Origin of the sequence: Rhodopseudomonas telluris (assembly GCF_042432815.1) — a bacterium.
GTDB lineage: Bacteria > Pseudomonadota > Alphaproteobacteria > Rhizobiales > Xanthobacteraceae > Rhodopseudomonas > Rhodopseudomonas telluris.
The window spans coordinates 283,086-340,756 of the sequence record NZ_JBHLWM010000001.1 but is presented as its reverse complement, the minus strand read 5'-3'; the positions used below and the strand labels follow the sequence as shown (position 1 = coordinate 340,756).

The following is a 57,671-nucleotide window of genomic DNA, read 5'->3' as shown; positions in this document are numbered from 1 at the left end:
CCGGTTATCGCTGCCACCTGCCTCCAGCAGCAGGACGCGGGCATTCGGATCGGCGCTCAGCCGATTGGCGAGCACGCAGCCGGCCGTGCCGGCGCCGACGATGATGTAGTCGAACTGGCCGACAGATGTCGCGACCGGTCCGCCCATCGGTCAGGTGCCCTCGACCACGACTGTCTGCTGCTGATGCCCCAGCCCGTCGATCTCGAGCCGCATGACATCGTTGGGCTTGAGATAGACTGGCGGCTTCATGCCGAGGCCGACGCCGGGCGGCGTGCCGGTCGTGACGACGTCGCCGGGATGCAGGGTCATGAAGCGACTGAGATAGCTCACCAGATAGGCGACGCCGAAAATCATGGTGCGCGTCGAGCCGTTCTGCCGGCGCACGCCATTGACGTCGAGGCGCATGCCGAGATTGCCCGCATCGGAGACCTCATCGGCCGTGACGAGCTAAGGCCCCATCGGCGAGAACGTGTCGTGACTCTTGCCCTTGGTCCACTGCCCCTGGCGTTCGATCTGCCAAGCGCGCTCGGAGACGTCGTTGACGATGCAGTAGCCGGCGACGTGCTTCAGCGCGTCGGCTTCGGAGACGTTCTTGGCGCGGGTGCCGATGACGAAGGCCAGTTCGACTTCCCAGTCGGTCTTCTCGGCGTCGACGGGGATCTCGACCGGATCGTACGGCCCCGAGATCGAGCTCGTCGCCTTCATGAATACGATCGGCTCGCTCGGCACCGGCAGGCCGGACTCGGCAGCGTGGTCCGAGTAGTTGAGGCCGATGCCGATCAGCTTGCCGACACTTCCGACACAGGGGCCGATGCGGACGCCACTCGGGGCGAGCGGCAATTTTGCCGTGTCGAGCGCTGCGAGCTTCGCCAGACCTTCCGGTGACAACACCGGGCCATCGATATCGCTGACGACGCCCGCGAGACTGCGCAGCGCGCCGGCCTGGTCGATGAGTCCCGGCTGTTCTTTGCCGACAGTGCCGAACCTGACGAGCTTCATGTCATTTCCCGCCGTGAGAGGTGTCGGCGGCGCGCAGCGCCATCTCGAGCCAGTAGCTTCCGCGTTTCTCGTCGGCGCGCCGAAGCGCCTGTGCGGCGTCGCCGGCCGCGATCGGATCGGGCAGCCGCTGCGGCGGCAATGTCTGCTCGATCAGCACCAAGTAAGCTTGCTTGCCGGGCCCGCCGCCGTAGATCTTGCGCTCGGAGGTGGTGATGTTGCCGACCGCCGCATCCGCGCGCCACAGCCGTGCGCGCACCACGCCCTCACAGTTACCGACGGTTTTCAACCAAGCACCGGCGCAGGCGTCTTCGTCGCCGTCCGGCAGATCGAACTGCATCGTCGTCACGTAGGGCGCAGGCCACGCCGTGGCGCCGCCGACTTCGGCGACGCGCGAATAGATGCTGCGCACCGGATTTTTGAAATGCGTCAGCGCCTCGCGCGTCCAGTCCGTCGGCGCATTCAGCGCCGCCATATAGGCTTCCGACGCCAGCACGCTGGTGGCGTTGGTTTCGTAGAACATCAGGAAATGCGGCGCGTCGCTGGTCGCGCGATAGCGCCGGCCTTCGCGAAAGCCCGGAATCGAGACGCGCTCCGGGATGTGCTCGCAATTGTGCCATTGCTGGTAACGCACGACATAGTCGGGATCGATGTCCGACCAGAAGGCCATCAGGCCGGAGCCCGACGCAGTTGGATTGCTCATGAGATGATCCGACAGATCGAGGGGCGCCACGGCGTGCGCGGCGCGTTGGATTGATCGAACGACGAGATCAGAACTGACCTTCGCGCTCTTCGTAGTGCGTCGGCTTGTTGTGCGACGGCATATCGCGCTGGATCCAGTCGGCGACCCAATCGACCATCCGCGCCAACGGCACGGTCGGATAGCCGTAGAGCCGCTGCGCCGCCAGCGTGGTGTTGTACCAGCCGGTCGAGGCCTCCTCGCCTTCGTACACCGGCTTCTTGCCGAACTTGCGCCCGAACTCCTCGGCGACCAGGCGCACGCTCATGTGCTCCGGACCGCCGACGTTCAGCGGCGACGTCGGAGTGGTGACATGGGCCAGCGCGCCAAGAATCTGCGCGTTGCTGTCGCCCTGCCAGATCACCGAAGCGTAAGCGGTGCCGATCGGAATCGGCGTGCCGTCCATCACCCAGCGGGCGATGTCGTAGAGCACGCCGTAGCGCATATCGATCGCGTAGTTGAGCCGGATCAGCCGGCCCGGCGTGTTGTGCCGGCGGGAGAAGTACGAGAACATGCGCTCGCGGCCAGTGCAGCTGGTCGCGTAGTCGCCGGCCGCATTGGGCTGCACCGACTCGTCCCAGCCGCCGCCGGAAATCGGCGCGAACGGATAGACGCACAGCGTCGAGAACGCCACGATGCGCGAGCGATGAAAGCGCTCGGCTACCATCGCGGGCACGTGCGTATTCATCGCCCAGGAAAAGCTCGGATCGACGTCGGTGCCGAACTTCTTGCCGGCCATGTAGACGATATTCGGCACGTCCGGCAGCTTTTCCAGCGCGCTGCGGTTGAGCAGATCGCACGAGATCGTCTCGATGCCCCAGTTGTCGAGCCGCTCGCGTAGTCCCTTCTCCGAGAAGCGCGCGACGCCGATCACGCGCTTGTCCGGCGCGGCCCGCTTGGCCATGCGCGCCAGCGTCGGGCCAACCTTGCCGCCGACGCCGAGCACCATGATGTCGCCGGGAGCTCGTTCGAGCAGCTTCGGCAGCCACACCGTGGGCCGCGACAGCAGTTCCTCGAGAATCTCTTCATTCTCGATGGTCGCCGGCAGGTTATCCGCCTGCAGGAACTCGGTCATTTTTGTTTCCTCCGTCTTATTAAGTTTTCACTTAATAGTTGGCCGAAGGGCTGTCAAGCGCGAGGCCGCGGCGTTCCCGCGCGCGTGCAGCGCAAACTTTACGGACGAAGGAAGCCCATGATGACGTCGATAATAAACTGCTCGCGCTGGCGAAGCCGCGCCGGTGTCATCAGATCCTGATGCAGGATGACACTGAGCGTGTGCCGGTTCGATAGATAGAAATAACCTTCGGCATTGATCGAGATGAAGAGGTCGATCGGATCGACGCCCGCCCGGAACACGCCGCTGGCGACGCCGCGATCGAGCGTTTCGCGGATGAAATCGAGCAACGCGTCGTACATGCTGACGATCAACGGCGAATTCTTGATGTGCCGCGCGCGGTGAATGTTCTCCGAGACGAGGAGACCGATCGTCTCCGGCGACTCGATGAACATCCGGAACGTCGAGGCGATGAGCTGGCGCATCGCCTCCTCCGGATCCGCGCCGCGCAGCTCCATATCCTTGTGATGCGAGCGCACGATCGAATAGGCGCGCTCCATCACCGCGATGAAGAGTTTCTCCTTGTTGCCGAAGTAGTGATAGACGAGGTTAATATTGCAACGCGCCCGCTTGACCACGGCGTCGACGCGTGCACCGTCATAGCCGCGCAGCGCAAATTCGCGGGTGGCGGCGTCGATAATTTTCGCTTTGGTGGCGTTGGGATCTCGGGCCCCGCTCTTGGCGGTGGTACGTCGCGTCGTCATTTCCTTCCGAATCCCGTGACCTGCCCGGTCAATCGAACTGGATGATATCGTTGTTTCATCATTGGCCGATCTGGTCGAACCGTGGAAAATATGCCGGTCAGTCCGTTTGACAAGGCCGGCTTGTGAAACGTCCAGCCGCCCCTCCACCGAAGCCCCTCGATCGGCGACATCGACGCTGTTCATGACATCCGACGAAAGAGATCGTCGATGTGCGCGCGAAGACGGCACCTTCTCGCTTCCAGACCTCAAATGGGATGGCTGCGCCAACGTGTATATCTGTCCCAGCGGCAAGGTGCTTCGCACGACTGGCAAAGTTCACGATGGGATGATGCTACGGTTGCGCGCCAGTAAACACGATTGCTCCGCCTGCCCGGCGAAGGCGCAATGTTGCCCGAACATGCCCGCCCGGCAGATCCCGCGCGATCTTCACGGCCACGCCCGAGATATCGCGCGCAGGAAAATAACGACGAAGGCGTTCCTCAAATCACGCGACGAGCGCAAGCGGGTCGAGATGCGGTTCGCACACTAGATCGAGCGCCAGCGCTCGGATGCACAAATCGGCTGACGTCTGGACCTGAAGCTCTGGCGGAGAGAGTGGGATTCGAACCCACGGTACGGTTTCCCGCACACACGCTTTCCAAGCGTGCGCCTTAAGCCACTCGGCCATCTCTCCGGGCGCCCTCTCATGACCGCGCCGCGCGGTTTTTGCAAGGGATCGGCGCGCGGAGACGGCGATTTCACCTAAATTATTGATTTCACGGAAGTCCCGGGCGGCAGGGACGCCGGGCGCTGGACGGAAAGCAGGGTCGCCCGCCGTTCTGGCCCTGAATCGCGCGGTTGCGCCTGCAGACTGTTGCCGCAAACTACGGATGGACGATGAAGAAAACTGGCTGGCCAGGACGGCCTGCCTCTACGCCAGCCACATCGAGACGTCTCACCGCCGGCGGTTAGACGGGGCGCTTCGGACGAAGGCCACGCCTTTCCCTCCCGAACCGAGAGGATCTGATGGCCATCAACGGCCAGATCCCAACCAAGGGGCGGCAGACCCGACCGACTCCGTCACCTCACTGCAGGATCGCGCCGCCGAACGCCATGGGAGAGCGACGGGACCAGCCGCCCGCCATCTTCAGAGGCGGAGCCGCCGCGGAAGGGTCGGAGGTCTCCGCCTCGCGTCCCGACGCGTGGGCTTGTCCCAGCGCCGCGATGAAATCCGAGAACCAGGATTGCACGCTGCCGCGGCGCAGCTTGCCCATCATGACTTCCCAGCGCATCCGCCGCTCGGTCAGCGGCATCGCCAGCGCGGTCGCGATCGCGCGGGCCATGCCTTCGACGTCGTGCGGGTTCACCAGCAGCGCCGTGTCGAGCTCGTTGGCGGCGCCGGCGAATTTCGACAGAACCAGCACGCCCGGATCGATCGGGTTCTGGGCGGCGACATACTCTTTCGCCACGAGATTCATGCCGTCCTGGAGCGGAGTGACCAACCCGACCTGCGCGGTCCGATACAGGCCGGCGAGGACGGCCTGGCGGAAGCCCTTGTTGAGATAGCGGATCGGCGTCCAGTCGGCTTCGCCGAGCCGGCCGTTGACGTCGCTGACCAGTCGGGCGAGATCGCCCTGCAGATTGCCATAGGCTTCGATCGTGCCGCGCGACGGCGTCGCGATCTGAAGCAGCGAAACGCTCCGCTGCAGCGCCGGCCTCGACGTGAGCATCCGCTCGAACGCGTTGATGCGGTTGATCAGGCCCTTGGAGTAGTCGAGCCGATCGACGCCGATCACCAGCTTCTCGCCATTGAGGCTCTTGCGCAGCCGCGACACGTCAGGATGAGCCGTTGCCTTCTGCGCCTGCTGGGCGAACAGATCGGCGTCGATGCCGATCGGGAACACCTGGCAGCGGGAGACTCCACGCGGACTGGTCACGACGCCGTCCACGATCGAAAAGTCGAACTCACTCTGCACGTATGACAGGAAGTTGGCGCAATCTTCGTCGGTCTGGAAACCGATCAGATCATAGGCGAGCATCGCCTCGATCAATTCGCGATTATGCGGCACGCAGCCCATCGTGGCCGGGGAGGCCCACGGCGTATGCAGGAAGAAGCCGATCGGCTGGGTCACGCCGAGATCGCGCAGCTCTGCACCGAGGGCAAGAAAATGGTAATCTTGAATCCAGAAGGACGTATCCGGTTTGCGGAAGCGCATCAGCGCTCGCGCCATGAAACCGTTCACTTCGCGGTAGGAGTGGTAGTCGTCCTGGGAAACGCGGATCAGATCGGCCCGGGAATGAAGCGCCGGCCAGAGCGCTGAATTTGCAAATCCTTCGTAGTATCCGCCGTAGTGCGCCGCCGGAAGATCCAGCATGGCGAGCGCGCCGGCGCCAAGCTCCTCAATTTCCGCAAAGGGTTCCCGCTGAGCACCATCGCGAACGCGGCCACTGGAACCGACCCAGATGGCTCCGGATTTCTCGACCACAGGCAGCAATGCGGCGGCCAGACCACCCGTCATCGGCTCGTTCGCCGACGCCCTCGCCACCCGGTTGGAAACGACGACTAGGTTCACTTGTCCCTCCGGCGCCCCTATTGATGATTGCTGAATTAACATACGTTCATCGAGTTCGTTCCATGACGCAATTCGAACAACTTTAAGGCCGCGAGATGGTCATCTGCCGCACATTCCGCCGTGCTACGGCGTCGCATGTTGCTGTAGTACCAACTTAGGTTACCGGCTGATCGAGCAGACCCACCAGCCATTCGCGCACATCGCGCGGTTCCTCGAAATGGCCATCGACCACGTCGCTGTGACGGCCGACCGAGAAGGCGAGCCCCTGCAGTTCCGGCATGATGGCGAACACGGTTTCGTCGGTCACGTCATCGCCGATAAACACCGGGCGACGCCCGGTGAACGGATGATGCTTCATCAGTTCGATCACGCCAGTGGCTTTGGTGAAGCCGGAGTGTTTGATTTCGCACACCGACTTGCCGGGAAGAACTTCCAGCGGCGCATGCGGATTCTCGGCACGGATCGCCGCGACGGATTCGTAGATCGCTTTTTCAGTGTGCGGCGCGAGGCGATAATGCAGCGCCAGCGAATAGCCTTTGTCCTCGAGCAGAATACCTGGACTGATCCGCGCGATCGCGGCCAGCCGGCTCTTCAGTTCCGGATCGAGCGGCGGCGCGTGCGTCGCAACCGCCTCTCCGCTCGATAGCAGCCGCATCTCGGCGCCGTGGCCGCCGACAGCGGGCAGCTTCATCGGCGCGAAGATCAGATCGATATCGTTGATCGAGCGGCCGCTGACGAGCGCCAACGCGCCCGAGGTGCGGTCATGCAACTGACGCAGCGTGTGTTCGAGTTCCGGCGGAACCCAGACCTCGCGCGGCGTCGGCGCAAAGTCGAGCAGCGTCCCGTCGATATCGAGCAGCAGCGCACACTGATCGAGGCGCGGCATCGAGATCGCGGAGGCCGGGGTTGAATCCGACGTCAGCCGCTTTGCGGTTTCGGCGAGCTTCGAAGTCATTTGTCATCCTCTACGGCGGCCAGTGGCCGCGCGATGTGTTCAAGCGAGCGGCGCTCGGCCGCGATACCATAACGCCACCCGACAATGGCGGCGATCACCATCAGCGCTGCGCCGAGCAAATAGCCGGCGAACAGGCTGCTGCGTGAGCCTGTGTCGATCAGCGCACCAAACAGCGCAGGCCCGGCGACGCCGCCGATGCCCGTGCCGAACGCATAGAACAGCGCGATCGCCAGCGCCCGCACCTCGAGCGGAAACGTCTCGCTCACCGTGAGATAGGCCGCGCTTGCGGCCGGTGACGCGAAGAAGAAGATCACCATCCAGGCGATGGTCTGGCCCTGCGCGCTCAGCGCGCCGATCGAGAACAGATAGCCGGAGATCGCCAGCAGAACGCCCGAGACGCCGTAAGTAAACGCGATCATGGTGCGGCGGCCCAGCGTGTCGAACAGCCGGCCGAGCAGCAGCGGCCCGAGAAAATTGCCGGCCGCAAACGGCAGGATGTACCAGCCGACGTGGCTGGAAGGTATGCCGAAGAAATCGGTCAGCACCAGCGCATAAGTGAAGAAGATCGCATTGAAGAAGAACGCCTGGGCGGCCATCAGCGTCAGGCCGACCAGCGAGCGCTGCCGATAAGTCCGGAACAGCGTTTGCGCGACCTCGCGCAGCGGCGTGTGACTGCGTATCTGCAGCCGGATCGTCGGACGCAGGCGCGCGGCTTCCGGATCGATCCGCGCCCCGCGCTCGATCTCGGCGACGATCCTCTCGGCCTCCTCGGGCCGGCCGTGCGTCATCAGCCAGCGCGGGCTCTCGGGAATCCAGAACCGCATCGCGAATATGACGAGACCCAGCACCGCGCCGGTGAAGTACGCCAGCCGCCAGCCATATTCCGGATCGATCACGGCTGGATCGAGCAGCACGATGGCGGCCACCGCGCCGATCGCCGCGCCGATCCAGAAGCTGCCGTTGATGACGAGATCGGTCCAGCCGCGATAACGCGCCGGCATCAGCTCCTGGATGGTCGAATTAATGGCGGTGTATTCGCCGCCGATGCCCGCACCGGTGAGGAAGCGGAACAGCGCGTAGCTCCACACGTCCCAGGACGCCGCCGTCGCAGCCGTGGCGAGGAGGTATAAGGCCAGCGTGATGAAGAACAGCTTCTTGCGGCCGATCCGATCGGTCAGCCAGCCGAAGCCGATGGCGCCGATCACCGCGCCGGCCAGATAGGCGCTGTTGGCGACACCGACGTCGAGATTGGAGAACTGCAACTGCGGACTCGCCTTGAGCGCGCCCGCGAGCGAACCGGCCAGCGTCACCTCCAAGCCGTCGAGTATCCAGGTAACCCCGAGCGCCAGCACGACGCGGGTATGGATACCGCTCCACAGCAAACCGTCCAGCCGGGCCGGAATGTCCGTTTGCACAACACGCCCCCGCGCCATCGGCCCATAGGCCGGCGCGATGCTCGCAGCGTTGATCGGATCGGCCATTCACCTCGCTCGGCGCGTTGAGCCACGCCGCAACCGCCGCACGTGGCGATGCGCCGCGGGCCGCGGACAGGTTGCGGCATTAACGGAGCTTCGCCGCATCAGTTCCGGATCGCGCCGTCGAACGGCCGCGCCGAGGACTGCGCTCCGCCACAGCTGCCTGCAAATCAAGCAAACAGCATGTGGATCGTCACGCGGGTGTCATCCGCGCGGCCGGCCAGGACTGACGCCGCAAAAATCCCAGTTGCAAACTCCTGCGGCCGTGCTTCTAATTGGAACAATTACAAATTCCACCGGGAGGATCGGGCGTGTCCAAAGTCTCACTGACTGTGAATGGTAAAGCCGTGACTGCGGAGGTCGAAGACAGGACCCTGCTGGTCCATCTGTTGCGCGATCATCTCAACCTCACCGGCACCCATGTGGGCTGCGACACCAGCCAATGCGGCGCCTGCGTCGTCCATATCGACGGCCGCGCCGTGAAGTCCTGCACCACGCTGGTCGGCCAGGTCGACGGCGCCAACATCACCACGATTGAAGGCATTTCCCGCGGCGACGAACTGCACCCAATGCAGGCGGCGTTCCGCGATAACCACGGCCTGCAGTGCGGCTACTGCACGCCCGGCATGATCATGTCGGCGATCGACATCGTGAACCGCCACGGCAGCGATCTCGACGAGCACACGCTGCGCCAGGAGCTCGAAGGCAACATCTGCCGCTGCACCGGCTATCACAACATCGTCAAATCGGTGCTCGACGCTGCCTCCCGCATGAAGTTGGCGCAGGCTGCCGAATAGGCCGCCTGCCCACACCCGTTTTTGTCGCCGACCACACATTCGAATGATGGCTGCGACCCGCGACGCCTGAAAACCGCGCGCGGCAGAGGCAGACCCAAGGGAGAAAATGCAGATGGGCATCGAGGGAATTGGCGCCAGGGTCGTTCGCAAGGAAGACCGACGCTTCATCACCGGCAAGGGCCGTTACGTCGACGACGTCAAGATCACCGGCATGGCGCATGCGCATTTCGTGCGCAGCCCGCACGCCCACGCCAAGATCAAGAGCATTGACGTCGAAGCCGCCAAGGCGATGCCCGGTGTGGTCGACGTGCTGACCGGTCAGCAGATCGTCGACGACAAGATCGGCAATCTGATCTGCGGCTGGGCGATCCACTCCAAGGACGGCTCGGCGATGAAGATGGGCGCATGGCCGGCGATGGCGCCGGAAACGGTGCGCTTCGTTGGCCAGGCGGTCGCGGTTGTGATCGCCGAGTCCAAGAACCTCGCCCGCGACGCGGCCGAAGCCGTCGTGGTGGATTACGAGGAGCTCCCGGCGGTCGCCGATATCAAGTCCGCGATCGCCGCCGGCGCGCCGCAGCTCCACCCGGAAGCCCCCGGCAACGTGGTCTACGACTGGGAAATCGGCGACCAGAAGGCGGTCAACGAAGCGTTCGCCAAGGCCAAGAATGTCGTCTCGCTCGAGCTGACCAACAACCGCCTGGTGCCGAACGCGATGGAGCCGCGCGCCGCGCTCGCCGACTACAACGCCGCCGAGGAGCACTTCACGCTCTACACCACCTCGCAGAACCCGCATGTCGCCCGCCTGGTGCTGTCGGCGTTCTACAACGTCGCTCCCGAGCACAAGCTGCGGGTGATCGCGCCCGATGTCGGCGGTGGCTTCGGCTCCAAGATCTTCATCTATCCCGAAGAGATGGTGGCGCTGTGGGCCTCCAAGCGCACCGGCCGCCCGGTGAAGTGGACCGGCGACCGCTCCGAGGCGTTCGTCACGGACGCGCACGGCCGCGACCACGTCTCCAAGGCGGAGATGGCGTTCGATGCCGACAACAAGATGCTGGGGCTGCGGGTCACCACCCACGCCAATTTCGGCGCCTACATGTCGCTGTTTTCGTCATCGGTGCCGACCTATCTGTACGCCACGCTGCTGTCGGGCCAGTACAACATCCCGGCGATCTATGCCGAGGTGATGGGTGTCTACACCAACACCACGCCGGTGGACGCCTATCGCGGCGCCGGCCGACCCGAGGCCTGCTATCTGCTGGAGCGGCTGGTCGAAACCGCGGCCCGCGAACTCAAGGTCGATCCGGTCGAGCTGCGCCGCAAGAACTTCATCACCCAGTTCCCGCACCAGACCCCGGTGATCATGGCTTACGACACCGGCGACTTTAATGCCTCGCTCGACGCCGCCCTGAAGGCGATCGACTATGCGAGCTTCCCGGCCCGCAAGGCCGAGGCGAAGAGCAAGGGCAAGCTGCGCGGGCTCGGCTTCTCCTGCTACATCGAGGCCTGCGGCATCGCGCCATCGAAGGCGGTCGGCTCGCTCGGCGCCGGCGTCGGCCTGTGGGAGTCGGCTGAAGTCCGCGTCAATCCGGTTGGCACCATCGAGATCCTGACCGGCTCGCACAGCCACGGCCAGGGCCACGAGACCACCTTCGCGCAGCTCGTCGCGGACCGGCTGGGCATCCCGATCAATCAGGTGTCGATCGTGCATGGCGACACCGACAAGGTGCAGTTCGGCATGGGCACCTACGGCTCGCGCTCAGGCGCCGTCGGCATGTCGGCGATCGTCAAGGCGATGGAAAAGGTCGAGTCCAAGGCCAAGAAGATCGCCGCGCATCAGCTCGAAGCGTCGGAGAACGACATCGTCATCGAGAACGGCGAGTTCAAAGTCACCGGCACCGACAAGTCGATCGCGCTGCCGATGGTCGCGCTCGCCGCCTACACGGCGCACAACCTTCCGGACGGCATGGAGCCGGGCCTGAAGGAAAGCGCCTTCTACGATCCGACCAACTTCACATTCCCGGCCGGCTCCTATGTGTGTGAAGTCGAGGTCGATCGCGGCACCGGCAAGACGTCGTTCGTCAACTTCGTGGCGGTCGACGATTTTGGCCGTCTCATCAACCCGATGATCGTCGAGGGCCAGGTCCATGGCGGCCTGGTGCAGGGCATCGGCCAGGCGCTGCTCGAACACGCGATCTACGACGAGAGCGGCCAGCTCGTCACCGCGTCGTTCATGGACTACGCGATGCCGCGCGCCGAAGACGTGCCGATGTTCAACGTCTCGCACACCACGACGCTGTGCCCGGGCAATCCGCTGGGCATCAAGGGCTGCGGCGAAGCCGGCGCGATCGGTGCCTCGGCGGCGGTGATCAACGCCATCACCGACGCGATCGGCACCAACCGGCTGGAAATGCCGGCGACGCCGGATCGCGTCTGGCACGCGATGCAGCTGCAGCAAGCGGCGGAGTAACAGGCGACGGAGTGTAGACACGTCATTGCGAGCACCCGGATCCGCGCGACGAGCGGTCCGGGCACAGGCTCCGCGAAGCAATCCCAGACGCCCTGCACCGAGCTGGATTGCTTCGTCGCTTCGCTCCTCGCAATGACGAAGGGCCCGTTAACAGATGAACATTTGATCTCTGGAAGGAGATATCCATGTACTCGACCAATTATCACCGCGCCTCCAGCGTCGACGAAGCCGTGGCGCTGTTCGGCAAGGGCAGCGACCCGAAGTTTCTCGCCGGCGGCCACACGCTGCTGCCGGTGATGAAGCAACGCCTCACCGCGCCGAGCGACGTCATCGACATCGCCAAGATCCCGGGGCTGATCGGCATCGAGGCCAGCGGCGACAGCCTGACCATCAAGGCCGCCACCACCTACTACGACATCCTCAGCAATGCCGACGTGAAGCGCATGATCCCGGCGATCGCGCATCTCACCTCGGTGCTGGGCGATCCGGCGGTGCGCTATCGCGGCACGATCGGCGGCTCGGTCGCCACCAACGATCCGGCGGCTGACTATCCGGCCGCCGTGCTGGCGCTAAACGCCACGGTGAAGACCAACAAGCGCGAGATCCCGGCCGATCAGTTCTTCAAGGGTCTGTTCATGACGGCGCTGGAAGACAACGAGATCATCACCGCGATCTCGTTCCCGGTCCCGGAAAAGGCCGGCTACTCCAAGATGCGCAACCCGGCGTCGCGCTTCGCGCTGACCGGCGTGTTCGTCGCCAAGCTGAAATCCGGCGAGATCCGCGTCGCCGCCACCGGCGCGTCGCAGAACGGCGTGATGCGGGTGCCGGTGATCGAAGAGGCGCTGAAGGCCAATTGGTCGGCCTCCGCGCTCGATGGCGTCAAGGTGTCGGACGACGGCCTGATCGAGGACATCCACGGCACCTCGGACTATCGCGCCAATCTCATCAAGGTCATGGCGCAGCGCGCGGTTGACTCCGCCGGCTGACAAACACTTATTCCACACGACGGCAGACGGCGCGCATCGAGCGCGCCGTTTTGCGTTTCTGGCGCCTGTTGCACTGCCGCATCATGGCTGCATGCAGCGCTGCGCTGAAAAGCCGCTTGCCCCGGACCGGGCGACCGTGGTGATTTCGCCGCGACCATCACGCTCCGCTGCTGCGGACAACAACAAAAGGACACCCAAGGTGCAACAGTCAGCCTCGCCCTCCGCAACTTCGCAGACCGCCGCCGGCGGCCCGCTCACCGGCATCCGCATCGTCGAATTCGCCGGCATCGGTCCGGGCCCGTTCGGGGCGATGCTGTTGGCCGACATGGGCGCCGAGGTGATCACGCTGGTGCGCGCCGGCCAGAAGCCGCAGGGCGCCGCCGCGCGCGGCCGCAAGGTCGTCGAGGTCGATCTCAAGAACAAGGAGTCGGTCGCCGGCGTGATGACGCTGCTCGATCAGGCCGACGCGCTGATCGAAGGCTATCGCCCCGGCGTGATGGAGCGGCTCGGCCTCGGCCCCGACGTCGTGCTCGGCCGTAACCCGAAGCTGGTATATGGCCGCATGACCGGCTGGGGCCAGACCGGCCCGCTGGCGCAGGCCGCCGGCCACGACATCAACTACATCTCGATCACCGGCGCGCTCGCCGCGATCGGCCCGGCCGACAAGCCGGTGCCGCCGCTCAATTTGGTCGGCGATTTCGGCGGCGGTTCGTTGTACCTCGTGGTCGGCATTCTCGCCGCGCTGCTCGAAGCCAAGCGCTCGGGCAAGGGCCAGGTGGTCGACGCCGCGATGTGCGACGGCGCCGCGTCGCTGATCACGATGTTCTTCGACATGACCGCGGCCGGCCGCTGGAAGGAAGCCCGCGAGAGCAACATGCTCGACGGCGGCGCGCATTTCTACGGCACCTACGAATGCAAGGACGGCGCCTTCATTTCGATCGGCTCGATCGAGCCGCAGTTCTACGCTCTGCTCCGCGAACTCGCCGGGCTGACCGACGCGCAGTACGACGGCCAGATGGATCCGAAGAATTGGCCGGAGTTGAAGCAGAAGCTGGTCGCTGTGTTCAAGAGCAAGACGCGCGACGAATGGTGCAAGCTGATGGAAGGCACCGACGTCTGCTTCGCCCCGGTGCTGACGATGTCGGAAGCCACCAAGCATCCGCACATGGTTGCGCGCGAGGTCTTCATCAAGCACGAAGGCCATACGCAACCGGCGCCGGCCCCGCGCTTCCTGCGCACGCCGTCGACAGTGCGCGCACCGATCAAGACTGACCTCGCCGCGCTGGCGAAAGAGTGGGGCGGCAAGTAAATCACAACATCCGAGTACGTGCCCCGGACAAAGTGCACTGCGCCGCGCAGCGGCGGAGTGCGCTGCAGATCCGGGGCCCCGGTTGCTCCGGCGATCGAGTAGTAACCGGGGTCCCAGATCTGCGGCACGCCGCTTCGCGGCGCGCCTTGTCCGGGACACGGAAGCTACTCTCCGGCGGCCAGCACAGTCCCCTCGACCTCGCCAAATCCGACGCGGTAGCCATCGGCCTGACACCAGCCGCGCATCACCAGCGAGTCGCCGTCTTCGAGGAAGCCGCGCGCCTCGCCGCCCGGCAGCTGCACCGGCTCGCTACCGTTCCAGCTCAGTTCGAGCAGGCTACCGAGCTGATCCTTCGTCGGCCCCGACACCGTGCCGGAGCCGAGCAGATCGCCGACGCTCATCGCGCAGCCGCTCGAGGCGTGGTGCACGAGCTGCTGCACCGACGACCAGTACATGTATTTGAAATTGGTGGCGCTGATCCGCGCCGGCGCGTTCATCGCCGGCGTCCGCAGCGCGACTTCCAGCGCCATATCGTAATTGTTGGCGCCCTGCTGCTGCAAATACGGCAGCGGCGTCGGATCCTGCGCCGGGCCATGCATGCGAAACGGCTCCAGCGCCTCGCGGGTGACGATCCACGGGCTGATCGACGTCGCGAACGCCTTGGCCTGGAATGGCCCGAGCGGCACGTACTCCCATTGCTGGATGTCGCGCGCGCTCCAGTCGTTGAGCAGCGTGAAGCCGAAGATCATCTGTTCGGCCTGCTGCTCGGTCAGCATCGATCCCATCGGCGACGACTGCCCGACGACGACACCGATTTCCAGTTCGAAATCCAGCCGCTTGCACGGCCCGAAGCTCGGCAATTCGGCGGACGGCGGCTTGAGCTGGCCGCGCGGGCGATGGATCTTCGTTCCACTGACGACGACAGTCGAGGCGCGACCGTTGTAGCCGATCGGAATGTGCAGCCAGTTCGGCAGCAGCGGGTTCGACTTGTCGCGGAACATCGTGCCGACATTGGTAGCGTGTTCCTTGGACGAATAGAAATCGGTGAAGCCTTCGACGCGGAGCGGCAGATGCAGCTTCACCTCGCGCATCGGGATGAGCGCCTGTCTGCGTAGCTCGGCATTGTCGCGCAACTCGGGAGTGTCATGCTGCAACAACACACTGATCCAGTCTCGAGTTTTGGTCCATGTTTTTGGGCCAAGTGTCATGAACGCGTTGATCGAGGGCTGCGCGAACACGCCGTCCGGCAGATGCAGCAGCTTCACCCGCTGCAAGGCGGCAAGGTCGAGCACGAACTCACCGATCGCGACACCGACTCGCGGTGAAGGATTGGCTGCGGTCGAGAACACGCCGTACGGCAGGTTCTGGATCGGAAAGTCGCAATCAGCCTTCACGTCGATGAAGGAGCGCAGACGCGGATCGTTCGGGTGCATACTGAATCCTAAGTCGTTAGTTGCGACATCAACTCATAAACCCGCCGTCATGGCCGGGCTCGTCCCGGCCATCCACGTGTTTGTTGCGGTTGCGCTGCTTGCGTGGATGCCCGGGACGAGCCCGGGCATGACGTTGTTAGTTCGCGCCAAAGAAACCTGGATTGCTTCGCTTCGCTCGCAATCACGAAACAAGTTACTCCGCATCCGGCTGCCGCCCCGGCTCCGCTGCAATGAACGCTTCGACCTTCATCGCTTCCGCCTCGATCTGGCGAATGCGTTCGAACGGGGCGAGGTCGGCGTCGAAGCGGCGGGCGTTGAAGATCTGCGGCACAAGGCAGAGATCGGCGAGCGTCGGGGCATCGCCATAGGCGAACGGGCCCGGCGTCTGCGCCAGCCGTGCCTCGATCGCCGCAAATCCCTGCTCGATCCACTCCTTCGACCAGCGCGCGCGCTCGATGTCGTCGACACCCAGCTCGGTCAAGCGCTTCAGGATGCGCAGGTTGCCGACCGGATGGATGTCGCAGGCGACCGCATAGGCGATCTCGCGCACGATCGCGCGGGCCTGCGGGTCCTTCGGCAGCAGCGGCGGCTCGGGATGGGTTTCGTCGAGATACTCGATGATCGCCAGCGACTGCGCGAGGTTGAAGTCGCCTTCGCGCCAATACGGCACCAGCCCAGCCGGATTGATCCAGCGATAGGCCTCGAGATTCTGCTCGCCGTTGCGCAGGTGCACGTAGCGCTCGGCGACGACGATGCCCTTCAGATTGAGCGCGATCCGCACCCGATAGGCGGCGGACGAGCGGAAGTAACCGTACAGCACGGCGCCGTCGTGCTCGTCCTGCGGGGCGATGCGGGTCATGGCCGGGTCGGATCGAAGCGCTTTTCGAGACCGCGCCAGCAATCGGCGTAGTCGTCCTGCAGCGTGCCGGCGGTCGCGGCATATTCGGTGACGCGCTGCGGATAGCGGGTCTCGAACATGAACGCCAGCGTGCCGGTCAGCTTCACCGGCTTGAGCTCGCTGTTCGTCGCGTGATCGAACGCCTCGCGGTCCGGGCCGTGCGGCAGCATCATGTTGTGCAGCGACGCGCCGCCCGGCACGAAGCCTTGCGGCTTGGCGTCGTACACGCCGTAGATCAGCCCCATGAACTCCGACATGATATTCAGGTGATACCACGGCGGCCGGAATGTATTTTCCGCCACCATCCAGCGCTCCGGGAAGATCACGAAGTCGATGTTGGCCGTGCCGGGCGTTTCCGAGGGCGAAGTCAGCACCGTGAAGATCGACGGATCGGGATGATCGAAGCCGATCGCACCGACCGGCGAGTAGGTCCGCAGATCGTATTTGTACGGCGCGTAGTTGCCATGCCAGGCGACGACGTCGATCGGCGAATGCGGCAGCTTCGTGCTATACATCGAGCCGCCCCATTTGACGTAGAGCTCGGTCGGCGTGTCCTTGTCCTCATAGGCGGCAACCGGGGTCAGGAAGTCGCGGGAATTGGCCAGGCAATTCGCACCGATCGGGCCGCGCTCCGGCAGCGTGAAGGCGCCGCCGTAGTTCTCACACAGATAGCCGCGCGCCGGGCCATCGACCAGTTCGACCCGGAACTTGACGCCGCGCGGGATCACGGCGATCTCGGCGGGCTCGATGGTGATGATGCCGAATTCAGTGACCAGCCGCAGGCTGCCCTGCTGCGGCACGAACATCAGCTCGCCGTCGGCATCGTAGAAGTGCTGATCGACCATCGACTTGGTGATCAGATACATATGCGTCGCCATGCCGGCCTGGGTGTTGACGTCGCCGGCGGTGGTCATGGTCCGCACGCCCTGCAGGAAGGTCAGTTCCTCCTGCGGCATCGGCGGCGCGTCCCAGCGCAGCTGGGCGATCGGCATGTCGTATTCGAAGCACGGCGCGGAGCGCCACAGTCCGCCGTCGGCCTTGGCAAAGCGGCCGGAGTGCTTCACCGAGGGCCGGATGCGATACAGCCACGAGCGCTCGTTGGCACCACGCGGTGCCGTGAACGGCGAGCCGGACAATTGCTCGGCGTAGAGACCGTACGCCGCGCGCTGCGGCGAGTTGCGGCCGATCGGCAGCGCGCCGGGCAGCGCCTCGGTCTCGAACGAATTGCCGAAGCCCGACATATAGCCGGGCGTGACGCCCTGCGAGCCATGGCCGAGGATCTGCGGTGCGGCATTGATGTTCATGTCATCCTCCGATCGGTCTGGGATGATCCCGGCGCGCCGGGACGATGAGCGTTATCAGCCGCCCTGCAGGGCAGCCCACATCTCGCGGTCGCGCTCGGCGGTCCAGATCACCGGATCGTCGATGCCGGACGCTTCGTCGAAGGCGCGCGCCACGTTGAACGGCAGGCAGTGCTCGTAGATGGCGAAGCTGGAGAACTTCGGATCCATCTTTTCACGCGTCGCGTCCCAGGTCTCCTTCAGGCTGTGGCCCCTGGCGACCGAGATTTCGGCGGCGCCATACAACGTGCCGACGAAATCGCGGGTCATCGCGATCGCCTCGCGCGTCGTCTCGAGCCCCTTCAGCGCGTCGCCGCGACCGGGCGCGATCGCCTTCGCGTTAAAGTCGCGAATCTCGTTCAGCGTCGTCGGCCATTCGCGCAAATATGCGTCGCCGCAGTAGCAGGCCGAGTGATACTCGACGAGATCGCCGGTGAACATCACTTCGGCGTCGGGCACCCAGGCGACGATGTCCCCCGAGGTGTGGCCGGCGCCGAGCTGCATCAGCCGCACCTCGCGCTTGCCAAGATAGATCGACATCTCACCGTCGAACGCCAGCGTGGGCCAGGTCAGCCCCGGAATGCTCTCGGCATCCTGGAACAGCCGCGGGAAGCGGCCGTATTCGGAATCCCAATCCTGCTGGCCGCGTTCCTCGATCAGCCGATAGGTCTCCTGCGAGGCGACGATACCCTCGGCGCCGTAGGCCGATGCGCCGAGCACGCGCACCGCGTGATAGTGCGACAGCACGACGTATTTGATCGGCTTGTCGGTGACGCTGCGAACCCGCTCGATCACCTTGCCCGCCATCGCCGGCGTCGCCTGCGCGTCGAACACCAGGCAGCCGTCCTCGCCGACGATCACCGCCGAATTCGGATCGCCTTCCGCGGTGAAGGCGTAGAGATCAGGACCGATCTCGGAGAACGTCACCTTCTTCTCGGCGAGGTCGGTGGTGGAGGCGAAACCCTTGGCCATGTGTGGTCCTTAGTGTTGGTCGATTAGTTTGATTTACGTACCAGTCTTTGGGTTCGTCATTCCGGGATGCGCCCCTGTTGGGGCGCAGGCCCGGAATCCATACTCCCGGCGGTGGTTATGGATTCCGGGCTCGCGCTGCGCGCGCCCCGGAATGACGAACTTGGAGGCTTTGCCCTCGGCAAACTTCGCCTCACTTCATCCCCTCACGACGCCGCCTGCTGCTCATCCACCACCCGCCGCTTCGCCAGCGTGACCGCGTCGCGCAGAACGGCGAGGTCGCCGATGTGGTTGGCGAGGATCAGCACCAGGGCGGCGTCGAGCGCGGCGCTCTGCTCGTCGCTGATGCCGCGATGCGCCTCGACGATCAGCCGGTAGGCGGCGTCCGGATCGGGGAAGTTGCTGGTTGTCGACAGCGCGGCGCTCACAACGCGGCCCTCCCGCTCGCCCGCGCCAGCGCGGCTTCGATCGCTGCGGCGGTGGGATGCCGGAAGCGAGCGGCGACATAGCCATCGGGGCGGAGCAGATAGGCCGAGCCGGGCACGGCGTCGTAGCGCTGCGCGAACGCGCCTTGCTCATCGCGCAGCGGCGCGTCGGCGCCGATCCGGAGACTGGCGACGCCGGCAGGCAGCGGCGCGCGTGCGCCGTTGGCACTTTCGAGCAGCACGAAGTTGCGGCCCGCCTGCGTGAATGCATCTGTGAGAAACAGCGCCGCGCCTTCGGCAGAGCACAGCGGCGCATCGATCAGCGCGGCGCCCGGGCGCGGACCAGCGGCCCAAGTATCAACATCGGGTGTCGACAGCGGGCTGTCGTACACCGAGGGCGTCGACAGCCTTCCGGCATTGACCATGCGCTTGGCGAAATCGACGTCCTGAGCAAGCGCCAGCACCGCGTCGCGCAGCCGTCGCTCCTGCTTGGAATGCGGCGCGATGAAATCTGTCGAGCGCGTCGAGTGACGGATGTTGTCGTCGGCGGCCTGGCTGCGTTCCACCTCGTAACTGTCCAGCAGGCTCGCGGGCGCATCGCCGCGCAGCACCAGCGCCAGCTTCCAGGCAAGGTTCTCACTGTCCTCAAGGCCGGAATTCGCGCCCCGCGCGCCGAATGGCGACACTTGATGGGCACTATCGCCGGCGAAAATCACGCGCTCGTGCAGGAAGCGCTGCATCCGGCGGCACTGGAATTTGTAGACCGAGATCCACTCGAATGAGAAATCGCCATGGCCGAGCATCCGCTCGATCCGCGGCCGGACGTTCTCCGGCAATCGTTCGACCGCCGCATCGGCGTCGGCGCCGATCTGCAGATCGATGCGCCAGACATCGTCGGGCTGGCGATGCAGCAGCGCCGACTGGCCGGAATGGAACGGCGGATCGAACCAGAACCAGCGCTCGGTCGGAAACTCCGCCGTCATCTTGACGTCGGCGATCAGGAACTGATCCTCGAACACTTCGCCGGCGAACTCCGCGCCAACCAGACCACGCAGCGCCGAGCGCGCGCCGTCGCAGGCGACGACGTAGTCGGCGGCGAGCCGATACGGCCCATCCGGCGTCTCGATCGTCAGCACCGCGTGATCATTGTGCTGAGCGAGCGCCGTCACCTTGTTGCGCCAGCGCAGGTCGATCTGCGGCAGCTCCTGCACGCGGTCGACCAGGAAGGCTTCCGCGTAGTATTGCTGCAGGTTGATGAAGGCCGGCATCTTGTGGCCAGTCTCGGGCAAGAGATCGAAGCGATACACCATCTCGCCACGGCGAAACACCTTGCCGACCTGCCAGACGACGCCCTTCTCGACCATGCGCGCGCCGACGCCGAGCCGGTCCCAGACTTCCAGCGAGCGCTTGGAGAAGCAGATGGCGCGCGAGCCCTCGCCGATGCGGTCGGCGTCGTCGAGCAGCACGACGCTTTGGCCGCGCTGCGCCAGATCGATCGCCAGCGACAGGCCGACCGGCCCGGCGCCGACGATCACCACCGGATGGCGCGCCGGGTCCCGGCGGTCCTGATCCGGGTGGCGGCGATAGCCGAACTGGAAGGACTTGCGCTCCGCCATCGGCGTTCAGCCTCGCGGACGCTGCGGTCGCGGCAAATCGCTGGTCAAGGCGTCCTCCTGCATGATAGTTTCATTTGCAACCATCTAAGCCGGTGCCGAGCCGAGGCGCAACCCGGTCCGGGAGAAAATTTTGGTGAAGCTCGATCTGTTCTCCTTCCTGCCGTTTCGGCTCAACCGGCTGGCCGCCGAAGTCAGCACGGCGCTGGCGGAGGAGTATCAGCAGCGTTACGGCCTCGATATTCCGGGCTGGCGCATTCTCGCGACGCTCGGCTTTCGCGACGACGCCTGCACGGCGCAGTTCATTGCGCAGTGCACCCGCACGCACAAATCGACCATCAGCCGGGCGGTGAATGCACTGCTGGAGCGCGAATTGATCGAACGCGTCGAGAACGAGGATGATCGCCGCGAGCTGCGCCTGCGCCTCACGCCCGAGGGGCGCGCGCTGTATCACGAGCTGGTGCCGCGGCTGAAACGCAGGGAACAGGAGATCCTGTCGTGCCTGTCGGCGCGCGAGCGCGACAGCCTCGCCGACGCGCTCGGCAAGATCGAACGGCACCTCGACCTGATCCAGGCCAGCCATGGCCACGACGACGGGCCGGCCGTCAAACCCAAGGTCTCGGCGGGCTGACGGACCCAATCACGGCATTTCGGTGACCGATGGACGAACCTCTCCGCGTCGTGCCGCGACGTAAGCGACAGTGGCGAGGTCGGCCGATTGATACTATGAAGGCGACGATCGCATTCGGATCGCCTTCCGGCTTGCCCGGATCGGCGTCCCTTCAAGGATCGGCGTTGGAATGAAGCTCCGAGGTGCGCTACTCATCGTCCTCACTCTGCTGATGGCGTCCCCGCTCCCATCGACAGCCGCGGAGGATCGCGGCGCCCGCGTCGCGCTGGTGATCGGCAATGCGAAATATCCGGACGCCGAAAAGCCGCTCAAGCAGCCGGTCAACGACGCCCGCGATCTCGCCGACGAATTGAAGCGTCAAGGCTTCGACGTCGATGTCGGCGAGAACCTCAGCGGCGATGCGATGCGACGCGCCTTCGACAAATTATACACACGCACCAAGCCGGGATCGGTCGCGCTGGTGTTTTTCAGCGGCTTCGGCATCCAGTCCGGTCGGCAGAGCTACATGATCCCGGTCGATGCGCAGATCTGGACCGAACCGGACGTCCGCCGCGACGGCGTCAGCCTCGAAACCGTGTTGGGCGAACTCAACAGCCGTGGCGCCACCGTCAAGATCGCACTGATCGACGCGTCGCGACGCAATCCGTTCGAGCGCCGGTTCCGCAGCTTTTCGGCGGGCCTCGCGCCGATCATCGCGCCCGGCAATTCGCTGGTGATGTACTCCGCGGCGCTGAGTTCGGTGGTCGGCGACAATGGCGGCGACCGCAGCCTGTTCGTCACCGAACTGCTGAAGGAAATCCGCGTCCCTGGCCTTGGCGCCGAGGAAGCGCTCAACCGCACCCGCGTCGGCGTCACCCGCGCATCGCGTAGCGAGCAGGTGCCGTGGATCTCGTCGTCCTTGGCGAACGATTTCGCCTTCGTGCCAGCAACCGGGCAAGCAACAGCGGACGGCGCGACGCCAAAGCCCGCAACGGTTCCCGCCGCCGACGCCAAGGCTGCGCCACCTCCGACGATAGAGCCGAATAAGCCTGTCGACCTCGCCAAGCAGATCGATCTGCCGCAGCCGATCGACGTGCCGAAGGAACTCTCCAAAGAACTCGGCGCGACCAAGACCGGATCGCCTTCTGATCCGAAGCAGGACGACGAGAAGGTGCGGCTGTCGCTGCGCGACGACCCGACAGTGCAGAACCTCAGCAACCGCATCGACGAAAATCCGACGGACGCCAACGCGTTCTATCGGCGTGGGCAGGTCTATGCGAGCAAGGGCGCATACTGGTCGGCCATGAAGGACTTCGACGATGCGATCCGGCTCAATCCCCGCGACGTCGAGGCCTACAACAACCGTTGCTGGGTCCGAACCGTGATCAACGAACTGCCCGGAGCGCTCAAGGACTGCAACGAGGCGCTGCGGCTGCGGCCGAATTTCGTCGATGCGCTGGACAGCCGCGGCCTGCTCAACCTCAAGAACGGCCAGTACAAGAACGCCGTCGCCGATTTCGATGCCGCGCTGAAGATTAATCCGCGGCTGACCTCGTCGCTGTATGGACGGGGCCTTGCGCGGCAACGGCTCGGCCTGAAGTCCGAAGGCGATATCGATATCAATACCGCCAAGGGATTGGATCCGAATATTGTCAAGGAATACGCCGGCTACGGGGTCGAATGACCGCGCCATGGCCTGCGGGCATTGAACCTCAGCCGCCCCGGCTGCGACGACGAGTCGAGACGACCTGACCGGCCACGTAACCTGGCTGCAGACAGCGCCGAACGACGCAGAGGTATCGCCATGTCGACCACATCCAGCTTCGTGCTTGCCCGCACCATCCTCGCCATCGGCGCCATGGCGCTCGGCGCCGGCATCGCCGCCGCGGCAGACGATGCGACCGAAGACCAGATCCTGCGCGCGCTTGCGCCGAAGAAGCCGCTAACGCGCAGCCTGTCGGCCCCGCGCGCCGCCGATCCCACCGAAACGCAATTCGTCGACACGCTGCGCAACCGGCCGTCGCGGTCGCTCTCGCTCGGCGAACGCGAGCAGATCGCCACGCTGGCGAAGGACAAGCCGGCGATCGACCTCGAAATCACCTTCGACTACAACTCCGCCAATATCAGCCGGAAGGCCGCGCCGGCCGTCGAGGCGCTCGGCAAGGCGCTGTCCAATCCGGATCTGAAGGGATCGACCTTCGTGGTCGCCGGCCATACCGACAGCATCGGCAGCGAGGCGTATAATCAGGACCTGTCCGAGCGGCGCGCCGATACGATCAAGCGGACGCTGGTCGAGAAGTTCGGCATCGCCGGCAGCGATCTCGTCACCGTGGGCTACGGCAAGAGCAAGCCGAAGGACGCAGCGCATCCGGCCGATCCGTCCAATCGCCGCGTGCAGGTCGTCAACATGACCAGCCAGACGACTGCGGCGAAATGACTTGGGCCTGAGCCCCTCGCCCTCGCATCATCCACTTCCATCGCCCGGCTCGTCCCGGGCGACCCAGTATCCCGCGGACGATGACGGGAGGAGGCTTTGGTGCCCACCGCCACGCTGCTGGCAGAGCGCTTTTGCCCTTTTGCGGTGAGGTCGCCCTGTGTAGATTTCCGCAGCGCCATGAGCGGTTTGGCCGCGCATCGATCGACCCACAGGTGCGGCGCACCATCAGCCGAGATGTCATGAAGCATGCCGATGACGCGAGTGCGCCGATGACCGAGTTATGGATCAAGACGCCTCGGCGATCGTCACCGCGGCGCGGCGTGTCGCGCGCAGCGATCCTCGGCGCCTGCGCGGCCCTGAGCTGCTTCGCGAGCGTCATCGTGCTCGCTCCTTCATTCGCCGCCGAAAAAGCCGAGCCCCCGCCGAACGGCGTGCCGGTCACTGTCGCGAAGGCGACCAATGCCTGCTTTTCCGACATGGTCCGCGTCACCGGCTTCGTGGTGCCGCGCAAGGAGGCCGTGGTGATCGCCGATACGGAGGGCAAGGTCACCGAGGTGCTGGTGCGCGAAGGCGATGTCGTCACGGACAATCAGGAACTGGTCCGCCTGGTCGGCGCGACCGGCGCGCGCTCGCTCCGCGCCCCGGCCGCCGGACTGATCACCGAACTGCGCACCGCGGTCGGCGCGCCGGCCTCGCCGCTCGCCGGACCGGTCGCACGCATCGCCGTCGGTAGCGAACTCGAGGTCGAGGCCGAAGTGCCGAGCATCCAGGCGCTGAAGGTGACGCCCGGCGCGCCGGCACGGATCGGCCGCGACGACGGCCCGGATCTCGTCGGCAAGGTGCGGCTGGTGGCGCCGCAGATCGACCGCAAGACCCAGCTCGGCAAGGTTCGGATCTCCGTCACCAACTCGCCGGCCTTGCGCGTCGGCCTGTTCGTCAAGGCCACGATCGACGCGCGGCGCAGCTGCGGCGTCGCCATCCCGAGGCAGGCGGTCGATCATCTGAAGGTGCAGGTGGTGAAGGGCAACACCGTCGAGACCCGCAGGGTGAAGATCGGGCTGGTGTCGGACAGCAGCATCGAAGTACTCGAAGGCGTCCGCGAGGGTGAGTTCGTCGTCGCCGATGCCGGCACCTCGCTACACGACGGCGATCTGATCAAGCCGATCGTCCAGGACGAATTCGACCGATCGCGGGTGCGCTAAATGGGCCTCAACGTCTCCTCCTGGTCGATCCGGCATCCGCTGCCCTCGATCGTGTTCTCCATCATCCTGCTGGCGCTCGGCTGGATCAGCTTCACCAAGCTGGCGATCACCCGGCTGCCGAGCGCCGACATTCCCGTCGTCTCGGTCGCGGTCGCGCAGTTCGGCGCCGCGCCGGCCGAGCTCGAGGCGCAGGTCACCAAGACCATCGAGGACGGTGTCTCCGGTGTCGAAGGCGTGCGCCACATCGCGTCCTCGGTCACCGACGGTCTGTCCGTCACCACCATCCAGTTCGCGCTGGAGACCAACACCGACCGCGCGCTCAACGACATCAAGGACGCGGTGACGCGCGTCCGCGCCAACCTGCCGCAGAACGTCAACGAACCGCTGATCCAGCGCGTCGACGTGATCGGCCTGCCGATCGTCACCTACGCGGCGATCTCGCCCGGCAAGACGCCCGAACAGCTGTCGTGGTTCGTCGACGACGTCGTCAAGCGCGCGCTGCAAGGCGTGCGCGGCGTCGCCCAGGTCGAGCGCATCGGCGGCGTCGAGCGCGAGATTCTGGTGTCGCTCGATCCCGACCGGCTGAAAGCCGCCGGCCTCACCGCGCTCGACGTGTCGCGCAGGCTGCGCGGCACCAATGTGGATCTCGCCGGCGGCCGCGCCGAGATCGGCAAGAACGATCAGGCGATCCGCACCCTGGCCGGCGCCAAGACGCTGAACGATCTCGCCGGCACGATGATCAGCCTGCCGTCCGGCGGCGAAATCCGGCTCGACGATCTCGGCACCGTCACCGACACCATCGCGGACCGGCGCACGTTTGCGCGCGTCAACGGCGAGCCGGTGGTGGCGCTCGGCATCAAGCGCTCCAAGGGCGCCAGCGACGTCGTCGTCGCCGAGGCGGTGCAGAAGCGCATCGATGCGCTGAAGGCGCAGCATCCGGATGTCGACCTCAAGCTGATCGATACCTCGGTCGACTATACGAAGGGCAATTACGAAGCCGCGATCTCGACGCTGTTCGAGGGCGCGATCCTCGCGGTGATCGTGGTGTTCCTGTTCCTGCGCGACTTCCGCGCCACCGTCATCGCGGCGATCTCGCTGCCGCTGTCGATCTTCCCGGCGTTCTGGGCGATGGACATGCTGGGGTTCTCGCTCAACCTCGTCAGCTTCCTCGCCATCACGCTGTCCACCGGCATCCTGGTCGACGACGCCATCGTCGAGATCGAGAACATCGTCCGCCACATGCGGATGGGCAAGTCGCCTTACGAGGCGGCGATCGAGGCCGCCGACGAGATCGGCCTCGCGGTGATCGCGATCTCGCTGACCATCATCGCGATCTTCGCGCCGGCCAGCTTCATGTCCGGCATCGCCGGGCAGTTCTTCAAGCAGTTCGGCATCACCGTCTCGGTGCAGGTGTTCTTCTCGCTGCTGGCGGCGCGGTTCGTCACGCCGGTGCTGGCCGCTTACTTCCTCAAAGACGTTCCGCACGTGGAGAAACCGCCGGGCCGTGTGCTGCGCGCCTATACGCGGCTCGTCACCTGGTCGGTGAAGCACTATTACATCACCGTGCTGATCGGGCTCGGCATCTTCGCCGCCTCGATCTGGAGCATCGTGCTGCTGCCGCAGGGCTTCCTGCCGGCGCAGGACACGGCGCGTTCGGTGATGGCGATGGAGCTGCCGCCCGGCACCCAGATCGGTACCACCGAGAAGACCACCGAGCGCATCGTCACCATGCTGCGCAAGCGGCCGGAGGTGAAGAGCGTGTTCGTCGATGGCGGCCGGGTGCCGCCCGGCATTCAGGAGGTGCGGCGCGCCTCGCTGATCATCAACTACACGCCGAAGGGCGACCGTAAACTCACCCAGCGCGAACTCGAACTGGCGATCAGCAAGGATCTCGATCTGGTCCCGGACATCCGCTACTGGTTCCTCGACGAGAACGGCCTGCGGGCGATCGCGCTGGTGGTGACCGGCGCCGACAGCAACATCGTCAACAACGTCGCCCAGGAGCTGGCGGCGCAGATGAAGCGGATCCCGATCGTCTCCAATGTGATCTCTGAAACGTCGCTGGACCGGCCCGAACTGCGCGTCGTGCCGCGCGCCGACCTCGCCGCGCGGCTCGGCGTCTCGACCGAAAGCCTGTCCGAGACCATCCGCGTCGCGACCATCGGCGACGTCGGCCCGGCGCTGGCCAAATTCGACGCCGGCGACCGGCTGGTGCCGATCCGCGTCCAGCTCGAGGATAGCGCGCGCGGCGACCTGCCGACGCTGGAGCAACTGCAGGTGCCGATCTTCGGCGGCCGCGGCTCGGTGCCGCTGTCGGTGGTGGCAGACGTCAAGTTCGATCAGGGCCCGACCAGCATCGCCCGCTACGACCGCGAACGGCAGGCGACCGTCGCGGCCGACCTGCTCGGCAACGCCGCGCTCGGCGACGCGCAGAAACAGATCGCCGAATTGCCAGTGATGAAATCGCTGCCGAAGGGCGTCCGCGTCAGCCCGTCGGGCGATGCCGAGAGCCTCGCCGAACTATCCGACGGCTTCGCCACCGCGATCACCGGCGGCCTGATGATGGTCTATGCGGTGCTGGTGCTGCTGTTCGGCACCTTCCTGCAGCCGATCACCATCCTGTTCTCGCTGCCGCTATCGATCGGCGGCGCGATCGGCGCGCTGCTGATCACCGGCAAGCAGCTCACCACGCCGGTGTGGATCGGCATTCTGATGCTGATGGGCATCGTCACCAAGAACGCCATCATGCTGGTGGAGTTCGCGCTGGAGGCGATCCGCGCCGGCAAGAGCCGCGAAGAGGCGATCATCGACGCCGGCCAGAAGCGCGCCCGCCCGATCGTGATGACCACGATCGCGATGGTCGCCGGCATGATGCCGAGCGCGCTGGCGTTCGGTGCCGGCGGCGAATTCCGCTCGCCGATGGCGCTGGCGGTGATCGGCGGGCTGATCTTCTCGACCGTGCTGTCGCTGATCTTCGTGCCCGCCGTGTTCATGATGATGGACGACATCGGCCGCTTCTTCTGGCGCTTCGGCAGCAGGCTGCTGAGCCATCGCGGCGAGCCGGAAGGCGAAGTCCGGCGCTGATACGCGGGGATGACGCTAGCTTTGAGAACCTCGCGGCTTGCGTTGATACGCTCTGCGCTGCTGGATCGGCCGGTCGAGCCGGGCGATCACGTCGGAAGGCGGCGCAGCCCCATGGCACCACGTCGAAGCGCTCTATTTATCAAACAGCCACGCCTTCGCGATCTCGCGGCGCGATGCGCCCGAGGTTTGCCGCAGTCCCCTCGCCCTCCCTTGAAGAGGGCGCGCGGAACGCCGGGTGCCGATGCACCCGCGGCCTCGTGTGCATAAGTAAAAAGCACACGAGTCAGTCACCACGGTCACACCGGAGACCTCCGGCGTTCCGCGCGCGACGGTGTTAACGGCGTATGTCGCGCTCTCCCCGGCGGACGACACGGTTTTTCGTCGCCATCCCCGATAAGCTCTTCCCGGTCCGGATTTGGACGGGGCTGCTCCTCGGGTTGATGCCACGCGCGGCATCGGGACCACACGATTTGGCCGTCCGGCGCGGTGCCGTCGTCAGCGTGTCGGCCGTCGGGGTCATGGGGAATGCCCACCCTCCCCGCCGGCGTCTGCGCCTGGCGCCCCGCCGTCCATCGCCACCCGCCCCGCGAACCGTGACGATCGCGAAACGCCCCTCTCCTCGGGGCGGGTTGATGCGGACTATAGTCCTTCTAGGAATTTTGTCAAGAGCGCCCTCGGCATCAGCTCTTACTTAAATCATGCAGGGCAAACCCCTCGTTCGTCATTCCGGGGCACGCGCGCAGCGCGTGAGCCCGGAATCCATACCCCCCGCGCTCCGTGATGAAGCTCGAGCGCGGCAACGCTGTGCGCCACCGTGAGTCCACGGGATATGGATTCCGGGTTCGCGCTGCGCGCGCCCCGGAATGACGGCGGAGAGGTTGTTAGTTGAACATGAGCGCGGTCAGGCGCGCGCCTCTGCGGGAGCTTAGTGCTCCGCCGGTGTCATCGGCGCCTGCTCGTCATCGCAGACTGCGCGAGCTGCGCTCCGCGGGCTCAGCGTTGCTGGCTGCGGGCCATCGCTGTGAGGCGGCCCATGTTCTTCAGCAGGATGCGGCCGCGGTAGACGTCGAGGATGTCGTCCTTGCGCCAGGTCTGGAGCTGGCGGTTGACGCTCTCGCGCGCGGCGCCGACGAAGATGCCGAGTTGCTCCTGCGAGATGTGCACCTCGGACCCGAAATCGGCGGCGAGCGCGCACAGCCGACGTGCCAAGCGGACCGGCAGCGGCTGCTGCACCGATTCCTCCATGCGCTCACTCATCCAGCGAATGCGCTGACTGAGTAACCCGATCAGTTTTACAGCAACCTTCGGCTCGCGCTCGAGATGATCGAGGAAATCCTCGCGCCGCAGCTCGAACAGCTCGGTGGGCTCGCCCGCGGTGGCATCGGCGGTGCGGGTCTGGCCATCCAGCACGGCGACTTCGCCGACCAGCTCGCCCGGGCCGAGAAAATTCAGGGTCAGGCGGCTGCCGTCAGAGGCCGGAGCCTCGATCCGGATCTGGCCGTTGCGGACGCCGAACAGCGCGTCGCCTCGCTCGCCCTTCTGGAACAGGACCTCGCCGGCTGCGATCTGTCGCGTATGCGACAGTGCAGCGATCCGCTTCAGATCCTCGGTCCCCAACTCGGCGAACAATGGATTGAGCTTCAGCATCACCGCGAACTCCGACTGCGTATCCATCGCGATGATCATCTCCCCCTGCGTTGCGTAACAGTTAGCCGTAGCAAATGCAGAATGGTTCAATACAAACGTGGCTCCGGTCACATACTTTTGGCCGAGAGCGGCGCGATGTGCGGGGAGCGTTACCAGCGCCGCAGCGGCTTGCCGCACCGGCGGGATCGAACCGGCCCTGATCCGGCCGCACAAATGGATAACTCACGGCCCATGATCGGCGGCGGATGCGACGCCGCAGGCGGGACAACGACATGCGACTATCCAGAATGGCCGGCCTGGTAATTGCGGTGCTGATCGCGGTGGCGGCGGTGCTGCTCACCGTCGGAATTCCGTCCGGCGCAATCACCTCGGCGATCGAGGCGCGGGTCGCCCGCGACACCGGCTACCGGATCGCCATTGCCGGCAGCAGCAAGGTGAGCCTGTTTCCCGGCTTCAACCTCACACTCACCGACGTCACGATCGACGATCCGAACAACCGCAGCCCCGACCGCCGGCTGACCATCGCCAGCCTGCGCGCCGCGCTGCCGCTCGCCAGCTTGATCTCCGGCGCCCCGCAGGTGACCGAGCTGGCGCTAACCCGGCCGGTGCTCCGCGTGCCGCTGATCCGCGACGCCGCCTCCGCGGCCGTCCGGCCGCCGACCGCGACACCGCCCCGGACCAGCGCGGTCGCGATCGCGCGCATGACGGTGAAGGACGGCATGGTGATCATGGCCAACACGGCCGATGGCGTCGAAGACCGGATCGACGGCATCGACGCGGCGATCGATGTCGATGCGCAACGCCGCGTCATCGCCAGCGGCGGCGCGCTGCTCGGCGGCAGGCCGGCGACATTCGACATCAAGGTGGACGCGGCCGCTGATGCGCAGCCGGCGCCGGTCGAGCTGAAATTCGCCGCGCCGGATCTGCTGAACGGCGCCATCGCGGCGAAGGCCGAGGTGCGGCTGCGCGGCTCGCTGCTGCAGATCAACGGCCTGTCCGGCACGCTCGGCGACGGCGCGTTCAACGGCTGGGCCTCGGTCGATCTCGCCGGCAAGCCGCAGCTCAAGCTCGACCTCGATTTCCAGCGGCTCGATCTCAGCGACGCGCGCCGACAGCCGGCGCCGGCTGGCGCGCCGTGGAGCGATGCGCGCTTCGACCTCACCGGCCTCAACTATCTGGATGCGCAGCTCCGGCTGTCGGTGGCCGAACTCAATCTCGGCGCGGCGCATGTCGCGCCGGCATCGATCGACGCCAGGCTGGCGGGCGGGACGCTGACGGCGCAGTTCGCGCAGCTCGGCGTCTATGGCGGCGAGGCCTCGGGCGAGCTCTCGATCGACGCCAAGCCACGCATCCCGGCGACCACGTTGCGGGCCAGCTTCAAGGACGTACGGGCGCGGCCGCTGCTCGCCGGGCTCGCCGATTTTGACCGCATCGACGGCAAGCTGCAGGCGGAGATGGCGCTGCGCGCCGACGGCGACAGCGTCCGCGCCATCATGGCGACGCTGGACGGCACCGCATCCGTCACTGTGCGCGACGGCGAGATCCGCGGCCTCAATGTCGCACAGATGATCCGGCGCCTGACCACGGCGCCGCTGTCCGGATGGGAGACGAACGCCACCGAGATCACCGATCTGACCGAACTCGCCGCCTCGTTCCGGATCGCGCGGGGCCAGGCCGAGACCGCCGACCTCGCGCTCGCGGGACCGCTGGTGCGGATGACCGGCGCCGGCACGATTGATCTCGGCGCCAAAGCGCTGGCGCTGAAGGTCGAGCCCAAGCTGGTGCTGACGACGCAGGGCCAGAGCCCGCAAGCCCAGAGCCCGATCTCGGGCGGCGGCTCCTCTGGCGAACCGGTCGGGCTCGGCATTCCGGTGGTGATCGACGGCCCGTGGGCGTCGCCGCGGATCTATCCCGACACGGCCGGGATCCTCGACAACCCCCAGGCCGCCTATGAGCGGCTGCGCGAAATGGGCCAGGGCCTGTTCGGACCACGCGGCGGCAGCGGCGGCTCCGGCCCCACGGATGCCGACAGCTCGCTCGGCGAGAGCATCGGCCGGCTGATCCAGCAGGGCCTGCAAAGCGGCGGCAGCGGGCGACCGCCACCGCCCGGCACGCCCGGCCGACCGGGCGCCGACCCGGATGTGAACGGGATCATCAAGCAGCTGTTCGGCCGCTGATGGTCGCTCGCCACCCGATGACCGGTGGCGTGCCTCCGGCGGACGGATGCGTTAGGGTTCAGGCATGGGATGCGAAGGATCGACGATGACGACCATGATGGCGAACGGCTGCGGACCATGGCTGCGCGCCGCAAGCATGCTTACCCTCGCGGTGCTCTGCGGCACAGCGCCGGCGCGCGCGGCGGACGAGGCTGAAGCTGCCGCGGCGAGGGGCCAGGCCGTCACCGTGCTGAAGGCGACCAAGGCGTGCTTCCCGGCGATCGTCGATGTCTCGGGCTTCGTGATCCCGCGCGATGAAATCTCGGTGCGTCCCGACCGCCCCGGCGCCCGGGTCACCGACGTTCTGGCCGAGCCCGGCGAGACCGTGACGCAGGGCCAGCCGCTGGCGAAGCTGGCCGCCGACGCCGGCGGCGGCACGGTGCAGGCGCCGGTCGCCGGCCTCGTCTCCGGTTCGACCGCGGTGATCGGATCGCCGGCCTCCGCCAAGGGCGAAGCGCTGTTCACCATCATCTCGCGCAACGAATTCGATCTGGTCGGTCAGGTGCCGACCCGCAGCCTGCCGCAGCTCGCCGCCAACCAGACGGCGACGGTAAAGATCGTCGGGATGCAGGAGGACATCGAAGGCCGGGTGCGGCGCATCTCGCCGACGGTGGAGCCGAACAGCCAGCTCGCCAGCGTGTTCGTCGGGCTGAGCTCGACCAAGCGGCTGCTGGCGAACGCCTCGGGGCGGGCAATGATCAAGACCGGCGAGAGCTGCGGCATCTCCGTGCCGCTCACCGCCGTGCTCTACAGCTCCGCCGGCACCGTGGTGCAGGTGGTGCGGCGCCAGACCATCGAGACCAAGCGGGTCGAGGTCGGACTAATGAACGGCGGCAATATCGAGATCCGCGAGGGCCTGCAAGAGGGCGACGTCATCGTCGCCCGCGCCGGCGCACTGCTCCGCGAAGGCGATACGGTGCGGCCGGTGGTGGCCACCGCCGAGCCCGCGGCGGAGTGATCCGGCGCCAGCCCGACGGGCGTCAGGCGGCGCGGACGGTGCCGAGGAAGCGGTCGAGCTCGAGCCGCAGGCGGCTGCCCTCGGTCGACAGCAGCTTGGCGGCCGACAGCACCTGCGCGGATGCCGAGCCGGTCTCGGTGGCCTCGTGCTGCACGCTGGCGATGTTCGACGACACCAGTTGCGTGCCATCGGCGGCCTGCTGAACGTTGCGGGAGATCTCCTGGGTGGCGGCGCCCTGCTCTTCGACCGCCGCCGCGATGGTCGACGCGACCTCCGACAGCTCCTCGATGGTCCGGGAGATTCCGCCGATCGCGTCCACCGACTCCCTCGTCGCCGCCTGGATCGCGAAGACCTGCTGGCCGATTTCGCCGGTCGCCTTTTCGGTCTGCGCCGCCAGCGCCTTGACCTCGGAGGCGACCACCGCGAAGCCGCGCCCGGCCTCGCCGGCGCGCGCCGCCTCGATGGTGGCGTTGAGCGCCAGCAGATTGGTCTGGCCCGCGATCATGGTGATCAGTTCGACGACATCGCCGATCCGCGCCGCCGCAGAGGACAGTTCGCCGACCTTTGTGGTGGTGGTACGCGCCTGATCGACCGCGGCGCCGGCCATCCGGGCCGACGACTGCACCTGCCGGCTGATCTCGCTGACCGACGACGACAACTCTTCGGTCGCCGACGCCACCGACTGCACATTGGTGGACGCCTCCTCGGAGGCCATCGCCACTGTGGTGGCGAGCGCCTGGGCGTGGTCGGCCGTCGAGGTCAGCGACGCCGCCGAGGCTTCCAGCTCGGTCGAGGCCTGCGAGACGTTGTTGACGATGTCACCGACCGCGAGTTCGAACTCCGCCGCCAGCCGGTTCATATCGGCCTTGCGCTGTTCGGCCTGCCGCGCCTCGGTCGCCGCCTGCTCGGCGCGCAGCCGCTCGGCTTCGATCATGTTGGCCTTGAACACGTCGACCGCCCCGGCCATCTCGCCGATTTCGTCGCGCCGTCCCACGCCGGGGATCACCACGCTGAGATCCGAGCGGGCCAGTTGCACCATCGCCCGCACCATGCCGGCGATCGCCTTGGTGATCGACCGCGCGATCGTCAGCGACAGCGTCGACACGATCAGCACCGCCAGCGCCAGCGTGATCAGCATCCAGCGCCGCACGTTGCTGATCGTCTCCTCCTGCTCGGCCTGGGCCGAGGTGGCGCGCTGGCGCACGTCGGCTTCGATCCGCTCGATGATCGGCTCGATATCCGCATAGGCCTTGGACATCGCCGCCGCGCTCTGCGCCGACTGCTGCGACGCCTCGGACCAGGCCGTGAACTGCGCCCGATAGGCCTTCAGCTTGTCCAGGATGTCCGCCTTGAGGGCCGGCGCGAGGTTCGCGGCCTCGACCGTCTTGGCGAATGTCGCCGCCGCCTTCTGGAAGGCGTCGACATAGCTGCGGTCCCGGCGCAGCATGAAATCCTTCTCGTGACGCCGCATCATCAGCATCGCACTGGTGAGAGCCGGCTCGTCGATATCTTTCAGCTTGGTCTCGATGTCGTGCACCGCGGCGCGCAGCCCTCCGTTGAGGCCGAGCTTCTCATTGAGCCCGAGCCGGATCTCGGTCTGCACCGTGGCGTCGAAGTACTTCTGATACTCGGCGAAGCCGCTGCGCAGACGACCAGCCTCACCGGCCAATCGGTCGAAACCGCGCTCCCGGGTCTGTGCCGCGAGCTGCTCGATTTCGTGCCCGATCATCTGGCCGGTCGCCTGGTGACGCTTCGACGACGCTTCATCCCGCCGCAGCAGGAAGTCCTTCTCCGAGCGGCGGACGTCCAAAAGATCCCGCGCCAGCTTGGCATTGAGGTCGAAGATGCTGCGGACGCCGTCGGCAAAGACGTGGGAGCGATCCTGCGAGTTGCTGCCGACCAGATAGATCCCGCCGAACACCGCGAGACTGAAAAGGCCGATGGCGCCGATCAGAACAATCTTATGACTCAACCGGAGGGAGAACATCTGCATACGGGCGCCTTTCCGGCACTGCTATTAATGGTTGCAAATCCGTCATAATCATCAATGAGTAGTTAGCGCGTTTGATTAAATGAAGCGTAAAGGTACCATAAGACCGACGCCTTGACGCGTGATGCCGACCGATGACGGAGCCACGGGCCTCGCGCGCGCCGAACTCGCGCACGGCCGCGTCACAAGCCATATGGTGAAGACAAGTGCGTCGCCGCCGCTATCAGGGCGGCCTGTCCAGCAGAAGGCCGGTCGCAGCAAGTACACCTCGCGCCAGGGCAGTCGCATCCGTCGCACGCGGGCGCTCCGCCTCGACAGCCGGGACGCAAGCAGACCTGCCAGACCAGAAGCTGGATCGGAGAAGGATCGCGCGGAATTGAATCGACCTGCCGCTGCAGTTCGCGGCGCCGGCACACCCTTGCGGCGCGTGCCGGCGATCGATCAGGCGGCCAGCGCGAGAGGCCGCGGGTGAGCGTGCTCGCGGTCGGCGAACAACGCGTAGTACAACGCATAGGCCCAGCCGATTCCGGTCCAGCCGAGCAGCAGATTGCCGAAATAGAGCGGCCATTTGTATTCCACGTTCCGGGCGAACCCGATCAGCATCGGACTGCAATACAGAACGGCGGACATGAGGTAGAGCGTCCATACGATCGCCGGCAGGTTGGCGTCGTAGGGCAGTTCACTGAAGGTGAGCATGTTTGGGTTTCTCCGCAGATGGGGTCAGATCGGCACCATCCTTTCCCCTTGGGCCGCGAGCGGCCGCACGGATCACGCGCGAGGGATATCGTTGCCGACAGCCTGCGAAAGACGCAGCGCAGCAAACTTTGTTTTGAATCAAATCACGCCCGACGCCCCATTGCGGCAATTGCGCGCGGACGGACGACGATCGCTTACTAACAGGTATCAGCAGGCCGTTTGCGATAAGTATCGTGATTAGTGATACAAGGACGCGAACGACTTGACCAACACCCTCTCCGCGCCACCCCGAGCCAACGGGTCGGCGCGAAGCACCGCCCGATGGACACGATCCGCGAAGCAATCCAAAGCCGTGCACGGGACTGGATTGCTTCGCTTCGCTCGCAATGACGGGGGCTCAAGGGCGGCTCTTTGAAGAGTGCGGGCCGCGTTCCGTAGGATGAGTTACGCGGCAGCAAAATCCATCACGTGCATCGCAGACGGCAGACGTGGGTTTCGCTGCGCTCGACGCGCTAAGGATTGACGCAAGTACTACGCACTCCGCGCCAGTGCGCCGTCGATCATCGCGACGGCGTTGGCGAGGCCATAGACCGCCACGAAAGAGCCGAAGCGCGGCCCCTTTTCCTGGCCGAGCAGCACCTGGTACAGCATGTTGAACCAGTCGAGCGACACGCCGGGCTTGCCGTCCTTGGCGGCCTTCTTGTGGTCGAGGAACGGCTCGCGGCGGCCGATCTCGTAGACCACGTCCTGGATCGCCTCGGCGGTGGCGTCGGCCGGGAGCTGCGACAGCGCATCGCGCAGATCCTGCAGCGCCGCGCGCTCGGCGTCGGTCGGATCGCGGAACACCTTGGTGGGCGCCACGAAGTCGCGATAGTAATTAATCGCGTAGCCGACCATGTCGTCGAGCTTCGGATGCGACTGCGGCGTCACGCCCGGCCGGTAGCGGCCGATGAAACCCCACAGCGTCTCAGCGTTCTCGGCGTTCGACGACGACACCAGCGTCAGCAACAGCTGGAACGTCACCGGCATGTCGGCCTTCGGCGGCTGGCCGCCGTGTATGTGCCAGACCGGATTGGCGAGCTGCTGCTTGGCGTCCTGCCGGGCGAAGCCGTCGAGGAACTGGTAGTAATCGTCGACGTTGCGCGGGATGACGTCGAAATACAGCCGCTTCGCCGCCTTCGGCTCGCGATACATGAACAGCGACAGCGATTCCGGCGAGGCGTAGCGCAGCCACTCGTCGATCGTCAGGCCGTTGCCCTTCGACTTGGAGATCTTCTGGCCCTTGTCGTCGAGGAACAGCTCGTAGTTGAAGCCCTCGGGCGGCGTGCCGCCGATCGCCTGCGCAATCTTGCCGGACAGCTTCACCGAATCGATCAGATCCTTGCCGGCCATCTCGTAATCGACGCCGAGCGCGGTCCAGCGCATCGCCCAGTCCGGCTTCCATTGCAGCTTGCAATGCCCGCCGGTGACCGGAACGGTGACACGCTCCTTGGTCTCCGGGTCGTCGTACGACACCGTGCCGGCCTTGACGTCGTGCTCGACGATCGGCACCTGCAGCACCACGCCGGTGCGCGGGCAGATCGGCAGGAACGGCGAGTAGCTCGCGGCGCGCTCCTCGCGCAGCGACGGCAGCATGATGGCCATCACCTTCTCGAGCCGCTCCAGCACCTTCAGCAGCGTCGCGTCGAACCGTCCGCCCTTATAGTACTCGGTGGCCGAGGCGAACTCGTAATCGAACCCGAAGGTGTCGAGGAAGGCGCGCAGCCGCGCATTGTTGTGCGCGCCGAACGACTCGTGGGTGCCGAACGGGTCCGGCACGCTGGTCAGCGACTTGCCGAGGTTCTGCTCGAGCAGCTCCTTGTTCGGCACGTTGTCCGGCACCTTGCGCAGGCCGTCCATGTCGTCCGAGAACGCCAGCAGCTTAGTCTTGATCTTGTCGTCGGTCAGCACGCGGAAGGCGTGACGCACCATCGTGGTGCGCGCGACCTCGCCGAACGTGCCGATATGCGGCAGGCCCGACGGGCCGTAGCCGGTCTCGAACAGCACCTCGTCCTTGGGCTGCTTCTTCAGCCGGTTCACCAGCGCGCGCGCCTGCTCGAACGGCCAGGCGTTGGATTGTTCGGCGAGCGTGCGCAGATCGGACGCGCTGGGCAAATCGGTCGTGGTCATCAACGTCTCCAACCGCCGGCAGGCGGGTGCTTCAAGTCCATCGTGTCGGCTCAGAACGGGCTGACGGAGAAATAGCGCAGCCACAGGTCGGTATAACGCCCCTTTTCCCAGAGGCGAAACAGCGCCCAGTTCAACGACTGGCGCAGCAGGTCGTTGCCCTTGCGCACCGCGATGCCGACGCCTTCGCCGAAATAGCGGCTTTCGGTGAACGGGCCGCCGCTGAAGGCGCAGCAATTATCCGAATCGGTGCCGTTGATCCAGAACGCCAGCGAGATCGCGTCGCCGAAGATGAAGTCGACCTCACCGCGCTTCAGCCCGCCGCGCAGCGCCTCGTCGTTGGGATAAGAATGCAGCTCGGCGTCGGTGAACATCGCCTTGAGATAGGCCTCGTGCGCCGAGCCGGCGATCGCCCCGACCTTCTTGCCCTCGAGATATTCCGGGCGGATCTCGGGCATCACCGCATCCTTGCGGGCGACGAAGCGGCCGGGCGCGCGATAATAGGGATCGGTGAAGTCGACCTTGGCGCGGGTCTGCGGCGTCACCGCCAGCGACGCGATGATGGCGTCGCCGCGATTGCCGGCGAGCGCGTCGAGCAGCGTCTCGAACCGGCGCATCTGCACCGTGCAGGTGACCTTGATCTCCTCGCACAGCGCCCGCGCCAGATCGACATTGAAGCCGGCCGGATTGCCGTCGGGGCCGGTGTAGTTGAACGGCGGATAATCGGTCTCGGTGAGGAAGCGGATCACCGTGAGGCGGGACAGGTCGGGCCGCTCCGGCCGCCGCCGCGGGTCCCAGAATCCCGGCACCGCATGCGCGGTCACGGCGGCCACCGCCTTGGCCTCCGGATCGGGCTCGGCAGCTTTGGCGCCATGACCTGATCCGAATCCAGCACAGAGCACCGCCGCCGCGAGCAGGCAGCCGCGCACGCCGGCCAATCGGCCGTTGATGACCAATTCAATCCATGGTTGCATAACGAGGGTCCGCACCGGCGGTCTTATAGACCATCCGGCGCGAGACGCGAGTGCAGTTTGCGTAAGAGTGCTTCATGGTGGACGTCGCCCCCACCGACCCCAGCGATGCGTCGGCACCTGCCGGCGGCGTCGCCGTCAGGTCGCCGAGATCGCGCGGGCGTCGGCCGTTCGTACGCCACGACACTAGCGGGGCGGATGCGCCCGCCTTCGACCAGCAGCCGGTGTCCGAGCCGCAATCCGCGATCGAACTGGATTGCCTGCGGGGCCTGCTCGCGCCGGCCGTGCTGCGGTCCGCCGAGCAGCGCGCGCAGCAACTGGGAATCGGCGCCGACCAGGTGCTGATCCGCTGGAGCGTGATCGACGAGGCCGCCTACCTGGACCGGCTGGCGCGACATCTCGGGATCGCGCGCGAAGATTTCGCCGGGCTCGAACGACGCGACATCGCGCTCGGCGATGACCAGATGCGGTTCGCCGCAGCCGCCGGCATGATGCCGCTCCGAACAGACGGCGAGCTGGTCTGGACGGTCGCGCCGCGGCGGATCGGGGCGCGGACGCTGTGCGAGAAGCTGCAACGGGATCCCTCGCTGGCCGCTCAGTTTCGACTCGCGACCGATCGCTCCCTGCAGGCGTTTCTGGAACGGAGCAGCCCCGGCCTCGCCCGGCACGCCTGCTTCGGCCTGGCGCGTCTTGATCCGAGCCTTTCGGCTGCGCCTCCCGCAGGCGAGCCGCGCTGGCGATCGGCCGTCAAGCGGGCGGCCGGCGCAGCGCTCCTGATCGGTGCGTTGCCGCTGCTGGCGACGTTCGCCTGGGGAACGCTGCCGGCGCTGTTGTTTCTCAGCTTCATCGGGCTGCGGCTGCTCGCAAGTGTGCAGCCGCTCCCTCCGCCATCACGCCCGGCACGCTGGCCGGACGCGGCGCTGCCGACCTACACCGCCATCGCCGCGCTGTATCGCGAGGCTTCGTCGGTCGCGGCGCTGGTCGAGGCGATCGAGGCGCTCGACTACCCGCGCGAGAAGCTCGACATCATCCTGGTGGTCGAGCCCGACGATCTCGCCACTCGCGCCGCCATCGCCCGGCTGAAGCGTGGGCCGCATCTGCGCGTGCTGGTCGCCCCGGCGGCGGCGCCGCAGACCAAGCCGAAGGCGCTGAACTACGCGCTGCCCTTCGTGCGCGGCAGCATGGTGACGGTGTTCGACGCGGAAGACCGCCCCGCCCCAGGCCAGCTTCGCGCCGCGCTGGACGCGTTCGCTCAGGCTGGCCCGCAGGTCGGTTGCGTACAGGCGAGCCTGCAGGTCGACAACACCACGCACAGCTGGCTGTCGCGGCTGTTTCTCGCCGAATATGCCGGACAGTTCGAGGCGGTGCTGCCCGGCCTGTCCCGCCTCGGCCTGCCGCTTCCGCTCGGGGGTTCGTCGAATCACTTCCGCACCCACGTACTGCGCGCGGTCGGCGGCTGGGACGCCCACAATGTGACCGAGGACGCCGACCTCGGCTTTCGGCTGGCGAGGTTCGGCTACGCGTCGATCAGCTTCCCGTCCCGCACCTGCGAGGAAGCGCCGATCGGCTTCCCGGCCTGGTGGGGACAGCGCACCCGCTGGATGAAAGGCTGGATGCAGACCTGGTGGGTCCATATGCGCCGACCCGTGCAATTCCGGCGCGACGCCGGCTGGCGCGGCCTGCTGACGCTGAACCTTTACGTCGGCGGCGGCGTGTTGTCGGCGCTGATGCACCTCCTGCTGCTCGTGAAACTCGCTGGGGCCGGCTGGGCGCTGGCGTGGAGCGGCACGACCATCACCAGCGAGCCCTCGCTGTGGTTCCACGGCCTGACGATCGCGGCCGGCTATCTCGGCAGCGCGGTGGTCGCGGCGATCGGGCTGAGGCGCATTGGACGAGTGCGCGATGCAATCTGGCTGCTGGCGCTGCCGCTGTACTGGATCGGCCTGTCGCTCGCCGCGTGGCGCGCGCTCTTCGAACTGGTGTTGAAGCCACACCATTGGCAGAAGACCGAGCACGGCATCGCCGCGCGCGAGCCGATGCCCGCGAAAGCCGGCCGTGGCGTCAGAGATACCGCTTCAGATCCGCCGCGGCCTCGTCGGGCTTCCGCTTGAGGTTGAACGGGGCGACGAAGTTGCCGTTCTTGTCCATCAGATAGATCAGCGCGGTGTGGTCCATCGTGTAGTCGCCGTCCTTGGTCTCGACCTTCTTGGCATAGACCCGGTAGGACTTCTCGATCTTGTCGGTGGCCTCGCGGCTGCCCGTCAGGCCCTTCAGATGCGGATCGAAGCTCGACAGATAGTCCTTCATGGCCGCCGGCGTGTCGCGCTCCGGGTCGACCGAGATGAAGTAGGCGTTGACGCGGTCGGCATCCTTGCCCATCGCCTGCAGCACCTGCGAGATCTCGAACAGCGAGGTCGGACACACGTCCGGGCAATGGGTGAAGCCGAAGAAGATCAGCGTCGGCTTGCCCTTCAGGCTCTGCTCGGTGACGGTCTGGCCGTTCTGGTCGGTGAGCTGGAACGGACCGCCGATTGACGACGGCGCCGCGACCTTGTTGAGGCCGCCGAGCAGCCACAGCACCACCACGAGGCCGACCACCAGGCTGCCGGCGAACGCCGCGACGATGACGAGCGGGCGGGTGGATCGGGGAGCAGCGGCCATGGCGGGGTCCTCGCGTCGAACACCGGTCGACGAAGCGAGTCCGCGCCCGGCAGGGCACGCGGCACGCGGCCGCGAATGCCGCACCCATAGAGCGAGGGGCCGCGGCGGGCAAGCGCCACACCGCCGCGCCGGATCACGTCATGCGGAGCGGCGCGGCTCGCTTCAGCGCGAGGCCGACGCCTGGGCGTCCATGTAGCAGGGACGATACATCGACATCAGCTGCTTGCCGCGCAGGAAGATCATCTGCCGCGTCAGCCCGCCACGCTTGGCGATCCAGCGCCGGATCTCGGCCGGATACATCGTGTAGAGCATGTGGGTGGCTTCGGGATTGGTGATCGCCCGGCCGTTCGAGCCCATGTCCCAGGCGGCATGGAAGCCGAGATTGGCGCGCGAGGTGACGCAGATCTTGTCGTGCGGTACGGCACCGAGCACGATGGTGCAGGCCGACGCGCACAGGCCGTCGATCACGACGGTTTCGCCGGAGGTGCGCAGGCTCTGGTACTTGTCGACGTAGGTTCCGATCCGACCGCCGCGATCGTCGGCGATTCGGACCACGGCGTGGCTCGATCCCATGCCGGCGACCAGGAGCAAAGCCGCAATCAACCCCGTCAGCAATCTCATGGCCCGCCCCGATTAGTTCGCTTCCAATGTCCGAACAGCCCGGTGATGCAGGGTCGCTGATTCAGGACATCGTCAGCGTGATTTCGGATCGGATGTTTGTCCAGATCGCAACCATGGCTCGACTTAAATTCAAATCGAGTGTTGCAGGCGGGCTGCACCCGTCGCCGCGCGAGGTCCCAAACTGAAACATCGCAGCGGCGAAAGCCGTTGACCGCTGATCATCGCGCACGCTTCAATCGGTTCCGAAGGGGAACGCTCATGACCACAGATGCGGACGTGATCGTGATCGGCGCGGGACTCGCCGGTCTGGTCGCTGCGACCGAGATCGCCGACGCCGGACGCAAGGTGATCGTGCTTGATCAGGAAGGCGAACAGAATTGCGGCGGCCAGGCGTTCTGGTCGTTCGGCGGTCTGTTCCTGGTCGACTCGCCCGAGCAGCGCAGGCTCGGCATCCGCGACAGTTACGACCTGGCGCTGCAGGACTGGCTCGGCGCCGCCGGCTTCGATCGCGACGAAGACCTGTGGCCGCGGCGCTGGGCCGAAGCCTATCTGGCATTCGCAGCGGGCGAGAAGCGGAGCTGGCTGCGCGCGATGGGCCATCGCATCTTCCCGGTGGTCGGCTGGGCCGAGCGCGGCGGCTACGACGCAATGAGCCACGGCAATTCGGTGCCGCGCTTTCACGTCACCTGGGGCACTGGCCCGGGCCTGATCGAGCCGTTCGTGCACCGCGCTTACGCCGCGCTGGCCGCTGGCCGGCTGACCTTCAAGTTCCGCCACCGCGTCGATTCGTTGATCGTCACGAACGGCGTGGTCGAAGGCGTCAGCGGCGCGGTGCTCGAGCCGACGCAAGCCGAGCGCGGCGCCAGCAGTTCGCGCACCGTGGTGGACGACTTCACGCTGCGGGCGCAGGCCGTGATCGTGGCGTCGGGCGGGATCGGCGGTAATCACGAGCTGGTGCGGCAGAATTGGCCGCAGCGGCTCGGCACGCCGCCCCGGCGGATGATCTCCGGTGTGCCCCAACACGTCGATGGCCGCATGCTCGGCATCACCGAGGCGGCCGGCGCGCGGCTGATCAACCGCGACCGGATGTGGCACTATGTCGAGGGCCTGCAGAACTTCGCGCCGATCTGGCCGCGCCATGGCATCCGCATCCTGCCCGGCCCCTCGTCGATGTGGTTCGACGCCACCGGCAAGCGGCTGCCGGCGCCGCTGTTCCCGGGCTCCGACACGCTCGGCCAGCTCCACGCCATCATGGCGACTGGATACGATTACTCCTGGTTCGTGCTGACGCAGGCGATCATCAAGAAGGAATTCGCGCTGTCGGGCTCGGAGCAGAATCCGGACCTGACCGGCAAGAGCTGGCTGATGACCGCACGCCGCGCCACCAACAAGGGCGCGCCGGCGCCGGTCGAGGCGTTCAAGCAGAACGGCGCCGATTTCGTTGTGCGCGACAATCTGCCGGATCTGGTCGCGGCGATGAACGCGCTCAGCGGCGACAACCTGCTGAGGCTCGACGACCTGCGCAGCCAGATCGAGGCGCGCGACCGCGAGATCGACAATGCCTTCGTCAAGGACGCGCAGGTGATGAACATCCACAATGCGCGCCGCTACATCGGCGACCGGCTGATCCGCACCGCCAAGCCGCACAAGATCCTCGACCCGGCCTACGGCCCGCTGATCGCGGTGCGGCTCAACATCCTCACCCGCAAGACGCTCGGCGGCTTCGAGACCGATCTCGATGGCCGCGTGTTCGGCACCGGCGGCGCGATCATGCCCGGCCTCTACGCGGCGGGTGAAGCCGCCGGGTTCGGCGGCGGCGGCATGCACGGCTACCGCTCGCTGGAAGGCACCTTCCTCGGCGGCTGCCTGTTCTCCGGCCGCAACGCCGGACGCGCAGCCGCAAAGGCGGTGGCCTGACACCACGCGCCAGCATTCGCAGCGACGATTAGCTGCGATCGCAAACGCTTCGCGATACGCCCGACCTGCGGATGATTACCGGGGCGCGCACGCGCGACACGCGATTTAATTCAAGATTAGTAACAATGTCGGACTACTCATCCATACTTCATCGGTCGCTCACTGCCCTGTCAGCGACGACCGCTAATGTTCGGACTCGAACCATTCGTCGATCCAGGGTCTCGGGACTTTCATCCGGGACCGAACGCTCGCGCGGCGCGGGCGGACTACCGCTCATTGCAGTCGAACGCCCCGTCAGCGTCAGGAACCATCATGCTCCGCCTCCGCCTCAGTCATAAAATCAATTCGATCGCCGCCGTCGGCATCCTCGGCGTGCTCGCGCTCGGCGCGCTGTACATGATCGGAAATGCCACCGAGCAAGCCGCCCTGACGCAGGACGAACGTGCCCGCTCGCTCGGCGACCGCAACATGCGGATGCAGATCGCGATGCTGGAGCAGCGCCGCGCCGAAAAGAACTTCATGATCCGCAAGGAGGAGAAGTATGTCGCGCAGTATCGGGAGATCGGGGACACGATCAAAGCCCTGATCGACGACATGATCCGGCATGCCGAAGCCGCAGGGCAGCAGGACCTCGCCGGCAATCTGAAAACGATCCAGGCCGGCTACCGGGACTATGACGAATATTTCGGCCAGCTCGCTGCCGCGCAGACACGGCTCGGCCTGACCGAAAACCTCGGCCTCGAAGGGGGGCTGCGCAAATCGGTCCGCGACATCGAGAGCGCCCTCGGCAATCTCGACGAGCCGAAACTGACCGCCACGGTGCTGATGATGCGCCGGCACGAGAAGGACTTCATGCTTCGGCGCAATCCCAAATACGCCGACGACATGAAGCAGCGCGCCGCGCAGTTCTCGACCCAGCTTGCCGCGTCGGACCTGAGTGCGGCCACCAAGGCGGAGCTCACCCAGAAGTTCGACGCCTATCAGCGCGATTTCGCGGCCTGGGTCGAGAGCGCCCGCGCCATCACCGAGGCCGAGGCCGCGATGGTGAAAAGCTTCCGGGCCATCGAACCGGTGGTCGTCGGCGTCGCCACCACCATCCGCCAGGCAGGAGAACGGGCTCAGGCGGCCGCCGCCGTCGCGCGCGAGACGACGACCCAGCGGATGCAGATCGCGATCGTGCTCATCATCCTCGCGGTCAGCGCGCTCGGCCTGCTGATCGGACGCTCGGTATCGCACCCGCTGAAGGGGCTGACCGGCGGATTGAAGGAACTCGGAGCCGGCAATTTCGACGTCGTGTTGCCCGGCCTCAATCGCACCGACGAGATCGGCGACATGGCGCAGGCGGTGGAGTCGTTCAAGATCCTGGCGCAGGAGAAGGCCCGCGCCGAGGCCGAGGCCAAGGCCGAGCAGGACCGGCTCGCTGCCGAGCAGCGCCGGCGTGACATGCATCGGCTCGCCGACCAGTTCGAAGGCGCGGTCGGCGAGATCGTCGAGACGGTGTCGTCGGCCTCGACCGAGCTCGAAGCCTCCGCGACGACGCTGTCCAGCACCGCGCAACACGCCCAGCAGTTTACCGTGCTGGTCGCCTCCGCCTCGGAGGAAGCCTCGACCAACGTGCAGTCGGTGGCGTCCGCGGCCGAAGAGATGAGCTCCTCGGTCAACGAGATCAGCCGGCAGGTGCAGGAATCGGCGCGGATCGCCGCCGAGGCGGTGTCGCAGGCACAGGAGACCAACGAACGCGTCAGCCATCTGTCCGAGGCCGCAGCGCGGATCGGCGACGTGGTCGAGCTGATCAACACCATCGCCGGGCAGACCAACCTGCTGGCGCTGAATGCGACCATCGAGGCGGCACGCGCCGGCGACGCCGGGCGCGGCTTCGCCGTGGTGGCGAGCGAGGTCAAGATCCTCGCCGAGCAGACCGCGAAAGCGACCGAGCAGATCAGCCAGCAGGTCGGCAGCATTCAGAGCGCCACGGACCAGTCGGTGGCGTCGATCCGCGGCATCGGCACGACGATCTCGCGGATGTCGGAGATCGCCGCCACCATCGCGTCCGCCGTCGAGGAACAGGGTGCGGCGACGCAGGAGATCTCCCGCAACGTCCACCACGCCGCCGAGGGCGCTCACCAGGTCTCGGTCAACATCGTCGAAGTGCAGCGCGGTGCCGGCGAAACCGGTTCGGCTTCCGCGCAGGTGCTGACGGCCGCGCATTCGCTGTCGCACGACAGCACCCGGCTGAAGGACGAAGTCGCACGTTTCCTGCGTACGGTCCGCGCCGGCTGATCATCCCGACGCGCGATCACTAACAAGTCTCCAACGCCGCTGTGCACGCGCTGCGCAGCGGCGCAAGCCGCCGTTAATGATCTCCGTAAAGGTTGATTTTGCTTCATCGTTGACGGCGCTCAGCAGCGAACCCAATGATCGCGTCCGAATTATCACGCCCACAGGGACGCCAACCATGTCACGCACCACCATTGCTTTGATCGTTTCCGCCGCGACCGCCGCCGTGGTGGCGCCGACCGCCGCCTCCGCCTGTTATGGCTGCTACGCACCGCCGCCGTGCCAGACCTGCTATCAGCAGCAATATGTGCCGCCGCAGTATCAGTCGGTGCAGGAAACCGTGATGGTCGCGCCGGGCCGCGTCGTCGCGCATCGGACCCCGCCGGAATATCGGACCGTGATGGTGCCGAAGACCGTGATGGTCTCGCCCGGCGGCGTCGAATACGAACGCGTCCCGCCGCAATACGCCACCCGCGAACGCGTCGAGATGGTGTCGCCCGGCTATACCACCTACGCCCCCGTCCGCCCGCGCTGCGGCAGCTGCGGCTGGTAAGGCGTCTCACCGCCCGTCATTGCGAGCGAAACGAAGCAATCCAGAAGCCCAGTGCACCGGGGCTGGATTGCTTCGTCGCTTCGCTCCTCGCAATGACGGAGATCGGGAGACGTGTATCGATTGCTTCCGCTACGCGCTGAGCTTGGTGTGCTCATCTCAACTCGTCATAGCCGGGCTTCGTCCCGGGCGTGACGGAACCAGACGAGCCACTCGTTGCCAGCGGGCGCCAGCGATGACGACGAAGGCTAGGCCCGCCGATACGGCAGTTTCCAGCCTTCGAGCCTGCGCAGGCCAGGTTCGCGGCGTTCGAGCCACCAGCCGTATTGCTTGGGCCAATCGGCGAACACCTGATCGTCGGCCTCGGTGAGTTCGAGCTGGGCGTGCAGCGCCCAGTTCGGATCGAACAGCGCTTCGCGACCGATCCCGACCAGATCGGCCTGGCCCTGCTCCACGACTTCCTCCGCCTGATCCGGATGCAGGATCAGCCCGACCGCGATGGTCGGCACCTCGGCTTCCTTGCGGATGGTTTCGGCGAACGGCACCTGGAAGCCATAGCCGCGCGGAATCCGGTTCGCCGTCGCCGAGCCGAGCAGGCCGCCCGACGAGCAGTCGATGATGTCGGCGCCGCGTGCTTTGGCCTCACGGGCGAACACGACGGAATCGGCCAGCTCGATGCCGCCCTCGACGCCGTCCACCGACGAGATCCGGACCGACAACGGCAAAGTATCCGGCCACGCCGCCCGCACCGTCTCGATCACCTCCAGCGGAAACCGCATCCGGCCGGCACGGTCGCCGCCATACTGATCGGTCCGCATGTTGGACAGCGGCGACAGGAACGAGTGCAGCAGATAGCCGTGGGCGCAGTGCACTTCGAGCATCTCGAAGCCGGCCTCGACCGCGCGCAGCGTCGCGGCGCGCCAGGCGTCGAGCAGTTGGTCGAGCTCATCCTCGGACAGTTCCTGCGGCGTCAGCCAGCCCTCTTCCATCGGGATCGGACTCGGGGCGACGATCGACCACGGCTGGTCGCCGCGTGCCCGATCCTCCGCGGTCAGCGCGGCGTTGCCGTACCACGGCCGCTGCATGCTGGCCTTGCGGCCGGCGTGCGCGAGCTGGATCGCCGGCACCGCGCCGTTATCGCGCAGGAATGCGGCGATCCGCTCCAGCGGCTTGATCTGCCCGTCATGCCACAGTCCGAGGTCGCCATGAGTGATGCGGCCGTTCGCCGTCACCGCGGTCGCTTCCACCATCACGATGCCGGCGCCGCCCTGGGCGAACTTGCCGAGATGGACCAGGTGCCAGTCGCTGGCGATGCCGTCGACGGCCGAATACTGGCACATCGGCGAGATCAGGATGCGGTTCTTGGCGGTGATGCCCCGCAGGGTGAAGGGGCGAAACAGCGGCGGCTGCGACATCGGACACTCCACAGCTCTGAAGATCTGACGAATTTATAGGCATCAGGATCTGCACTGCGGCGGCCGCAGCGTCAATCGCCGGGCCGCGATGCCGCGGGCCCGGACGGCTGCGCCACGGCCGCGTCATGCGTTTACCGACCTCGGTCAATTGCTTGCAGTCATTGTGAAATCAGCCCGCTTTGGACTATCGTCGGAGGATGTCCCTGATCACCCGACGCCGCACGCTCCGCCTCGCCGCCCTGACGGCCGCCCTTCCGTTTCTGCCGTTGTGCCGCGCCGCGGCGCAGGGGCTCTATCCGTCGCGGCCGGTGCGGATCGTGGTGCCGTTCGCGGCCGGCGGCGTCGCCGACGTCACCGCGCGGCTGGTCGCCGACAAGCTCGGCGCCAAGCTCGGCAACCGCTTCTACATCGAGAACCAGCCCGGCGCCGGCGGCATTGCGGCGGCCCGCACGGTGATCTCGTCGCAGCCCGACGGCTCGACGCTGGCGCTGCTGTCCAACGGCACCGCGATCAGCGTGTCGCTGTTCAAGAAGCTGCCGTTCGATCCGGTGAAAGACTTCATGCCGGTCTCGAGCCTCGGCGTGTTCGACTTCCTGTTCGTGGTCCGCGCCGACGCGCCGTTCAAGACGATGGAAGATTTCATCAAGGCGGCGAAGCAGAACCCGGGCCGCTACAATGTCGGCACCATCAATCTCGGCAGCACGCAGAATCTCGCGGCCGGCATGTTCAGGACCGCCGCTGGAATCGATTTCGTCACCATCCCGCATCGGGGCACGCCCGAGGTGCTGGTGTCGCTGCTGCAGGGCAATGTCGACGTGGCGATTGACAGCTATTCGGCGCTGAAGGGCAACCTCGTCGACAAGAAGATCCGCGCCCTCGCCGCCTCCGGGCCGCTGCGCTCGAAGATCACGCCCGACATCCCGACGCTGCGCGAAAACGGACTGGAAGTCAGCATCGAATCCTGGAACGCGCTGTTCGCGCCGGCCGGCACGCCGCCGGCGGTGATCAGCACGCTCAACGGCGCGCTGCAGGAGATCCTCGCCGATCCGGCGTTGAAGAAGCAATTGCTGGAGCTCGGCATCGACGCGCGCGCCTCGACACCCGATCAACTCGCGGCGCGGCTGAAGGCGGACATCGACAAATGGAAAGCCGTGATCGACGCCTCCGGGATTGAGAAACAGTGACGGCCCGAACGGCCGAGGCATCCCGATGAATCTGAAGCAGCTCGAATACTTCATGCGGGTCGCCGAGCTCGGCTCGTTCAGCAAGGCGGCGATGATGCTGGACATCGCCCAGCCGGCGCTGAGCCGGCAGGTCCGCGGGCTGGAGACCGAACTCAATCAGCAACTGTTCCTGCGCAACGGCCGCGGCGTCGCGCTGACGGAAGCGGGGCGACGGCTGTTCGACCACAGCGTCGGCATCATGCAGATGGTGGCGCATGCCCGTGAGGATCTCGGCGCCAGCCGCGGCGCGCCGGTCGGCCGCGTCACCATCGGGTTGCCGCCCTCGATTGGCCGGCAATTGACCCTGCCGCTGATCGACCGCTTCAAGCGCGAACTGCCCGCGGCGCGGCTGGCGATCGTCGAGGGGCTGTCGAGCCACATCGTCGAATGGGTCACCACCGGCCGTGCCGACGTGGGGCTTGTGTACAATCCGGACGCGCAGTCCGGCATCGAGATCACACCGCTACTGCAGGAGCCGCTCGGCCTCGTCAGCTACGTGCCGCCCGCGCAACGCGGCCGGGCGGCGCCGCCGCTGCCGTTCAAGGAGCTGGCCGACTATCCGCTGATCGTGCCCGAGCGCGTCCATGCGATGCGCCGGCTGCTCGAGACCCAGGCGGCGCTCGCCGGCGTCAAGCTCGACATCGCCTGGGAAGTCTCAAGCGTGCCGTCGATCATCGAGCTGGTGTGCGCCGGCTATGGCCACGCGGTGCTGACCGCGAGCGGCGTCGCCGCCTCGCCGCGCGGCGCCGAACTCAGCCTGCGCAAACTGGTGTCGCCCGAAGCCACCAGTGCACTGTGCCTCGCGGTGTCCGCCACCAAGCGGCCGACCCCGCTGGCGCAATACACGATGGGACTCTTGACCGAACTGGCGCGCGGCCTGCCGGGCTGACACAACGCTCATCTGCCGGAAAGGCATGGCGTCATGCTGTCGCCATGCCTTAACCCGATAGCTGTTATTGATACGGCACGGTGGCGCCTGCGGCCCACTGCGGCCAAGATAGAATGAACAAATTCCGGGAAGGAAACGGATGCAGACCGCGATCCCCTGCCTGTTCATGCGCGGCGGCACTTCGCGTGGCCCGTTCTTCAACGCTGCCGATCTGCCGCAGGACATCGCGACGCGCGACAAGGTGCTGCTTGCCGTGATGGGCTCGCCCGACCGCCGCCAGATCGACGGACTCGGCGGCGCGCATCCGCTCACCAGCAAGGTCGGCATCGTGTGCAAGGGATCGAAGCCCGGCGTCGATCTCGACTTCCTGTTCGCGCAGCTCCAGCCCGACAAGGACACGGTCGATACCACGCCGAACTGCGGCAACATGCTGGCCGCCGTAGTGCCGTTCGCGCTCGAGACCGGCATGATCAAGCCGCAGGGCGACACCACCACGCTGCGCGTGCTGACGCTGAACACCGACATGCAGTGCGACATCACGGTGCAGACGCCGGGCGGTCACGTCTCCTACGACGGCGACGCGCGGATCGACGGCGCGCCCGGCACCTCGGCGCCGATCAAGATCAACTTCCTCGACACCGCCGGCTCGGTCGCGCCGAGCCTGCTGGCGACCGGCAACGTCCGCGACGTCATCGATGGCGTCGAGGTCACCTGCATCGACAACGGCATGCCGCTGGTGATGTTCAGGGCTGAAGCCGTCGGCCGCACCGGCTACGAGAGCGTCGAGCAGCTCAATGCCGATACCGAGCTGAAGGCACGGCTGGAGACGCTGCGGCTCGCCTGCGGCCATGCCATGCAGCTCGGCGACGTCACCAAGAAGAACTACCCGAAGATGACGCTGATCGCGGCGCCGCGCGCCGGCGGCAGCATCTCGACCCGCAGCTTCATCCCGCACGTCTGCCACGACGCGATCGGCGTGCTCGCCGCCGTCACGGTCGCGACCGCCTGCGTGCTGAAGGGCAGCGTCACCGAAGGCATCGCGGTGGTGCCGGAAGGCACCGTCAAGCAGATCTCGGTCGAGCACCCGACCGGCGAATTCTCGGTCGAGATCGAAGTCGATCCGGCCAACCCGCAGAACGTCACCCGCGCCGCCCTGCTGCGCACCGCGCGGCTGCTGATGCGCGGCGAAGCGATGGTGCCGGCGGCGGTGTGGGGCGGCAAGGCAGCCGGCGATGCAGCGTTGCGGCGGGCGGGAAGTATGCGCGCATGACAATTGGCCGCCACTGCGAGGGGCACCCTCCCCTGGAGGGGGAGGGTCGCTCGCGCAGCGAGCGGGGTGGGGTGGCGAAGAGTTCATCCACCGTGCTCGCGGCTCACCCCACCCCGGCGCGCACCGCGCTTCGCGCTGTACACGCCGACCCTCCCCCTCCAGGGGAGGGTGAAGAAAGCTCTATGTGCAGGGATACCCGATGATCATCGACATTCACGGCCACTACACCACCGCGCCGAAGGCGCTGGAGGATTGGCGTAACCGGCAGATCGCCGGCATCAAGGATCCGTCCGTGATGCCGAAAGTGTCCGAGCTGAAAATCTCAGACGACGAGCTGCGCGCCTCGATCATCGAGAACCAGCTCAAGAAGATGCAGGAGCGCGGCAGCGACCTCACGGTGTTCTCGCCGCGCGCCTCGTTCATGGCGCACCACATCGGCGACTTCAACGTGTCGTCGACCTGGGCGGCGATCTGCAACGAGCTGTGCTACCGCGTCTCGCAGCTGTTCCCGGACAATTTCATCGGCGCCGCGATGCTGCCGCAGTCGCCGGGTGTCGACCCAAAGACCTGCATCCCCGAGCTGGAGAAGTGCGTCAAGGAGTACGGCTTCGTCGCCATCAACCTCAATCCCGATCCATCGGGCGGCCACTGGACCTCGCCGCCGCTGACCGACCGGCAGTGGTATCCGATCTACGAAAAGATGGTCGAGCTGCAGATCCCGGCGATGATCCACGTCTCGACCAGCTGCAACGCCTGCTTCCACACCACCGGCGCGCATTATCTCAACGCCGACACCACCGCTTTCATGCAATGCGTCGCCGGCGATCTGTTCAAGGATTTCCCGGAGCTGAAATTCGTCATTCCGCACGGCGGCGGCGCGGTGCCGTATCACTGGGGCCGCTTCCGTGGTCTGGCGCAGGAGATGAAGAAGCCGCTGCTCGAAGACCACGTCCTCAACAACATCTTCTTCGACACCTGCGTGTATCACCAGCCGGGCATCGACCTGTTGAACACCGTGATCCCGGTCGACAACGTGCTGTTCGCCTCGGAGATGATCGGCGCGGTGCGCGGCATCGATCCGCGGACAGGCTTCTACTATGACGACACCAAGCGCTACATCGAGGCGTCGACCATCCTGACACCGGCCGAGAAGCAGCAGATCTACGAGGGCAACGCCCGCCGCGTTTATCCGCGGCTCGATGCGGCGCTCAAGGCGAAGGGCAAGTAATCATGACTGTACGGATGAACGATCTCGGTATCGTCAAGCGCAACATCAGCCGCGCCGACAAGGCGGCGACCACGAAGCTGTCGCGCTTCGGCGTCGCCACCGTGCACGAGGCGATGGGCCGCGTCGGCCTGATGGCGCCGTATATGCGGCCGATCTATCCGGGCGCGCATATCTGCGGCACCGCCGTCACCGTGCTGCTGCAGCCCGGCGACAACTGGATGATGCATGTCGTCGCCGAGCAGCTGCAGCCCGGCGACGTCGTGGTCGCGGCCTGCACGGCGGATTCGACCGACGGCTTCTTCGGCGATCTTCTGGCGACCAGCTTCCGCGCCCGCGGCGCGCTCGGCCTGATCATCGACGCCGGCGTGCGCGACGTGCGCGATCTCACGGAGATGAAGTTTCCGGTGTGGTCCAAGGCGATCCACGCCAAGGGCACCGTCAAGGCGACGCTCGGCTCGGTCAACATTCCGGTGGTCGCCGCCGGCGCGCATGTTACGCCCGGCGACGTGGTGATCGCCGATGACGACGGAGTGGTGATCGTGCCGGCCGCGGTGGCGCAGATGGCGGCCGATGCGGCTGAAGCCCGCGAGGCCAACGAGGCCGACAAGCGCGCCAAGCTGGCGTCAGGCGTGCTCGGCCTCGACATGTACAAGATGCGCGAGCCGCTCGAGAAAGCTGGCTTGAAGTACATCGATTGATGAGCAGCGATCCGAAACAGTGGCTGGTCGGGATCGTTGGTTACGGCGAGGTCGGCAAGATTCTCGCCGAGGATCTGCGCGCGCAGGGCGTCAAGGTCGCGGCCTATGACGTCAAGCTGAACGACGACCGCGGCGGACCGCTGCGCGAGCACGCAACTCGCCACGGCGTGACGCTGACCTCGTCGCACGCCAATCTGGCGGCGCGCAGCGACTTCCTGATCTCCGCCGTGACGGCGAGCCAGACCGTCGCGGTCGCCGAGGCCTGCGCGGCTGCGCTGAACCAGGGCACCTGGTTTCTCGACTTCAACTCGGCGTCGCCCGGTGCCAAGCAGCGCGCCGCGGCATTGATCGACGGCGAACACGGCCGCTATGTCGAAGGCGCGGTGATGACCTCGGTGCCGCCGTATCGGATCAAGGTGCCGCTGCTGCTCGGTGGCCGGCACGCGGCCGAACTGGCGCCGCTGATCAATACGCTCGGCTTTGCCGCCAAGCCGGCCAGCGACAAGCTCGGCGTCGCCTCCGCCACCAAGATGTGTCGCAGCATCATGATCAAGGGGCTGGAGGCGATGGTGATCGAGAGCTTCACCACCGCCCGCGCCTACGGCGTCGAGGACGCGGTGATCGCCTCGCTACAGGAGACGTTTCCGCAAATCGATTGGGAGAAGCAGGGCGCGTACTTCTTCCAGCGCGTCATCGAACACGGCCGCCGCCGCGCCGAAGAAGTCCGCGAAGTCGCCGAGACCGTGCGCGACGCCGGGCTGACGCCGTGGTCGGCGCAAGGCACCGCCGAGCGCCAGGCTTGGGTGGCGGATCTCGCCGATGAAGGCCTGTTCGGAAAACGCGGCGACAAGGGCTTCGCGCGCAGCGCCGACTGGCGGACGGAGGCGGATCGGATCTTGGCGAAGGTGAAGGACGAGACGAAAACCTAACGCCGAAGTAACTGGCGGCTTGGCGGCAGGACTAATTGGCCGCTCTGCGGTCGCACTATTTGGCCGCGGCGCTCGTGGCTTCCCCTCCCCCTTGCGGAGAGGGTCGGCCGAGCGAAGCGGAGGCCGGGGTGGGGGTCCACGAGTCGCAGTGCTTGTGGCACCCCCACCCCCGACCCCTCCCCGCAAGGGGGAGGGGAGCGGACGAGGCGAGACAAATACGATGACTTCAACGAGCGCCTTGACCCGGCGCTGACTTGGACGAGTAACAAGAATGACCTTCGAAAAGACCCCCGGCTGGCTGGACTGGTACCAAGGCCCCTCGAAGCCGACCTTCAAGGTGCCGGCGGGCGCGGTGGATGCGCATTGCCACGTGTTCGGCCCTGGCGACGAGTTTCCGTTTGCGCCGGAGCGCAAGTACACGCCGTGCGATGCGTCGAAGCAGCAACTCTACGCGCTGCGCGATCATTTGGGCTTTTCCCGCAATGTCGTGGTGCAGGCGACCTGCCACGGCGCCGACAACCGTGCCATGGTCGATGCACTTGTGAACTCCGGCGGCAAGGCGCGCGGCGTCGCGACGGTGCGCCGCAGCGTCAGCGATGCCGAGCTGCAGGCGATGCATGATGCGGGCGTGCGCGGTGTGCGGTTCAACTTCGTCAAGCGGCTGGTCGATTTCACCCCGAAGGACGAACTGGTCGAGATCGCCGAGCGCATCAATAAGCTCGGCTGGCACGTGGTGATCTACTTCGAGGCGGTCGACCTGCCCGAGCTGTGGGACTTCTTCACCGCGCTGCCGACCACCGTGGTGGTCGATCATATGGGGCGCCCGGACGTCACCAAGCCGGTCGACGGCCCGGAATTCGAGCTGTTCGTCAAATTCATGCGCGAGCACAGCAACGTCTGGTCGAAGGTGAGCTGCCCGGAGCGGCTGTCGGTGTCCGGCCCGCCGGCGCTGAACGGCGAGCAAAACGCCTATCGCGACGTGATCCCGTTCGCCCGCCGCATCGTCGAGACGTTCCCGGACCGCGTGCTGTGGGGAACCGACTGGCCGCACCCGAACCTGAAGGACCACATGCCCGACGACGGCCTGCTGGTCGACTTCATCCCCCACATCGCGACCACGCCGGAACTTCAACGCAAACTACTGGTCGATAACCCGATGCGGTTGTATTGGCCGGAGGAGAAATGATCCGACTGCTCCGGCAACGCGCACGGACCTCACCTCTCCCCGCGTGCGGGGAGAGGTCGACCGGGTTCGCACAGCGAAGCCGGTCGGATGAGGGGGCGTCTCCGCAAAGCCGAGCCGCTCAGACTCGCGGAGACGCCCCCTCACCCCACCCCTCTCCCCGCACGCGGGGAGAGGGAGCAACAGCAGCCCGATTCAACTAACAAACTCCAGAGGAGAGACCGCCATGCCCCTCGACAAACCCTACAAGGACGTGCCCGGCACGACGATCTTCGACGCCGACATGTCGCGCCAGGGCTATCACCTGAACCAGTTCTGCATGTCGCTGATGAAGGCCGAGAACCGCTCCCGCTTCAAGGCGGACGAGCGCGCCTATCTCGACGAGTGGCCGATGACCGAGGATCAGAAGCAGGCGGTGCTCGCCCGCGACCTCAACCGCTGCATCTCGCTCGGCGGCAACATCTACTTCCTCGCCAAGATCGGCGCCACCGACGGCAAGAGCTTCCAGCAGATGGCCGGCTCGATGACCGGCATGACCGAGGAAGAGTATCGCAACATGATGATCAACGGCGGCCGCTCCGCCGAAGGCAACCGCTACATCGGGGAGAAGAAGTAATGGCTCGGATCACCGCCAGCGTTTACACCTCGCACGTCCCCGCCATCGGCGCAGCGATCGACATGAAGAAGACCGGCGAGGACTACTGGAAGCCGGTGTTCGCCGGCTACGAGTTCTCCAAGGAGTGGCTCAAGAAGGAGAAGCCGGACGTCATCTTTCTGGTCTTCAACGATCACGCCACCGCGTTCAGCCTCGACCTGATCCCGACCTTCGCGATTGGCACCGCGGCCGAGTACACGCCGGCCGACGAAGGCTGGGGCCCGCGCCCGGTGCCGAAGGTGATCGGCCATCCGCGGCTCGCGGCGCACATCGCCCAGTCGGTGATCCAGGACGATTTCGATCTCACCATCGTCAACAAGATGGACGTCGATCACGGCCTCACCGTGCCGCTCAGCCTGATGTGCGGTGAGCCGCAGGCCTGGCCCTGCCCGGTGATCCCGTTCGCCGTCAACGTCGTGCAATATCCGGTGCCGTCCGGCCGGCGTTGCTACATGCTCGGCCAGGCGATCGGCAAGGCGATCCGCTCCTACGACGAAGACCTCAACGTGCAGATCTGGGGCACCGGCGGCATGAGCCACCAGCTCCAGGGCCCGCGCGCCGGCCTGATCAATCGCGAATGGGACAACGCCTTCCTCGACCAGCTGATCAACGATCCCGACGCGCTGTCGAAGAAGCCGCATATCGACTACGTCCGGGAGGCGGGCTCCGAAGGCATCGAGCTGGTAATGTGGCTGATCGCGCGCGGCGCGATGAGCGACGTCGCCGGCGGCGCCAAGCCCAAGGTCGCCCACCGTTTCTATCACGTCCCGGCCAGCAACACCGCGGTCGGCCACCTCATTCTGGAGAACGCCTGACATGGCAAAGAAGATCAAGGTCGCCCTCGCGGGAGCGGGCGCGTTCGGTATCAAGCATCTCGACGGCATCAACAACATCGACGGCGTCGAGGTGGTGTCGCTGATCGGCCGCCGGCTGGAGCCGACCCAGGAAGTCGCCAAGAAATACGGCATCGCGCACGTCTCGACCGAACTGTCCGACGCGCTGGCGCTGAAGGACGTCGACGCCGTCATCCTGTGCACGCCGACCCAGATGCATGCCGAGCAGGGCCTCGCCTGCCTCAACGCCGGCAAGCATGTCCAGATCGAGATCCCGCTGGCGGACTCGCTGGCCGACGCGCAGGCCGTGGTCGATCTGCAGAAGAAGACCGGTTTGGTGGCGATGGCCGGTCACACCCGCCGCTTCAATCCCAGCCATCAATACGTGCACAAGAAGATCAAGGCCGGCGAACTGAACATCCAGCAGATGGATGTGCAGACCTACTTCTTCCGCCGCACCAACATGAACGCGCTCGGCCAGCCGCGCAGCTGGACCGATCATTTGCTCTGGCACCACGCCGCCCACACCGTCGATCTGTTCGCCTATCAGGCTGGCTCGCCGATCGTGAAGGC

Annotated in this window: 47 protein-coding genes, 1 tRNA gene and 1 pseudogene (2 of these 49 cut by a window edge); 26 read left to right on the top strand and 23 right to left on the bottom strand. The window is 66.2% G+C overall.

Features of this window, described 5'->3' with window-relative positions; all coding sequences use genetic code 11:
• The 5 genes and pseudogenes from ACFFJ6_RS01530 to ACFFJ6_RS01510 all read right to left on the bottom strand — a co-directional run.
• Positions 1 to 147 carry the start of a GMC family oxidoreductase gene (locus tag ACFFJ6_RS01530; RefSeq protein ID WP_378383631.1) on the bottom strand. It extends 1,476 nt beyond the left edge of the window, so only the first 147 of its 1,623 coding nucleotides appear in the window; its start codon is at positions 145 to 147; the stop codon falls past the left edge of the window.
• A gap of 3 nt (positions 148 to 150) precedes the next feature.
• Positions 151 to 999: pseudogene (locus tag ACFFJ6_RS01525) on the bottom strand (fumarylacetoacetate hydrolase family protein).
• A 1-nt stretch (position 1,000) separates the two neighbouring features.
• Positions 1,001 to 1,699 (bottom strand): hypothetical protein, encoded by a 699-nt coding sequence (locus ACFFJ6_RS01520; protein ID WP_378383629.1) that lies wholly within the window; start codon positions 1,697 to 1,699, stop codon positions 1,001 to 1,003.
• A gap of 67 nt (positions 1,700 to 1,766) precedes the next feature.
• Complete coding sequence (locus ACFFJ6_RS01515; RefSeq protein ID WP_378383627.1) at positions 1,767 to 2,810, bottom strand: NAD-dependent epimerase/dehydratase family protein; 1,044 nt, start codon at positions 2,808 to 2,810, stop codon at positions 1,767 to 1,769.
• Between the two features lie 98 nt (positions 2,811 to 2,908).
• Positions 2,909 to 3,736: a TetR/AcrR family transcriptional regulator gene (locus ACFFJ6_RS01510; RefSeq protein ID WP_378383625.1), complete on the bottom strand. Its 828-nt coding sequence runs from the start codon at positions 3,734 to 3,736 to the stop codon at positions 2,909 to 2,911.
• On the opposite strand from ACFFJ6_RS01510, the gene ACFFJ6_RS01505 reads away from it, so the two are divergent.
• Positions 3,735 to 4,082: a transposase gene (locus ACFFJ6_RS01505; RefSeq protein ID WP_378383623.1), complete on the top strand. Its 348-nt coding sequence runs from the start codon at positions 3,735 to 3,737 to the stop codon at positions 4,080 to 4,082. The genes ACFFJ6_RS01510 and ACFFJ6_RS01505 overlap by 2 nt on opposite strands.
• Positions 4,083 to 4,136: 54 nt before the next feature.
• On the opposite strand, the gene ACFFJ6_RS01500 is transcribed toward ACFFJ6_RS01505, so the two are convergent.
• The 4 genes from ACFFJ6_RS01500 to ACFFJ6_RS01485 form a co-directional block, all read right to left on the bottom strand.
• Positions 4,137 to 4,226, bottom strand: a tRNA-Ser gene (locus ACFFJ6_RS01500).
• A 391-nt stretch (positions 4,227 to 4,617) separates the two neighbouring features.
• Positions 4,618 to 6,105, bottom strand: a complete 1,488-nt coding sequence (locus ACFFJ6_RS01495) for a trehalose-6-phosphate synthase (protein WP_378383621.1) — start codon at positions 6,103 to 6,105, stop codon at positions 4,618 to 4,620.
• Between the two features lie 154 nt (positions 6,106 to 6,259).
• Positions 6,260 to 7,060, bottom strand: coding sequence for a trehalose-phosphatase (gene otsB, locus ACFFJ6_RS01490; RefSeq protein WP_378383619.1), 801 nt, complete (start codon positions 7,058 to 7,060; stop codon positions 6,260 to 6,262).
• Positions 7,057 to 8,541, bottom strand: coding sequence for an MFS transporter (locus tag ACFFJ6_RS01485; protein ID WP_378383617.1), 1,485 nt, complete (start codon positions 8,539 to 8,541; stop codon positions 7,057 to 7,059). Before ACFFJ6_RS01485 ends, otsB begins: the two co-directional genes overlap by 4 nt.
• 305 nt (positions 8,542 to 8,846) lie before the next feature.
• Between ACFFJ6_RS01485 and ACFFJ6_RS01480 the strand changes: the two genes are divergently transcribed.
• The 4 genes from ACFFJ6_RS01480 (at position 8,847) to ACFFJ6_RS01465 (ending at position 14,094) form a co-directional block, all read left to right on the top strand.
• Entirely contained in the window at positions 8,847 to 9,332 is a 486-nt protein-coding gene (locus ACFFJ6_RS01480) for a (2Fe-2S)-binding protein (protein ID WP_378383615.1), read from the top strand.
• A 112-nt stretch (positions 9,333 to 9,444) separates the two neighbouring features.
• Positions 9,445 to 11,799, top strand: a complete 2,355-nt coding sequence (locus tag ACFFJ6_RS01475) for a xanthine dehydrogenase family protein molybdopterin-binding subunit (protein ID WP_378383613.1) — start codon at positions 9,445 to 9,447, stop codon at positions 11,797 to 11,799.
• Between the two features lie 185 nt (positions 11,800 to 11,984).
• A complete protein-coding gene (locus tag ACFFJ6_RS01470; protein ID WP_378383611.1) occupies positions 11,985 to 12,785 on the top strand; it encodes an FAD binding domain-containing protein in 801 nt (266 codons plus the stop codon).
• Positions 12,786 to 12,984: 199 nt separating this feature from the next.
• Positions 12,985 to 14,094, top strand: coding sequence for a CaiB/BaiF CoA transferase family protein (locus ACFFJ6_RS01465; RefSeq protein ID WP_378383609.1), 1,110 nt, complete (start codon positions 12,985 to 12,987; stop codon positions 14,092 to 14,094).
• Between the two features lie 164 nt (positions 14,095 to 14,258).
• On the opposite strand, the gene fahA is transcribed toward ACFFJ6_RS01465, so the two are convergent.
• The 6 genes from fahA to ACFFJ6_RS01435 form a co-directional block, all read right to left on the bottom strand.
• Complete coding sequence (gene fahA / locus ACFFJ6_RS01460) at positions 14,259 to 15,527, bottom strand: fumarylacetoacetase (RefSeq protein WP_378383607.1); 1,269 nt, start codon at positions 15,525 to 15,527, stop codon at positions 14,259 to 14,261.
• 193 nt (positions 15,528 to 15,720) lie between these two features.
• Positions 15,721 to 16,386, bottom strand: a complete 666-nt coding sequence (maiA, locus tag ACFFJ6_RS01455) for a maleylacetoacetate isomerase (RefSeq protein WP_378383605.1) — start codon at positions 16,384 to 16,386, stop codon at positions 15,721 to 15,723.
• On the bottom strand, positions 16,383 to 17,729 hold the full coding sequence (gene hmgA / locus ACFFJ6_RS01450) for a homogentisate 1,2-dioxygenase (RefSeq protein WP_378383603.1): 1,347 nt from the start codon (positions 17,727 to 17,729) through the stop codon (positions 16,383 to 16,385). The genes maiA and hmgA overlap by 4 nt, the downstream gene beginning before the upstream one ends.
• A 54-nt stretch (positions 17,730 to 17,783) precedes the next feature.
• Positions 17,784 to 18,737 carry an MBL fold metallo-hydrolase gene (locus ACFFJ6_RS01445; RefSeq protein WP_378383601.1) on the bottom strand — a complete coding sequence of 318 codons (954 nt, stop codon included), beginning with the start codon at positions 18,735 to 18,737 and terminating at the stop codon, positions 17,784 to 17,786.
• A gap of 203 nt (positions 18,738 to 18,940) precedes the next feature.
• The gene (locus ACFFJ6_RS01440) at positions 18,941 to 19,162 is read right to left on the bottom strand and encodes a DUF2783 domain-containing protein (RefSeq protein ID WP_378383599.1); all 222 of its coding nucleotides are present in this window, start codon (positions 19,160 to 19,162) and stop codon (positions 18,941 to 18,943) included.
• Entirely contained in the window at positions 19,159 to 20,775 is a 1,617-nt protein-coding gene (locus ACFFJ6_RS01435; RefSeq protein WP_378383597.1) for an FAD-dependent oxidoreductase, read from the bottom strand. Before ACFFJ6_RS01435 ends, ACFFJ6_RS01440 begins: the two co-directional genes overlap by 4 nt.
• Before the next feature lie 130 nt (positions 20,776 to 20,905).
• Here ACFFJ6_RS01435 and ACFFJ6_RS01430 point away from each other — a divergent pair, with 130 nt between their 5' ends.
• The 5 genes from ACFFJ6_RS01430 to ACFFJ6_RS01410 all read left to right on the top strand — a co-directional run bounded on the left by ACFFJ6_RS01430 (position 20,906) and on the right by ACFFJ6_RS01410 (position 28,105).
• On the top strand, positions 20,906 to 21,403 hold the full coding sequence (locus ACFFJ6_RS01430; RefSeq protein WP_378383595.1) for a MarR family winged helix-turn-helix transcriptional regulator: 498 nt from the start codon (positions 20,906 to 20,908) through the stop codon (positions 21,401 to 21,403).
• A gap of 169 nt (positions 21,404 to 21,572) precedes the next feature.
• Entirely contained in the window at positions 21,573 to 23,066 is a 1,494-nt protein-coding gene (locus tag ACFFJ6_RS01425; RefSeq protein WP_378383593.1) for a caspase family protein, read from the top strand.
• A 120-nt stretch (positions 23,067 to 23,186) separates the two neighbouring features.
• Positions 23,187 to 23,819, top strand: coding sequence for an OmpA family protein (locus ACFFJ6_RS01420; RefSeq protein ID WP_378383591.1), 633 nt, complete (start codon positions 23,187 to 23,189; stop codon positions 23,817 to 23,819).
• Between the two features lie 239 nt (positions 23,820 to 24,058).
• Positions 24,059 to 25,021, top strand: coding sequence for an efflux RND transporter periplasmic adaptor subunit (locus ACFFJ6_RS01415; RefSeq protein ID WP_378383589.1), 963 nt, complete (start codon positions 24,059 to 24,061; stop codon positions 25,019 to 25,021).
• Positions 25,022 to 28,105 (top strand): efflux RND transporter permease subunit, encoded by a 3,084-nt coding sequence (locus tag ACFFJ6_RS01410; protein ID WP_378383587.1) that lies wholly within the window; start codon positions 25,022 to 25,024, stop codon positions 28,103 to 28,105.
• A gap of 993 nt (positions 28,106 to 29,098) precedes the next feature.
• On the opposite strand, the gene ACFFJ6_RS01405 is transcribed toward ACFFJ6_RS01410, so the two are convergent.
• Entirely contained in the window at positions 29,099 to 29,779 is a 681-nt protein-coding gene (locus ACFFJ6_RS01405; protein WP_378385696.1) for a Crp/Fnr family transcriptional regulator, read from the bottom strand.
• 245 nt (positions 29,780 to 30,024) lie between these two features.
• On the opposite strand from ACFFJ6_RS01405, the gene ACFFJ6_RS01400 reads away from it, so the two are divergent.
• On the top strand, positions 30,025 to 31,929 hold the full coding sequence (locus ACFFJ6_RS01400; protein ID WP_378383585.1) for an AsmA family protein: 1,905 nt from the start codon (positions 30,025 to 30,027) through the stop codon (positions 31,927 to 31,929).
• A gap of 94 nt (positions 31,930 to 32,023) precedes the next feature.
• Positions 32,024 to 32,926: an efflux RND transporter periplasmic adaptor subunit gene (locus ACFFJ6_RS01395; protein ID WP_378385694.1), complete on the top strand. Its 903-nt coding sequence runs from the start codon at positions 32,024 to 32,026 to the stop codon at positions 32,924 to 32,926.
• A gap of 22 nt (positions 32,927 to 32,948) precedes the next feature.
• Here ACFFJ6_RS01395 and ACFFJ6_RS01390 read toward each other — a convergent pair whose 3' ends face one another.
• The 4 genes from ACFFJ6_RS01390 to ACFFJ6_RS01375 all read right to left on the bottom strand — a co-directional run bounded on the left by ACFFJ6_RS01390 (position 32,949) and on the right by ACFFJ6_RS01375 (position 38,752).
• Positions 32,949 to 34,898, bottom strand: coding sequence for a methyl-accepting chemotaxis protein (locus tag ACFFJ6_RS01390; protein ID WP_446694435.1), 1,950 nt, complete (start codon positions 34,896 to 34,898; stop codon positions 32,949 to 32,951).
• Positions 34,899 to 35,357: 459 nt separating this feature from the next.
• Complete coding sequence (locus tag ACFFJ6_RS01385) at positions 35,358 to 35,612, bottom strand: superinfection immunity protein (protein WP_378383581.1); 255 nt, start codon at positions 35,610 to 35,612, stop codon at positions 35,358 to 35,360.
• A gap of 531 nt (positions 35,613 to 36,143) precedes the next feature.
• Positions 36,144 to 37,781 (bottom strand): lysine--tRNA ligase, encoded by a 1,638-nt coding sequence (locus ACFFJ6_RS01380; protein WP_378383579.1) that lies wholly within the window; start codon positions 37,779 to 37,781, stop codon positions 36,144 to 36,146.
• Between the two features lie 50 nt (positions 37,782 to 37,831).
• Positions 37,832 to 38,752: an ABC transporter substrate-binding protein gene (locus tag ACFFJ6_RS01375; RefSeq protein WP_378383577.1), complete on the bottom strand. Its 921-nt coding sequence runs from the start codon at positions 38,750 to 38,752 to the stop codon at positions 37,832 to 37,834.
• 74 nt (positions 38,753 to 38,826) lie between these two features.
• Here ACFFJ6_RS01375 and ACFFJ6_RS01370 point away from each other — a divergent pair, with 74 nt between their 5' ends.
• Positions 38,827 to 40,860, top strand: coding sequence for a glycosyltransferase (locus ACFFJ6_RS01370; protein WP_378383575.1), 2,034 nt, complete (start codon positions 38,827 to 38,829; stop codon positions 40,858 to 40,860).
• On the opposite strand, the gene ACFFJ6_RS01365 is transcribed toward ACFFJ6_RS01370, so the two are convergent.
• Both ACFFJ6_RS01365 and ACFFJ6_RS01360 read right to left on the bottom strand, forming a co-directional pair.
• On the bottom strand, positions 40,811 to 41,410 hold the full coding sequence (locus ACFFJ6_RS01365; protein ID WP_378383573.1) for an SCO family protein: 600 nt from the start codon (positions 41,408 to 41,410) through the stop codon (positions 40,811 to 40,813). The two genes, ACFFJ6_RS01370 and ACFFJ6_RS01365, sit on opposite strands and share 50 nt — an antisense overlap.
• Before the next feature lie 162 nt (positions 41,411 to 41,572).
• A complete protein-coding gene (locus ACFFJ6_RS01360; RefSeq protein WP_378383571.1) occupies positions 41,573 to 42,031 on the bottom strand; it encodes a hypothetical protein in 459 nt (152 codons plus the stop codon).
• A gap of 258 nt (positions 42,032 to 42,289) precedes the next feature.
• Between ACFFJ6_RS01360 and ACFFJ6_RS01355 the strand changes: the two genes are divergently transcribed.
• From ACFFJ6_RS01355 to ACFFJ6_RS01345, 3 genes are all read left to right on the top strand, one after another.
• Entirely contained in the window at positions 42,290 to 43,948 is a 1,659-nt protein-coding gene (locus tag ACFFJ6_RS01355) for an FAD-binding dehydrogenase (RefSeq protein WP_378383569.1), read from the top strand.
• A 312-nt stretch (positions 43,949 to 44,260) separates the two neighbouring features.
• On the top strand, positions 44,261 to 46,228 hold the full coding sequence (locus tag ACFFJ6_RS01350; protein WP_378383567.1) for a methyl-accepting chemotaxis protein: 1,968 nt from the start codon (positions 44,261 to 44,263) through the stop codon (positions 46,226 to 46,228).
• Between the two features lie 175 nt (positions 46,229 to 46,403).
• Positions 46,404 to 46,778: a hypothetical protein gene (locus ACFFJ6_RS01345; RefSeq protein ID WP_378383565.1), complete on the top strand. Its 375-nt coding sequence runs from the start codon at positions 46,404 to 46,406 to the stop codon at positions 46,776 to 46,778.
• Positions 46,779 to 47,023: 245 nt separating this feature from the next.
• Here the strand turns inward: ACFFJ6_RS01345 and ACFFJ6_RS01340 are convergent, their stop codons facing one another.
• Positions 47,024 to 48,190 (bottom strand): NADH:flavin oxidoreductase/NADH oxidase, encoded by a 1,167-nt coding sequence (locus ACFFJ6_RS01340; RefSeq protein WP_378383563.1) that lies wholly within the window; start codon positions 48,188 to 48,190, stop codon positions 47,024 to 47,026.
• A gap of 197 nt (positions 48,191 to 48,387) precedes the next feature.
• Here ACFFJ6_RS01340 and ACFFJ6_RS01335 point away from each other — a divergent pair, with 197 nt between their 5' ends.
• The 10 genes from ACFFJ6_RS01335 to ACFFJ6_RS01290 form a co-directional block, all read left to right on the top strand.
• A complete protein-coding gene (locus ACFFJ6_RS01335) occupies positions 48,388 to 49,374 on the top strand; it encodes a Bug family tripartite tricarboxylate transporter substrate binding protein (RefSeq protein ID WP_378383561.1) in 987 nt (328 codons plus the stop codon).
• A gap of 25 nt (positions 49,375 to 49,399) precedes the next feature.
• The gene (locus ACFFJ6_RS01330) at positions 49,400 to 50,302 is read left to right on the top strand and encodes a LysR substrate-binding domain-containing protein (protein ID WP_378383559.1); all 903 of its coding nucleotides are present in this window, start codon (positions 49,400 to 49,402) and stop codon (positions 50,300 to 50,302) included.
• 139 nt (positions 50,303 to 50,441) lie between these two features.
• Complete coding sequence (locus ACFFJ6_RS01325) at positions 50,442 to 51,572, top strand: 4-oxalomesaconate tautomerase (protein ID WP_378383557.1); 1,131 nt, start codon at positions 50,442 to 50,444, stop codon at positions 51,570 to 51,572.
• A gap of 199 nt (positions 51,573 to 51,771) precedes the next feature.
• On the top strand, positions 51,772 to 52,800 hold the full coding sequence (locus tag ACFFJ6_RS01320) for an amidohydrolase family protein (protein WP_378383555.1): 1,029 nt from the start codon (positions 51,772 to 51,774) through the stop codon (positions 52,798 to 52,800).
• Positions 52,801 to 52,802: 2 nt separating this feature from the next.
• The gene (gene ligK, locus ACFFJ6_RS01315; protein ID WP_378383553.1) at positions 52,803 to 53,498 is read left to right on the top strand and encodes a 4-carboxy-4-hydroxy-2-oxoadipate aldolase/oxaloacetate decarboxylase; all 696 of its coding nucleotides are present in this window, start codon (positions 52,803 to 52,805) and stop codon (positions 53,496 to 53,498) included.
• Positions 53,498 to 54,427 carry a DUF1932 domain-containing protein gene (locus tag ACFFJ6_RS01310; RefSeq protein ID WP_378383551.1) on the top strand — a complete coding sequence of 310 codons (930 nt, stop codon included), beginning with the start codon at positions 53,498 to 53,500 and terminating at the stop codon, positions 54,425 to 54,427. The genes ligK and ACFFJ6_RS01310 overlap by 1 nt, the downstream gene beginning before the upstream one ends.
• A 271-nt stretch (positions 54,428 to 54,698) precedes the next feature.
• Entirely contained in the window at positions 54,699 to 55,613 is a 915-nt protein-coding gene (locus ACFFJ6_RS01305) for an amidohydrolase family protein (RefSeq protein ID WP_378383549.1), read from the top strand.
• A gap of 223 nt (positions 55,614 to 55,836) precedes the next feature.
• Positions 55,837 to 56,226, top strand: a complete 390-nt coding sequence (gene ligA, locus ACFFJ6_RS01300) for a protocatechuate 4,5-dioxygenase subunit alpha (protein WP_378383547.1) — start codon at positions 55,837 to 55,839, stop codon at positions 56,224 to 56,226.
• Positions 56,226 to 57,080, top strand: coding sequence for a class III extradiol dioxygenase subunit beta (locus tag ACFFJ6_RS01295; RefSeq protein WP_378383545.1), 855 nt, complete (start codon positions 56,226 to 56,228; stop codon positions 57,078 to 57,080). Before ligA ends, ACFFJ6_RS01295 begins: the two co-directional genes overlap by 1 nt.
• Position 57,081: 1 nt before the next feature.
• Positions 57,082 to 57,671, top strand: partial view of a Gfo/Idh/MocA family oxidoreductase gene (locus ACFFJ6_RS01290; RefSeq protein WP_378383543.1) — the 5' portion only. 370 nt of this gene lie beyond the right edge of the window; the window shows 590 of its 960 coding nt (coding positions 1–590); its start codon is at positions 57,082 to 57,084; its stop codon lies beyond the right edge, outside the window.

Coding starts and splice junctions, on each gene's coding strand:
- ACFFJ6_RS01520 (WP_378383629.1), bottom strand. CDS start 1,699: ATGAGCAATCCAACTGCGTCGGGCTCCGGCCTGATGGCCTTCTGGTCG.
- ACFFJ6_RS01515 (WP_378383627.1), bottom strand. CDS start 2,810: ATGACCGAGTTCCTGCAGGCGGATAACCTGCCGGCGACCATCGAGAAT.
- ACFFJ6_RS01505 (WP_378383623.1), top strand. CDS start 3,735: ATGACATCCGACGAAAGAGATCGTCGATGTGCGCGCGAAGACGGCACC.
- ACFFJ6_RS01510 (WP_378383625.1), bottom strand. CDS start 3,736: ATGAACAGCGTCGATGTCGCCGATCGAGGGGCTTCGGTGGAGGGGCGG.
- otsB (WP_378383619.1), bottom strand. CDS start 7,060: ATGACTTCGAAGCTCGCCGAAACCGCAAAGCGGCTGACGTCGGATTCA.
- ACFFJ6_RS01485 (WP_378383617.1), bottom strand. CDS start 8,541: ATGGCCGATCCGATCAACGCTGCGAGCATCGCGCCGGCCTATGGGCCG.
- ACFFJ6_RS01475 (WP_378383613.1), top strand. CDS start 9,445: ATGGGCATCGAGGGAATTGGCGCCAGGGTCGTTCGCAAGGAAGACCGA.
- ACFFJ6_RS01470 (WP_378383611.1), top strand. CDS start 11,985: ATGTACTCGACCAATTATCACCGCGCCTCCAGCGTCGACGAAGCCGTG.
- fahA (WP_378383607.1), bottom strand. CDS start 15,527: ATGCACCCGAACGATCCGCGTCTGCGCTCCTTCATCGACGTGAAGGCT.
- maiA (WP_378383605.1), bottom strand. CDS start 16,386: ATGACCCGCATCGCCCCGCAGGACGAGCACGACGGCGCCGTGCTGTAC.
- hmgA (WP_378383603.1), bottom strand. CDS start 17,729: ATGAACATCAATGCCGCACCGCAGATCCTCGGCCATGGCTCGCAGGGC.
- ACFFJ6_RS01445 (WP_378383601.1), bottom strand. CDS start 18,737: ATGGCCAAGGGTTTCGCCTCCACCACCGACCTCGCCGAGAAGAAGGTG.
- ACFFJ6_RS01435 (WP_378383597.1), bottom strand. CDS start 20,775: ATGGCGGAGCGCAAGTCCTTCCAGTTCGGCTATCGCCGCCACCCGGAT.
- ACFFJ6_RS01425 (WP_378383593.1), top strand. CDS start 21,573: ATGAAGCTCCGAGGTGCGCTACTCATCGTCCTCACTCTGCTGATGGCG.
- ACFFJ6_RS01420 (WP_378383591.1), top strand. CDS start 23,187: ATGTCGACCACATCCAGCTTCGTGCTTGCCCGCACCATCCTCGCCATC.
- ACFFJ6_RS01415 (WP_378383589.1), top strand. CDS start 24,059: ATGAAGCATGCCGATGACGCGAGTGCGCCGATGACCGAGTTATGGATC.
- ACFFJ6_RS01410 (WP_378383587.1), top strand. CDS start 25,022: ATGGGCCTCAACGTCTCCTCCTGGTCGATCCGGCATCCGCTGCCCTCG.
- ACFFJ6_RS01405 (WP_378385696.1), bottom strand. CDS start 29,779: ATGGATACGCAGTCGGAGTTCGCGGTGATGCTGAAGCTCAATCCATTG.
- ACFFJ6_RS01400 (WP_378383585.1), top strand. CDS start 30,025: ATGCGACTATCCAGAATGGCCGGCCTGGTAATTGCGGTGCTGATCGCG.
- ACFFJ6_RS01395 (WP_378385694.1), top strand. CDS start 32,024: ATGATGGCGAACGGCTGCGGACCATGGCTGCGCGCCGCAAGCATGCTT.
- ACFFJ6_RS01385 (WP_378383581.1), bottom strand. CDS start 35,612: ATGCTCACCTTCAGTGAACTGCCCTACGACGCCAACCTGCCGGCGATC.
- ACFFJ6_RS01380 (WP_378383579.1), bottom strand. CDS start 37,781: ATGACCACGACCGATTTGCCCAGCGCGTCCGATCTGCGCACGCTCGCC.
- ACFFJ6_RS01375 (WP_378383577.1), bottom strand. CDS start 38,752: ATGCAACCATGGATTGAATTGGTCATCAACGGCCGATTGGCCGGCGTG.
- ACFFJ6_RS01370 (WP_378383575.1), top strand. CDS start 38,827: ATGGTGGACGTCGCCCCCACCGACCCCAGCGATGCGTCGGCACCTGCC.
- ACFFJ6_RS01365 (WP_378383573.1), bottom strand. CDS start 41,410: ATGGCCGCTGCTCCCCGATCCACCCGCCCGCTCGTCATCGTCGCGGCG.
- ACFFJ6_RS01360 (WP_378383571.1), bottom strand. CDS start 42,031: ATGAGATTGCTGACGGGGTTGATTGCGGCTTTGCTCCTGGTCGCCGGC.
- ACFFJ6_RS01355 (WP_378383569.1), top strand. CDS start 42,290: ATGACCACAGATGCGGACGTGATCGTGATCGGCGCGGGACTCGCCGGT.
- ACFFJ6_RS01350 (WP_378383567.1), top strand. CDS start 44,261: ATGCTCCGCCTCCGCCTCAGTCATAAAATCAATTCGATCGCCGCCGTC.
- ACFFJ6_RS01345 (WP_378383565.1), top strand. CDS start 46,404: ATGTCACGCACCACCATTGCTTTGATCGTTTCCGCCGCGACCGCCGCC.
- ACFFJ6_RS01340 (WP_378383563.1), bottom strand. CDS start 48,190: ATGTCGCAGCCGCCGCTGTTTCGCCCCTTCACCCTGCGGGGCATCACC.
- ACFFJ6_RS01335 (WP_378383561.1), top strand. CDS start 48,388: ATGTCCCTGATCACCCGACGCCGCACGCTCCGCCTCGCCGCCCTGACG.
- ACFFJ6_RS01330 (WP_378383559.1), top strand. CDS start 49,400: ATGAATCTGAAGCAGCTCGAATACTTCATGCGGGTCGCCGAGCTCGGC.
- ACFFJ6_RS01325 (WP_378383557.1), top strand. CDS start 50,442: ATGCAGACCGCGATCCCCTGCCTGTTCATGCGCGGCGGCACTTCGCGT.
- ACFFJ6_RS01320 (WP_378383555.1), top strand. CDS start 51,772: ATGATCATCGACATTCACGGCCACTACACCACCGCGCCGAAGGCGCTG.
- ligK (WP_378383553.1), top strand. CDS start 52,803: ATGACTGTACGGATGAACGATCTCGGTATCGTCAAGCGCAACATCAGC.
- ACFFJ6_RS01310 (WP_378383551.1), top strand. CDS start 53,498: ATGAGCAGCGATCCGAAACAGTGGCTGGTCGGGATCGTTGGTTACGGC.
- ACFFJ6_RS01305 (WP_378383549.1), top strand. CDS start 54,699: ATGACCTTCGAAAAGACCCCCGGCTGGCTGGACTGGTACCAAGGCCCC.
- ligA (WP_378383547.1), top strand. CDS start 55,837: ATGCCCCTCGACAAACCCTACAAGGACGTGCCCGGCACGACGATCTTC.
- ACFFJ6_RS01295 (WP_378383545.1), top strand. CDS start 56,226: ATGGCTCGGATCACCGCCAGCGTTTACACCTCGCACGTCCCCGCCATC.